This is a genomic window from Mesobacillus subterraneus, from assembly GCF_003937825.1.
Lineage (GTDB): Bacteria > Bacillota > Bacilli > Bacillales > Cytobacillaceae > Mesobacillus > Mesobacillus subterraneus.
Genome location: NZ_RSFW01000034.1, coordinates 1 through 55,253, shown reverse-complemented (window position 1 = coordinate 55,253; position 55,253 = coordinate 1). Strand labels below are relative to the sequence as shown.

Below are 55,253 nucleotides of genomic sequence, written 5' to 3'. Positions count from 1 at the left end.
CGTTGTGACCAATGATTTCAACCTGAACAAGGTATGTGAATTACAGAAGGTTGCCGTGCTGAATATCAACGATTTGGCCAATGCGGTAAAACCGGTTGTCCTGCCAGGCGAAGAGCTGAACATCCAGGTGATCAAGGATGGCAAGGAACACAACCAGGGTATTGCCTATCTTGATGACGGTACGATGATTGTCGTCGAGGAAGGCCGTGATTATATCGGTAAGCGGATTGATGTGCTGGTCACAAGCGTGCTTCAGACATCCGCCGGCCGAATGATCTTCGCGAAGCCCAAACTTTTGGAAAAAAGCATAATCAGTTGATCTATCCCCGGATGATCAAGCTTTGATGGGCAGTTGATTCCCGATTCCTTCATCCCTGGAGGAAGGGGATCGACTGCCCGTTTATCTGCAATGGGAAAAATCGCTGCTGCCGGGAGCAGCAGCCACAGTATAGGCTTCTCTTTGAAAAGGGCTGACGTTGAAAATGAACATCAACAGTTAAAAAAGCCTGGGAAAAAAACAGATAGGGAGATTTAATTATGACGTATCAGGTCATTATCCCCGCAGCGGGACAAGGAAAAAGGATGGGTGCAGGTAAAAACAAGCTTTTGCTGACCCTTGAGGGCGTCCCTGTGCTGATCCATACGTTAAAGGTATTTGAAGATGATGCCGAATGTTCAGGTATCATTCTCGCGATCCATCATGATGATGAGGAAGAATTCAGAGCTTTATTGAATACATATGGAATCCGTAAGGTGTCTTCACTGGTAAAAGGCGGAAAGGAACGCCAGGACAGTGTCTATAACGGATTGTTGGCCGTTGGCTCCATGGATGGCATCGTCCTCGTCCATGATGCGGCCCGCCCCTTTATCAAACAAGGAATCATACATGAGCTCGTGGACGCTGCCAGCAAGGAAGGCGGAGCAATTGTGGCCGTACCGGTTAAAGATACGATAAAAAAAGCGGCAGGCAAACTGGTAGCGGAAACGGTAGAGCGATCAAGTTTGTGGTCCGTCCAGACACCTCAGGCTTTCCGTGCCTCAGTATTACTCGAGGCACATAACAAGGCAGCAAGGGAACAGTTCCTCGGTACAGACGAATCAAGCATTGTCGAACGAATCCCGCATCCAGTCAGCATCATTGAAGGAGACTATGATAATATAAAGCTGACAACACCAGAAGACTTATACTTCGCCGAAGCCATCCTGCGCAAACGCAAGGAAACAGGCGTATAAAATGAAATAACACTGTTGATTGTAGTGGAAAGCAAAATCAACAGCCAGTTTATAAGAGTCTTAAAAAAGATTTGAACAAAAGGAGTTATACATTATGTTTCGTATAGGGCAAGGATTCGATGTACATCAATTGACAGAAGGGCGTCCGCTGATCATCGGCGGCATCACGATTCCATATGAAAAGGGATTGCTTGGACACTCAGACGCAGATGTAGTGCTGCATACTGTAGCGGATGCGTGTCTTGGAGCCATCGGGGAAGGGGACATCGGCAGGCATTTCCCGGATACCGACCCTGAATTCAAGGATGCTGATTCTGCGAAATTATTGGAACATGTATGGAAGATTGTGAAGGAAAAAGGATACGAGCTTGTCAATATCGACTGCACGATCATCGCGCAGATGCCAAAGATGGCGCCGCATATCGGGGCGATGCGCGAGCGGATTGCCGGTTTATTGGAAGGGTCTCCTGATCAGGTGAATGTGAAAGCAACCACGACGGAAAAGCTTGGTTTCCCGGGCAGGGGAGAAGGTATCGCTGCACAGGCAGTTGTTTTATTGAAACAGGCAGATAAATAGATTTTTACAGGGCCACAATGGACTTCCGCTTTACCTTTTGAAAATGTTACAATTATGGACAGCTATATTAGAGGAGGATTCACTATGTCATCAGATATCCGTGTGCGTTATGCGCCGAGTCCGACGGGACATTTACATATCGGGAACGCCCGTACAGCATTATTCAACTATTTATTCGCGCGGAACAGAGGCGGGAAATTCATCATCCGCATCGAAGATACAGACAAGAAACGCAATATCGAAGGCGGAGAGCAAAGCCAGCTGAAATATCTTCAATGGCTTGGGATCGACTGGGATGAGAGCGTGGATGTCGGCGGTGAATATGGACCGTATCGCCAGTCTGAGCGCAACCATATTTATGAGCAATACAATCAGGAGCTATTGGATAATGGCCATGCCTATAAGTGTTATTGCACGGAGGAGGAGCTGGAAGCCGAGCGCGAAGAGCAGGCTGCACGCAATGAAACTCCACACTACTCTGGGCGCTGCCGCAACCTGACGCCAGAACAGCGTGAGCAGTTTGAACAGGAAGGACGCCAGCCGAGCCTTCGATTCAAAGTCCCAGCAGGCAAGATCCTGAAGTTCGATGATATGGTAAAAGGTGATGTAAGCTTTGAGTCAGATGGAATGGGCGACTTTGTCATCGTCAAGAAGGATGGCACACCTACGTATAATTATGCAGTTGTCATCGATGACCATTTGATGAAAATTTCCCACGTCCTTCGCGGGGATGACCACATATCCAATACACCGAAACAGCTTGTAATCTATGAAGCATTGGGCTGGGAGCCGCCAATCTTTGGCCACATGACCTTGATCGTCAATGAAAGCCGCAAGAAGCTGAGCAAGCGCGATGAGTCGATCATCCAGTTCATTGAGCAGTATGAAGAGCTTGGCTATTTGCCAGAAGCTTTGTTTAACTTCATCACCCTGCTTGGATGGTCTCCGTCAGGCGAGGAAGAGATTTATTCAAAGGATGAATTCATCGAGATCTTTGATCCGGCAAGACTTTCAAAATCTCCTGCGTTATTTGACCAGCAGAAGCTTGCCTGGATGAACAACCAGTACATGAAGAAGGCGGATCTTGACCGTGTTGTTGAACTTGCGCTGCCACACCTGATCAAGGCAGGAAAAGTAAGCGAGAACCGTACAGAATCTGAGGATGTCTGGGTTCGCGGCCTCATCTCCCTGTACCATGATAAAATGAGCTTCGGAGCGGAAATCGTCGAGATGTCGGATTTATTTTTCCGCGATGAGGTAAACTATGATGAAGAAGCAAAAGAGGTCCTTGCAGGCGAGCAGGTTCCGGAAGTGCTGAAAGCATTCCTTGCAGAAATCGAACAGCTTGAAGAATTCAAGGCGGATGCCATCAAGGCTGGTGTCAAGGCGGTCCAAAAAGCGACCGGCCATAAAGGACAGAAGCTGTTCATGCCAATCCGTGCAGCTGCAACAGGCCAAACGCATGGTCCTGACCTAATGCTTGCGATGGAACTGATCGGCAAGGAGAAAGTGAGCGAAAGAGTCCAAAAGCTGCTGGGCTAATAGCTCCGCTCTGGTGGGAACGACCGTGAAAACGGGCTGATAACTTTTTTAGTTTGTTTTAGTTAACAGATTTGCAAAAATATAATATAGTAAGAGTAATTCCATAAATTTTTTAAAGTGTTGAAGAGGAAAAGTAGAAGGATGACGCTTAGTAGAGAGAACCATCACCGGCTGAAAGTGGTTCAGGCCTCTCATTTTTTGAAATGCGCCTCGGAGCCCCTTTGCGAACGGATTCTTATCTGAGTAGCAATGGGCGGGACCTCCCGTTAACAGGTCAAAGTTGAGGTTGTGTTTTACGGCCTAAACAGAGTGGAACCGCGCATACCAAGCGTCTCTGTCGATCTGCGACAGGGGCGCTTTTTTATTTGTTTGGACCATGATATCCGGCTGGAATAACCGGATTGTCCAGAAAAGGATTAAAGAAAGGGAGGGTTCCTCATGTTTAAAATGCTGAAGGAAGATATAGACGTTGTTTTTGATCAGGATCCTTCTGCCAGAAGCGCGCTTGAAGTGGTTTTGACGTATGCAGGGCTGCATGCGATCTGGGCTCATCGTTTAGCCCATGCCCTTTACAAGCGGAAATTCTTTTTTATCGCAAGGGCGATTTCCCAGATCAGCCGCTTTTTCACCGGGGTTGAAATCCATCCTGGTGCGAAGATTGGAAGACGTTTTTTCATCGACCATGGGATGGGAGTTGTCATAGGGGAAACATGTGAAATTGGCGATAACGTAACCGTGTTTCAGGGGGTCACTCTTGGCGGAACCGGGAAGGAAAAAGGAAAGCGCCACCCGACGGTGAAAGACAATGCTCTGATCGCGACAGGAGCAAAGGTTTTAGGTTCGATCACAATTGGGGAAAATTCTAAGGTAGGGGCGGGATCTGTTGTCCTTAAGGATGTACCGCCGAATTCTACCGTTGTCGGCATTCCTGGCAAGATTGTCATCCAGGATGGCGTCAGAATCAAGAAGGACTTGAATCACCGTGATTTGCCGGATCCTGTGGCGGATCGCTGCAAGGATATTGAAATGGAATTAGATAGACTGAATAAGGAACTCGAAGCAGTCAGGCTGCAAAAAGAACTTGTAGATGCGAAGCAAGGAAGGGGCATGGAAGATGGGAATTAAGATTTATAATACACTGACACGGAATAAAGAAGAGTTTATCCCTTTAGAAGAGGGAAAAGTGAAAATGTATGTGTGCGGTCCGACCGTCTATAACTACATTCATATCGGAAATGCCCGCCCGGCCATCGTTTTTGATACGGTCCGCCGTTATCTGGAGTTCCGCGGCTATGATGTCCGATATGTCTCCAATTTCACCGACGTAGACGATAAGCTGATCAAGGCTGCGAATGAGCTTGGGGTGGATGTTCCTGCGATTGCGGAACGATTCATCAATGCTTATTTTGAAGACGTCCACGCGCTAGGCTGCAAAAAAGCGGATGCGCATCCGAGGGTTACGGAAACGATGGATTTGATCATTGAATTCATAAGCGCCCTGATTGATAAAGGGTTTGCCTACGAGTCAGGCGGAGACGTGTATTACCGCACAAGGCATTTCAAGGAATACGGGAAGCTGTCCCACCAGTCGATTGAGGAACTGAAGGTCGGCGCAAGGATCCAGGTCGGGGAGAAGAAACAGGATGCCCTGGATTTCGTGCTCTGGAAAGCTGCGAAAGAAGGCGAAATCTCTTGGGATAGTCCTTGGGGCAAAGGCCGTCCGGGCTGGCACATCGAGTGCTCGGCGATGGCGCGTGAATACCTCGGGGATACCATCGACATCCACGCGGGAGGACAGGACTTGGCATTCCCGCACCATGAAAATGAAATCGCACAGTCAGAGGCATTGACTGGCAAGACGTTTGCCCGTTACTGGATGCACAATGGCTATATCAATATCGATAACGAAAAAATGTCAAAGTCCCTTGGCAACTTTGTCACAGTGCATGACATCATTAAACAGCATGACCCACAGGTGCTAAGATTTTTCATGCTTTCCGTTCATTACCGTAATCCGATCAACTACAGCGAAGAACTGCTCGAAAAGACAAAGGCTGCTTTCGAGCGTCTGAAGACTTCTTATCAGAATCTGAAGCACCGTCTGGAAGCAACTGCGAACCTTACGGACAACAATCAGGAGTGGCTTGATAAAATCGCTGGGCTGCGCGAAGAGTTCATCAAGGATATGGATGATGACTTCAATACGGCAAATGGGGTATCCAGCTTGTTTGAACTATCAAAGCTCTCCAATTTGTACTTGATGGAAAAGAATACTTCGGAGGAAATCATCATGGCATTCATGAATGAATTCGAAACATTGTTCGATGTGCTTGGTCTTTCCCTGAAGGAAGAGGAGCTTCTTGATGAAGAAATAGAGGCACTGATCGAAAAACGGACTCAGGCCCGCAAGGAAAGGAACTTCCAACTTGCCGACGAAATCCGTGACCAGCTGAAGGAAATGAATATCATCATTGAAGACACACCACAAGGCATCAGATGGAAAAGAGGCTAAATGATGCTGCATTACGAACAAAAAGTAGATGAAAAACAACTGAACAGTCTTGCGCTTGCTTATATGGGTGATGCCGTATACGAACTATATGTCCGGCATCACCTGCTGCACAGCGGCAGAGTCCGGCCGAACCAGCTGCACAAGGAAGCTACGGCCTATGTATCGGCTAAATCACAGGCGAAATACCTCCATAAGCTGCTCGACATGGAAGCATTGTCCGAAGAGGAAATCACCATTGTGAAAAGAGGCCGGAACGCGAAGTCAGGATCTGTCCCGAAAAACACCGATGTCCAAACATACCGTTACAGCACAGCCTTTGAGGCCTTGATCGGTTATTTGTATCTGGCAGGAAATGAGAAACGGATAGAGGAACTGATTACCACTGTATTTGCACTTGCTGAAGAATAGATGGGAGGAACAATTCCACATGAGCCAGAACCAGAAACAAAAACAGAACCGGAACAACAGGCAGAAGCATGAAGATGACAAGAAACGGAAACCAGCTCGGAATCAGGCGCAGAGACAGGATGACAGACCGAAGAGGACAACAGCCAGGGTCCAGGGACAGAAACCAGAACAGAAACGCAGCGACAGCTTGAAGCACAAACCAAGACAGGAAGAGTTCGGCGGCCAAACCGAAAACCAGGATTACATCATCGGGAAGAATCCGGTGATCGAGGCATTGAAATCCGAGCGTGACATCAATAAGATCCTGATCGCGGAAGGGTCGCAAAGCGGTCAAATGCAGCAGGTCATCGGGATGGCGAGGGAAGCCAATGTTATGGTCCAGTTCGTCCCGAAAAAGAAAATCGACCAGATTGCTGACGGCAACCACCAGGGGGTAATTGCCCAGGTAGCAGCCTATGAATACGCAGAAATCGATGACTTGTTCGCGGGAGCGGAAAAGAAAAACGAGGCACCATTCTTCCTGCTGCTTGATGAAATCGAGGACCCGCATAACCTTGGTTCAATCATGAGGACAGCTGATGCTTCGGGAGCGCATGGAATCATCATCCCGAAAAGGCGGGCTGTCGGACTGACGGCGACGGTTGCCAAGGCTTCAACTGGGGCAATCGAATATATACCAGTTGTCAGGGTCACCAATATGGCTCAGACGATTGATGAATTGAAGGGTCGCGGAGTCTGGATTGCCGGGACCGATGCTTCGGCAAAGCAGGATTACCGCCAGATCGATGGAACTCTGCCTTTAGGGCTAGTGATTGGCAGTGAAGGAAAAGGAATGGGCAGGCTTATCCGTGATAAATGTGATTTCCTGTTAAGTCTTCCGATGACTGGACATGTAACATCGTTGAATGCGTCTGTAGCTGCAGCATTGCTGATGTATGAAGTGCACCGTAAACGCCACCCGCTAGGGGAATAGTCATGGACATTCTGCTTGTTGACGGTTACAACATCATCGGTGCATGGCCGGAGCTGAACAGCCTGAAGAAAAAAGAGCTATCGGCCGCCAGAGACAGGCTGGTCGAGATCATGGCCGAATATCAGGCATATACAGGCTATCGTGTCATTATCGTATTTGACGCTCATTTTGTATCGGGAACACAAAAAAAGTATAAGAACTATAAGGTGGAAGTCATTTTTACAAAAGAGAATGAGACTGCCGATGAACGAATTGAAAGGCTGGCAATCGCCCTCAGCAACCGCAAAACACAGATTCACGTGGCGACCTCCGACTTCACTGAGCAATGGGCGATTTTTGGACAGGGTGCGCTCAGGAAGTCAGCGAGGGAGCTGCTCAACGAAACGAATAATATCAGCCAAAATATAGAAAAACATGTGAAGGTCATTCAGCAAGAAAAGCCTAGCGCCAAGATTCCGCTTACAAAAGAAGTGGCAGAAATTTTTGAAAAATGGCGCAGAGGGGAGCAATGACCTGTTGACGCCTTAAAAAAGCCTGCTGTATAATATTTCTAACTGTATGTGCGGGCGGGGGGATCGATATGAGTGCTGACATCGGGAATCGTTTAAATGAAGCTTATATGTTGCTAGAGGATGAAGAAATAGTGGAAGCGGTGCACAGAGGAGAAAGTGACGCGCTTGATTTTCTGATTCACAAATACAGGAACTTTGTCCGGGCCAAAGCACGATCCTATTTTTTGATTGGTGCAGATAAAGAGGATATTGTGCAGGAAGGAATGATAGGTTTATATAAAGCCATCCGTGACTTCCGTGAGGACAAGCTTACGTCTTTCAAGGCATTTGCCGAGCTTTGCATTACCCGTCAGATCATTACGGCCATCAAAACGGCAACCAGGCAAAAACATATCCCGCTGAATTCATACGTCTCCCTGGACAAGCCGATTTATGACGAGGAATCAGACAGAACGCTAATGGATGTATTATCAGGTGCGAAGGTGATGGATCCCGAAGAACTTTTCATCAATCAGGAAGAATTTGACCAGATTGAAGTGAAGATGTCGGAACTGCTGAGTGACCTGGAAAGAAAAGTGCTCGCACTGTATTTGGACGGCCAATCCTATCAGGAAATTTCAGAAGAGCTGAACCGCCATGTCAAGTCCATTGACAACGCGCTCCAGCGGGTGAAGCGGAAGCTTGAGAGATATCTGGAGCTGAGGGAGCTGTCAGTGTAGCTGGAATTGCCCAAAAATAGCCACAAAACTGACTTTTAATCTCAGAACCCCTTATTGACACAATCTATCAGCCATGTTACATTTTTAAAGATATAAGATGGCGGTTTCATAGGATGAAACCAGACTATTGAAGCAGGTGCTGTGTCATGATGAACAAAAAAAGTGACTCTTGCTTGTGGAGAATGCGGTTCGCGCAACTATTCCACCACGAGCAATAAGCAAACACAATCAGAACGGCTTGAACTGAAAAAGTACTGCAGCAACTGCGGTGCCCATACTGTTCATAAAGAAACGAAATAAGGTTTTCAGATAGATCATCATATGGAATTCCGATAAGTTGGAGGTTACAAAATGCAGCGCATCACTAAGTTTTTCAGTGAAGTTGGACGTGAAATGAAGAAGGTCAGCTGGCCTAGACGCAAGGAATTGACTCGTTACACGATTACGGTTCTGTCTACAGTAGCTTTTGCTGCTCTTTTCTTCTCAGTGATCGACCTTGGTATTTCTGAATTGATTCGCTTAATTCTTGAATAACCAATACGGACTCATGGTATAATGGAAAATATAACGCAGGACAAGTTTAAAAGCCCGGATACCGGGTTTTTTATTTGCTTGAAAAAATCACCTGTGCACAGGCAGCGCTCGGCGGGCTGTCAAAGGCAATGACGCTTTTTCGGTGTGCATGTGGAAATGGGGAGGGACGGACGATTTAGTCCTCGATGATGGAAAAGAATTGGTATGTAGTGCATACGTACTCAGGCTATGAGAATAAGGTCAAAACGAATCTTGAAAAACGTGTTGAAACAATGGGCATGCAAGATAAGATTTTCCGCGTGATCGTACCTGAAGAAGAAGAGACGGATTTCAAAAACGGCAAGAAGAAAGTTGTGAAGCGCAAGACATTCCCTGGTTATGTACTTGTAGAATTGGTGATGACGGATGATTCATGGTATGTTGTGCGCAACACGCCAGGTGTAACAGGTTTCGTAGGTTCTGCCGGGGCAGGTTCAAAACCGACTCCGCTTTTGCCTGAAGAAGTCACCTTCATCCTTAAGCGCATGGGCGTGGAGGAAAAGAAAGTCGATGTCAACTTCGAGCTTGGTGAAACAGTCCAGGTCAGCGAAGGGCCGTTTGCCAACTTCACTGGCACAATCGAAGAGATCGACAAGGACAAGGCGAAGCTCAAAGTTCTTGTCAATATGTTCGGCCGTGATACCCCGGTTGAGCTTGAATTTACACAGATACAAAAATTATAATTTGAAATAGCTTGAAATCAACTTTAAAAAGTGTTAATATTTCATAGGTCAGTATGTCTTGGACGATTGACAGATATATGTCAAGTTCTTTATTTTATATAAAGACTTTTAAAATGAGTGGGAGGGGAAAATCCCCTATTACCACATCACGGACTTTAAGGAGGTGTGTCTCGTGGCTAAAAAAGTAATTAAGATGGTTAAGTTGCAAATCCCTGCTGGTAAAGCCAATCCGGCACCACCAGTTGGACCTGCACTAGGTCAAGCCGGTGTTAATATCATGGGATTCTGTAAGGAGTTTAACGCTCGTACAGCTGACCAAGCTGGACTAATCATTCCTGTTGAAATCACGGTTTTTGAAGACCGTTCATTTACATTTATTACGAAAACTCCTCCTGCTGCAGTTCTTTTGAAGGTAGCAGCTGGAATCCAGTCTGGTTCTGGTGAACCAAACCGTAATAAAGTAGCAACAGTCAAGCGTGAGAAAGTACGTGAGATTGCTGAACAGAAAATGCCTGACCTGAACGCAGCTAGCGTTGAAGCAGCAATGCGCATGGTTGAAGGTACTGCACGCAGCATGGGAATCAATATCGAAGACTAATTTCTGCTGCAGAGGATGAATGGGTTGCGGAGCTGAATTAGATTTCACCCGCAACCTTTTGTCTGAAACGGCGCCTTTATGGCGCCTTCGCTTTTCAAGCTCTGGTGCTTTGTTCAAAAGGCACCTCCGCTTTTCGTTGTCTAGCTGCGGCGCCTAACCCCTCGGTCACTTCGGTCCGCCCGTTGAAGTCAAAGAACGACTTCATCGTTCGGCCCTCCAGTGCCTGTCGGGGCTAGACGAGGCGCCTTCGCTTTTCATCGTGGGAGGTTATTCCGTTAAAACCACAATTTAGGAGGAAATAAAAATGGCTAAAAAAGGTAAAAAGTATCTTGAAGCTGCTAAGCTTGTAGATCGCTCTCAAGCATATACAGCTGCTGAAGCAATTGAGCTTGCTAAAAAGACAAGCACAGTTAAATTTGACGCTACAGTTGAAGCTGCTTTCCGTCTGGGTGTAGACCCTAAGAAAGCTGACCAGCAAATCCGTGGAGCGGTTGTGCTTCCAAACGGAACTGGTAAAACTCAACGTGTACTAGTATTCGCTAAAGGCGAAAAGTTGAAAGAAGCAGAAGCTGCTGGCGCTGACTATGTTGGCGATGCAGAATACATCAACAAGATCCAGCAAGGCTGGTTCGATTTCGATGTAATCGTTGCTACACCTGACATGATGGGTGAAGTTGGTAAGCTTGGCCGCGTATTAGGACCTAAAGGCTTAATGCCAAACCCTAAGACTGGCACTGTTACTTTCGATGTAACAAAAGCTGTTAACGAAATCAAAGCTGGTAAAGTTGAATACCGCGTTGATAAGTCTGGTAACATCCACGTACCTATCGGAAAAGTTTCTTTCGAAGACAACAAGCTTGTTGAAAACTTCAACACAATCTTCGAAACAATGATGAAGGTTAAGCCAGCTGCAGCAAAAGGAACTTACATGAAGAACGTTACGATCTCTACTACAATGGGACCTGGCGTTAAAGTAGATCCTTCAACTGTAAAATAATAGTATTTGACAATTAAAGAAGCATTAGATATAATTCTTCTTGTTGTGAAAATAAAATAACATTTGTACCGCAGACAGCAGGGGCTCTTAGCTTAATAACCTGCCGAGGTCATACGATAGATCAACACTTTTACTATTGTATACTTCCTCCGTGTCTGTCCAGATGCGGAGGTTTTTATTTGTTCGGTATAAATGAGAAATCTACAGGAGGTGTAAGGATGAGCAAAGTTATTGAAGTAAAAAAGCAAATCGTTGACGAGATTGCTGGCAAACTAAAAGAAAGCAAATCAACAATCGTTGTTGATTACCGCGGACTTACAGTTTCTGAAGTAACTGAACTTCGTAAAGAGCTTCGTGAAGCAGGCGTAGAATTCAAAGTTTACAAGAACTCTATGACACGCCGTGCTGCTGAAGCTGCTGAACTTGCTGACTTAAACGCATCTTTAACAGGTCCTAACGCAATCGCGTTCAGTACTGAAGATGTAGTTGCACCAGCTAAGATTCTTAACGAATTCGCTAAAAAGCATGACGCTCTTGAAATCAAGGCGGGCGTGGTTGAAGGCAACATCGTTACAGTAGAAGAAATCAAGGCACTTGCAGACCTACCGTCTCGCGAAGGTCTACTTTCTATGCTACTCAGCGTACTTCAAGCTCCAATCCGCAATCTTGCTCTTGCTGCAAAAGCTGTTGCAGACCAGAAAGAAGAGCAAGGCGCGTAAGCTAAAAATAATTACCGTTTAACAATAAAAAATTAACCTATTAGGAGGAAACAAATCATGACTAAAGAACAAATCATTGAAGCAGTTAAAAGCATGACTGTTTTAGAACTTAACGATCTAGTAAAAGCAATCGAAGAAGAATTCGGCGTAACTGCTGCTGCACCAGTTGCAATGATGGGTGGAGCTGCTGGAGCTGTTGCTGAAGAGCAAACTGAATTTGACGTAGTTCTTGCATCTGCTGGCGACCAGAAGATCAAGGTTATCAAAGTTGTACGTGAAATCACAGGTCTTGGACTTAAAGAAGCAAAAGAACTTGTTGACAACACTCCAAAAGCTCTTAAAGAAGGCGTTTCTAAAGAAGAAGCTGAAGAAGTTAAAGCTAAGCTTGAAGAAGTTGGAGCTAACGTCGAAGTTAAGTAATCAACCTTACAACAAAAAGCTCGCTGCTACAGCGGGCTTTTTTTTCGCTTTATATCTAATGGAAGAGTTTGTATCAGGAAAACCTGATTCGGCCCTTCTTGATTAGAACACCTCTGTTTTTTGCTTTTTAAATTTAAAAAGTTTATAATACCGCAGTAGCAATGCAATCCGCAATCGCATTCTTCAATATGTCCCCGTGGAGGTGAGAGATTTTGACTGAACATTATTACTCCCGCAAACCCAGTACTGAAAGCAATCCGGTAAAATGGCAAAGTGAATTGAAAGGGAACAGCTTCCGCTTTAAGACGGACAGCGGTGTTTTTTCAAAGAAGGAAGTTGATTTTGGTTCAAGGCTATTGATTGACACCTTTGAACTGAATAATCCTGATGGGATGATTTTGGATGTTGGCTGCGGCTATGGGCCAATTGGGCTTTCGCTGGCAAAGGCCTATCCTGATGCGACGGTCCACATGGTGGATGTGAATGAGAGAGCGATCATGCTTGCGAAGGAAAATGCGGCAGAAAATAAATTAGATAATGTGAAAATCTATGAAAGTGACCGATTGACCGGAGTAGAAGAAAACGGATTTACTGCAATTTTGACCAATCCGCCAATCCGTGCCGGCAAGAAGGTTGTTCATGAGATCTTTGAACAAAGCGCCATGCATCTGGCAGAAGAAGGAGAACTCTGGGTGGTCATCCAGAAAAAGCAGGGTGCTCCATCTGCGATGGAAAAAATGAAGGAACTGTTTGGCAATGTAGACATTGCGGCTAAAAGTAAAGGATACTTTATTCTCAAATCTGTAAAATGTTGACGTGAGAAAACCGCTATGTTAATATTATAAAATGCCAATATATTAGTTTCCTTTTCATATGCTAATTTCATCGAAAGTTGTATAATTTTGGGCATAAAGGGAAAACTAACAAAATAATTGTTCGTTGCAGGAATTGTGGTTTTTAGGTGAAAACCCTTTTTCTTTTTGTCTTTTGAAATGGAGGGAACTTCATGGACAAGACAGGGATAGATGAATAATAACGCTTGATTTGAGGGGTGAATCAGTTGACAGGTCAACTAGTTCAGTATGGACGACACCGCCAACGTAGAAGTTATGCTCGCATCAGTGAAGTTTTGGAATTGCCGAATTTGATTGAAATTCAAACCTCTTCCTATCAGTGGTTTCTTGATGAGGGCCTCCGGGAAATGTTCCAGGACATTTCACCGATTGAAGACTTTACTGGTAACTTATCGCTAGAGTTTATCGATTACAGTCTTGGCGAACCGAAATATCCAGTGGAAGAATCAAAAGAAAGAGACGTCACGTACTCTGCACCTTTGCGAGTTAAGGTCCGCCTTGTGAATAAGGAAACAGGTGAAGTAAAGGACCAGGACGTTTTCATGGGCGATTTCCCGCTTATGACAGAGACTGGCACATTTGTGATCAATGGTGCTGAAAGGGTTATCGTATCTCAGCTTGTCCGTTCACCAAGTGTGTACTATAGCGGAAAGCTGGATAAGAACGGCAAGAAAGGTTTTTCTGCTACCGTGATCCCGAACCGCGGCGCCTGGTTAGAGTATGAAACAGATGCCAAGGATGTTGTATATGTAAGGATCGATCGTACGAGGAAGCTCCCTGTTACGGTTCTTTTGCGTGCATTAGGGTTCGGTTCTGATCAAGAAATCATTGATCTGATCGGTGATAACGAATATATCCGTAATACTCTTGAAAAAGACAATACGGAAAGTACGGAAAAAGCGCTCCTTGAAATTTATGAGCGTCTCCGTCCTGGCGAACCGCCTACAGTTGACAACGCTAAAAGCCTTCTGGTATCAAGATTCTTTGATCCTAAGCGCTATGACCTTGCAAATGTAGGTCGTTATAAAATCAACAAAAAGCTTCATATTAAAAATCGTTTATTCGGGCAAAAGCTTGCAGAAACATTAGTGGATCCGGAAACAGGAGAGATCATCGCAGAGAAAGGCGTCACCCTTGACCGCCGTACTTTGGATAAGATCATCCCTGCGCTGGAGAGCAATGTTGGCTTCAAGACTTCAAGCCCTTATGGCGGCGTGGTTGAAGAGGACATCAATCTGCAAAGCATTAAGATCTATGCGCCTAATGATGAAGGTGAAAAAGAGATCAATGTATTGGGGAATGCGTATGTACCTGAAGCAATCAAGAACATCACGCCTGCTGATATCATTGCATCCATCAGCTACTTCTTTAACCTGCTGCATGGTGTAGGCGACACGGATGATATCGACCATTTAGGAAACAGACGCCTTCGTTCTGTTGGTGAACTGCTTCAAAACCAATTCCGTATTGGTTTATCGAGAATGGAGCGTGTCGTTCGTGAAAGAATGTCCATCCAGGACACAAACACAATCACACCTCAGCAATTAATCAATATTCGCCCGGTTATCGCGTCCATTAAAGAGTTCTTTGGAAGCTCCCAGCTTTCCCAGTTCATGGACCAGACAAACCCGCTGGCTGAATTGACACATAAAAGGCGTCTTTCTGCATTGGGACCTGGTGGTCTTACACGTGAACGCGCTGGCTTCGAAGTGCGTGACGTTCACTACTCCCACTATGGTCGTATGTGTCCGATTGAAACGCCTGAGGGACCAAACATCGGTTTGATCAACTCACTTTCAAGTTTCGCGAAGGTAAACCGCTTCGGATTCATCGAGACTCCGTACCGCCGTGTTGACCCTGAGACAGGAAAAGTGACAAGCCATTTCGATTACTTAACAGCTGATGAAGAAGATAACTATGTTGTGGCACAGGCGAATGCTCGCCTTGATGATGACGGCTCCTTCCTGGATGAAGAAGTTGTTGCGCGTTTCCGCGGTGAAAACACTGTTGTCAAGCGTGACCGTGTCGATTACATGGACGTCTCGCCAAAACAGGTAGTATCTGCAGCGACAGCGTGTATCCCGTTCTTGGAAAACGATGACTCGAACCGTGCCCTCATGGGAGCGAACATGCAGCGTCAGGCTGTTCCATTGATGCAGCCTGAAGCACCGATCGTCGGAACAGGAATGGAGCACGTGAATGCAAAGGATTCCGGTGCAGCAGTCATCTGTAAGCATGAAGGAATCGTTGAGCACGTTGAAGCCCGTCAAGTATGGGTGCGCCGCGTGACTGAAGTGGACGGACAGGAAGTCAAGGGAGACCTTGATAAGTACCGTATGCTTAAGTTCATCCGTTCCAACCAGGGCACATGCTACAACCAGCGCCCGATCGTAAGCGTTGGGGACCGTGTAGTGAAAGGAGAAATCCTTGCTGATGGTCCGTCTATGGAAAAAGGTGAACTGGCACTCGGACGGAATGTCCTTGTTGGCTTCATGACATGGAATGGTTACAACTACGAGGATGCGATCATCATGAGTGAGCGCCTCGTTAAGGATGATGTGTATACATCGATCCATATTGAAGAATATGAATCAGAGTCCCGCGATACAAAGCTTGGGCCTGAAGAAATCACACGCGATATTCCAAACGTCGGGGAAGATGCTTTAAGAAACCTTGACGAGCGCGGAATCATCCGTGTCGGTGCCGAAGTCAAGGACGGAGATCTTCTTGTAGGTAAGGTAACACCTAAAGGGGTTACTGAGCTTACAGCAGAAGAACGCCTCCTTCACGCAATCTTCGGTGAAAAAGCAAGGGAAGTCCGCGATACTTCATTGCGTGTTCCACACGGCGGCGGCGGGATTGTCCTTGACGTCAAAGTTTTCAACCGCGAAGATGGCGACGAGCTTCCTCCTGGCGTAAATCAGCTTGTCCGTGCTTACATCGTTCAGAAGCGTAAGATTTCTGAAGGTGATAAAATGGCAGGACGACACGGTAACAAAGGGGTTATCTCGAAAATTCTTCCGGAAGAGGATATGCCTTTCCTACCGGACGGTACACCAGTCGATATCATGCTTAACCCTCTAGGGGTTCCATCACGTATGAACATCGGTCAGGTGCTTGAGCTCCACCTTGGTATGGCTGCACGCTACCTTGGAATCCATGTTGCTTCACCAGTATTCGATGGTGCCCGTGAGGAAGATGTATGGGCGACGATCGAGGAAGCAGGCATGGCAAGAGACGCGAAGACCATCCTTTATGATGGACGCACAGGCGAACCGTTCGATAACCGTGTATCAGTCGGTGTCATGTACATGATCAAGCTTGCTCACATGGTAGACGATAAGCTTCACGCTCGTTCTACTGGACCATACTCACTTGTTACGCAGCAGCCACTTGGCGGTAAAGCCCAGTTCGGCGGACAGCGTTTCGGGGAGATGGAGGTTTGGGCGCTTGAAGCATACGGCGCCGCATACACATTGCAGGAAATCTTAACTGTCAAGTCCGATGACGTTGTCGGACGTGTTAAAACATATGAAGCGATTGTTAAAGGTGAAAACGTACCAGAGCCAGGTGTCCCTGAGTCATTCAAAGTATTGATGAAAGAACTTCAGAGTCTTGGTATGGATGTTAAGATCCTTTCAGGCGATGAAAAAGAAATCGAAATGCGCGACTTCGATGATGAAGAAGAACTGCAGCATGCTGAAACATTGACAATTGCTCCGGAAACAGAAGAAATGAATTCTGAAAAAGTAGGAATGAAAGAATAGGTCCATCTAATTGGCACACGTGTACAAACAGTTGAATAACAGTATTGTCCACGTGTGTTCCTCTTTGATGGCCATAAGGGTAAAACCCTAGATTAAAAGGGAGGTAGGCCCCTTGCTAGATGTTAATAATTTTGAGTACATGAAAATTGGCCTCGCTTCACCAGACAAGATCCGTTCTTGGTCTTTCGGTGAGGTAAAAAAGCCGGAAACAATCAACTATCGTACTTTAAAACCAGAAAAAGACGGCTTGTTCTGTGAGCGTATCTTCGGACCGACAAAGGACTGGGAATGTCATTGCGGAAAGTATAAGAGAGTCCGCTACAAAGGCGTTGTCTGTGACCGATGCGGTGTTGAAGTTACACGTGCCAAAGTTCGCCGTGAAAGAATGGGGCACATCGAACTTGCAGCTCCTGTATCACACATTTGGTACTTCAAAGGGATTCCTAGCCGCATGGGACTTGTTCTTGACATGTCTCCGCGTGCACTTGAAGAAGTCATTTACTTCGCTTCATACGTGGTAACGGAAACTGGTGATACTGCGCTTGAGAAGAAGCAGCTGTTATCAGAGAAAGAATACCGTGCTTACCGCGAAAAATACGGCAACAAGTTCCAGGCATCAATGGGAGCTGAAGCCATCAAAAAACTGCTTTCTGATATCGACCTTGATAAAGAAGCAGACATGCTTAAAGAAGAATTAAGAACTGCTCAAGGCCAGCGCCGTACACGCGCGATCAAACGCCTTGAAGTAGTAGAAGCTTTCCGTGGATCAGGCAATGAACCATCATGGATGATCCTTGATGTGCTTCCTGTCATTCCGCCGGAACTTCGCCCGATGGTACAGCTTGATGGAGGACGTTTCGCGACATCCGACCTGAACGATTTGTACCGCCGTGTTATCAATCGTAACAACCGACTGAAGCGCCTTCTTGATCTTGGTGCACCAAGCATCATCGTCCAGAACGAAAAGCGTATGCTTCAGGAAGCTGTTGATGCCCTGATCGATAACGGCCGTCGTGGCCGTCCGGTTACTGGACCTGGTAACCGTCCGTTGAAGTCGCTTTCCCATATGCTTAAGGGTAAGCAAGGCCGCTTCCGTCAAAACCTTCTCGGTAAGCGTGTTGACTACTCTGGTCGTTCGGTTATCGTCGTAGGTCCAAACCTGCATATGTACCAGTGCGGACTGCCGAAGGAAATGGCTTTAGAGCTATTCAAGCCGTTCGTCATGAAGGAATTAGTACAAAAGGGCTTAGCCCATAACATAAAGTCTGCAAAGCGCAAGATCGAGCGTGTCCAGCCAGAGGTATGGGATGTTCTTGAAGATGTCATCAAGGAGCACCCGGTATTGCTGAACCGCGCCCCAACTCTTCACAGATTGGGTATCCAGGCGTTTGAGCCGACATTGGTAGAAGGACGCGCAATCCGTCTTCACCCGCTCGTATGTACAGCTTATAATGCTGACTTCGACGGTGACCAGATGGCAGTCCACGTACCATTATCTGCTGAAGCCCAGGCGGAAGCACGCCTATTGATGCTTGCTGCTCAGAACATCCTGAACCCTAAGGATGGAAAGCCGGTTGTTACTCCTTCCCAGGACATGGTTTTAGGTAACTATTACCTGACTCTGGAAAGAGAGGGTGCAGTTGGCGAAGGAATGGTGTTCAAGGATTCAAACGAAGCATTGATTGCATATCAGAATGGCTATGTACATCTTCATACTAGAATTGCTGTTGCCGCGTCATCACTTGGCAACCAGACACTCACAGAAGAGCAAAATGGCCAGCTCCTGATCACGACAGTCGGAAAGCTGATTTTTAACGAAATCCTTCCAGCTTCCTTCCCTTACATCAATGAGCCTTCCAAGCAAAACCTCGAGGAGAAAACTCCAGAGAAGTATTTTGTGGAAAAAGGTGCGGATGTCAAGGAAGTTATCAAGTCAATGCCATTGGTGGATCCATTCAAGAAGAAAATTCTTGGAAACATTATTGCAGAAGTATTCAAGAAGTTCAAAATCACTGAAACATCAAAAATGCTTGACCGTATGAAGGGACTTGGATTCACTTACTCGACAAAAGCGGGTATTACGGTTGGTGTGGCTGATATCGTGGTTCTTAAAGAGAAGCAGGAAATCATTTCAGAAGCACAGACTAAGGTAGATAATGTTCTTAAGCAGTTCAGACGTGGTCTAATCACCGAAGATGAGCGTTATGATCGCGTAATTTCTATCTGGAGCCAGGCAAAGGATAATATCCAGGCTAAGCTGATGAAATCACTAGATAATTCAAACCCAATCTTCATGATGAGTGACTCCGGTGCCCGTGGTAACGCGTCCAACTTCACGCAGCTTGCTGGTATGCGTGGTCTGATGGCCAACCCGGCTGGACGAATCATTGAGTTGCCGATCAAGTCATCCTTCCGTGAAGGTCTGACTGTATTGGAATACTTCATCTCCACACACGGTGCTCGTAAAGGTCTTGCCGATACTGCACTTAAGACTGCTGACTCAGGTTACCTGACTCGACGTCTTGTTGATGTAGCCCAGGATGTCATCGTTCGTGAAGATGATTGCGGAACAGACAGAGGCTTGTTCATCAAAGCGCTTAAGGATGGCACTGAAGTCATCGAGCCGCTGGAAGAGCGTTTGATTGGCCGTTATGCACGTAAAGCAATCAAGCATCCTGAAACAAAAGCTGTTATCATCCCTGAAAACGGCTTGATTACAGAAGATTTGGCAACTGAAGTTGTCGATTCTGGAATCGAAGAAGTGTGGATCCGTTCTGCATTTACTTGTAATACACGCCACGGCGTATGTAAGAAGTGTTACGGACGCAACCTTGCGACTGGCCAGGAAGTCGAAGTTGGCGAAGCAGTCGGTATCATCGCTGCCCAGTCGATCGGTGAACCAGGAACACAGTTGACGATGCGTACATTCCACACAGGCGGGGTAGCAGGAGACGATATCACACAAGGTCTTCCGCGTATCCAGGAATTGTTCGAAGCACGTAATCCTAAAGGGCAAGCTGTCATCTCTGAATTGGAAGGTGTCGTAGTAGGCATCAACGAAGGAAAAGACCGTCAGCAGGAAATCGTTATCCAAGGTGAAATTGAAAGCCGCACTTACACTGCGCCATATACAGCTCGTCTGAAAGTGGCTGTAAATGACCATGTGGCCCGCGGACAGGAACTCACTGAAGGTTCGATCGATCCTAAGGAACTCCTCAGAGTCAAAGACGTTCAATCCGTGCAGGAATACTTGCTGAAAGAAGTTCAGAAGGTATACCGTATGCAGGGTGTTGAAATCGGCGACAAGCACGTAGAAGTAATGGTGCGTCAGATGATGCGCAAAATCAGGGTGATCGACGCTGGTGAAACAGATGTACTCCCAGGTACACTGCTTGAAATCCATCAGTTTACAGACGCTAACCGCAAAGCACTTTTAGAAGGGAAATTGCCGGCAACAGGCCGTCCAGTTCTGCTTGGTATCACCAAAGCATCGCTTGAGACGGACTCGTTCCTATCAGCAGCTTCCTTCCAGGAAACAACGAGAGTGCTTACTGATGCAGCGATCAAAGGCAAGCGCGACGAGCTTCTCGGCCTGAAAGAAAATGTTATCATCGGTAAACTTGTGCCGGCAGGAACAGGAATGCAGCGCTACAGAAGAGCTGAGCCAATCCTGAAGCCAGAAGAAGAAAATGCCGAAGATGCGATTTCTGTAGAATAAGGTTATAAGCATAATGAAATCCGCGGTGCTTTCTATCATGATAGAAAGTGCCGCGTTTTTAAAGAAAAGGGAAAAAGGACAAACTGACCCAGTGAGGTTAAGAAATAAATCAGTTTAAAACAACAGATCTATGAATAAAGTTATATTTTACCGAAATTATTTTTTTGATTTTGTTGACATCATTCTCATGAGATGTTACTATTTCAAAGGTGCTCCTATTTACCGGTTACTTTGGAGGATATCATGTCTTATGAAAAAGTAGCTCAAGCTAAAAAGATAATAGTAGGATCAAAGCAAACAGTGAAGGCACTGAAGGCTGGCGAAGTAATGGAACTGGTCATTGCACAGGATGCTGATACGAAAGTGACAGTAAAACTTTTGCAGGCTGCCAGGGAAATGAACACCGCTATCACCTATGTCGACTCTATGAAAAAATTAGGGAAGGCATGCGGGATTGCCGTTGGGGCTTCAGCTGTAGCGATAACCAAGTAAAAACTGTTTTTGCAGTAGACTGCAAGAACTTTGTTTTTTGTAAAAAAATGAACCACCTGGATGTGTGGGCTTACACAAAATGTGAAGGGAGGAAAATGATCATGCCTACAATTAACCAATTAGTGCGCAAGCCACGTAGCTCAAAAGAGGAGAAGTCAAAATCTCCAGCGCTTAATAAAGGTTACAACAGCTTCAAAAAAGCACAAACTAACGTTTCATCTCCACAAAAGCGTGGTGTATGTACGCGTGTTGGTACTATGACTCCAAAGAAGCCGAACTCAGCGTTGCGTAAATACGCTCGTGTACGTTTGACTAACGGAATCGAGGTAACAGCTTATATCCCTGGTATCGGGCACAACCTTCAAGAACACAGCGTTGTTCTTATCCGTGGAGGACGTGTAAAAGACTTACCGGGTGTTCGTTACCACATCGTTCGTGGTGCTCTTGATACTGCTGGTGTTAACAACCGTATGCAGGGCCGTTCTAAGTACGGTACTAAGAGACCGAAAGCTGCAAAGAAATAATAAATCAAAACTAACAACCCTTTCTGAAAGGAGGAAATTACATGCCACGTAAAGGTCCAGTTGCAAAGAGAGACGTATTGCCGGATCCGATTTACAACTCAAAGCTTATCACTCGTCTGATCAACAAAATGATGATCGATGGTAAGAGAGGTAAATCACAAAAGATCCTTTATTCAGCTTTTGATATCATTCGTGAGCGTTCAGGCAAAGAGCCTATCGAAGTATTCGATGCAGCTCTTAAGAACATCATGCCTGTTCTAGAAGTAAAAGCACGCCGTGTAGGTGGAGCTAACTACCAAGTACCAGTTGAGGTGCGTGCAGACCGCCGTACAACTCTTGGTCTTCGCTGGTTGGTAAACTACTCACGTCTTCGTGGGGAGAAAACAATGGAAGAGCGTCTAGCTAACGAAATTCTTGACGCTGCTAACAACACTGGTGCTTCAGTTAAGAAGCGTGAAGATACACACAAGATGGCTGAAGCGAACAAAGCATTCGCTCACTATCGCTGGTAGAATTACCTTCAATCTAAAAACACTCATACTAGGAAGGAGAAAGACCAAATGGCAAGAGAGTTCTCCTTAGAAAAAACTCGTAATATTGGAATCATGGCTCACATTGATGCTGGTAAAACAACAACAACTGAGCGTGTTCTATATTATACAGGCCGTATTCACAAAATCGGTGAAACTCACGAAGGTGCTTCTCAAATGGACTGGATGGAGCAGGAACAAGAGCGTGGAATCACAATCACTTCTGCTGCAACAACAGCTTCTTGGAAAAACCACCGTGTAAACATCATCGACACACCTGGACACGTAGACTTCACAGTTGAAGTTGAACGTTCACTTCGTGTACTTGATGGTGCGGTAGCAGTACTTGACGCTCAGTCAGGTGTTGAGCCTCAAACTGAAACAGTTTGGCGCCAGGCTACAACTTATGGAGTTCCACGTGTAGTATTCGTTAACAAAATGGATAAGCTAGGTGCGGACTTCCTTTACTCTGTTTCAACTCTTCATGATCGTCTTCAAGCGAACGCTCACCCGATCCAACTTCCGATCGGTGCTGAGGACCAGTTCGAAGCGATTATCGACCTAGTTGAAATGAAAGCTATCTTCTACGGTAATGACCTTGGTACAGAAATTACTGAAGGTGAAATTCCAGAAGAATACAAAGCACAAGCTGAAGAATACCGTGAAAAGCTAATCGAAGCGGTAGCTGAGCTTGACGAAGAACTAATGGAAAAATACCTTGGTGGAGAAGAGCTTACAATCGAAGAGATCAAAGCTGCAATCCGTAAAGGTACTACAAATGTTGAATTCTACCCAGTTATCTGTGGTTCAGCGTTCAAAAACAAAGGTGTTCAGCTAATGCTTGACGCTGTTATCGACTACCTTCCATCTCCACTGGATGTACCTGCGATCAAAGGTACTCTTCCTGATTCAGATGAAGAAGTTGAGCGTCATTCAAGCGACGAAGAGCCATTCTCAGCTCTTGCGTTCAAAGTTATGACTGACCCTTATGTTGGTAAGTTAACATTCTTCCGCGTTTACTCTGGTACTCTTGAGTCTGGTTCATATGTCCAGAACTCAACTAAAGGTAAGCGTGAGCGTATCGGACGTATCCTTCAGATGCACGCGAACAGCCGTCAGGAAATCTCTAAGGTTTTCGCTGGTGACATCGCTGCAGCTGTAGGTTTGAAAGATACAACTACAGGAGACACTCTATGTGATGAAAAGAGCCTTGTTATCTTGGAATCCATGCAGTTCCCTGAGCCGGTAATCCAGCTGTCAGTTGAGCCTAAGTCAAAAGCTGACCAGGACAAAATGACAACTGCATTGCAAAAACTTCAAGAAGAAGATCCTACATTCCGTGCACATACTGACCAGGAAACTGGACAGGTTATCATCGCTGGAATGGGTGAACTTCACCTTGACATCATCGTTGACCGTATGCGTCGTGAATTTAAAGTGGAAGCAAACGTTGGTGCACCTCAGGTTGCATACCGTGAAACTTTCCGCGAATCAGCATCTGTTGAAGGTAAATTCGCACGTCAGTCTGGTGGACGCGGACAATTCGGACACGTTTGGATCGAATTCTCTCCAAACGAAGAAGGAAAAGGGTTCGAATTCGAGAACGGTATCGTTGGTGGGGTAGTTCCTCGTGAATACATCCCTGCTGTACAGGCTGGTCTTGAAGACGCTCTTGACCGTGGTGTTCTTGCTGGATACCCACTAGTTGACATCAAAGCAAGACTGTTTGACGGTTCTTACCATGATGTTGACTCCTCTGAAATGGCGTTTAAAATCGCTGCTTCAATGGCACTTAAGAACGCAGCTTCTAAATGTAAGCCTGTAATTCTTGAGCCTGTCATGAGGGTTGAAGTTGTTATTCCTGAAGAATACCTTGGAGATATCATGGGTATGATCACTGCTCGTCGCGGACGCGTCGAAGGTATGGATGCTCGTGGTAACGCACAGGTAGTTCGTGCGATGGTTCCACTTTCAGAAATGTTCGGTTATGCAACTGCTCTTCGTTCAAGCACACAAGGACGTGGTGTATTCTCAATGCACTTCGACCACTACGAAGAAGTTCCAAAATCTGTTTCTGAAGAAATCATCAAAAAAAATAAAGGTGAATAATTGATTTTCACCTTTTAATCAAGTATAACTACTAATGTAAGCATACCGCTGTGGAATGGGGGAACCTGTTTCACAGCACATTATAATATACTTAACTTTCAACTATTAAAGGAGGATTTTTCTAATGGGAAAAGCTAAATTCGATCGTTCCAAGCCACACGTTAACATTGGTACAATTGGTCACGTTGACCATGGTAAAACAACTCTAACAGCTGCTATCACAACTGTTCTTTCTAAAGTCGGTGGCGGTGAAGCACGCGGATATGACCAAATCGACGCTGCTCCAGAAGAGCGCGAGCGCGGTATCACAATCTCAACTGCACACGTTGAGTACGAAACTGCTACTCGTCACTATGCACACGTTGACTGCCCAGGCCACGCTGACTATGTTAAGAACATGATCACTGGTGCTGCACAAATGGACGGCGGTATCCTAGTAGTATCTGCTGCTGACGGCCCAATGCCACAAACTCGTGAGCACATCCTTCTTTCTCGTCAGGTAGGCGTACCTTACCTTGTTGTATTCATGAACAAGTGTGATATGGTTGACGACGAAGAGCTTCTTGAACTAGTAGAAATGGAAGTACGTGACCTTCTTTCTGAATACGACTTCCCTGGCGATGACATCCCAGTAATCAAAGGTTCTGCTCTTAAAGCTCTAGAAGGCGATGCTGCATGGGAAGAAAAAATCCACGAATTGATGAATGCAGTTGACGAGTACATCCCAACTCCAACTCGTGACACTGACAAGCCATTCATGATGCCTGTTGAGGACGTTTTCTCAATCACTGGCCGTGGTACAGTTGCTACTGGACGTGTTGAGCGCGGACAAGTTAAAGTCGGTGACGTAATCGAAATCATCGGTCTTACTGAAGAACCAAAATCTACTACTGTAACTGGTGTAGAAATGTTCCGTAAGCTTCTTGACTATGCTGAAGCTGGAGACAACATCGGTGCTCTTCTTCGTGGTGTAGCTCGTGAAGACATCCAACGTGGTCAAGTACTTGCTAAGCCAGGTTCTGTTAAGCCACACACAAAGTTCACTGCTGAAGTATACGTTCTTTCAAAAGAAGAAGGTGGACGTCACACTCCATTCTTCACAAACTACCGTCCACAGTTCTACTTCCGTACAACTGATGTAACTGGTATTTGTAACCTTCCTGAAGGCGTAGAAATGGTTATGCCTGGCGACAACATCGAAATGACTGTTGAACTAATCGCTCCAATCGCAATCGAAGAAGGAACTAAGTTCTCTATTCGTGAAGGCGGCCGTACTGTAGGCGCTGGCGTTGTAGCAACTATTCAAGAGTAATTTTAATAAAGACATTAAAGCAGCTGGATGACGATCCAGCTGCTTTTTTATATCTTTCGTTTCATCTATGAAAATTTCGTAAAAAGAAAATTTAAGTTAATGGATATTCTTGTATTAGAGGACAAAAGAAGCCAGATTTTATTATCTTTAATAATGTGCGGATAAACAGATGGTCAAAGCAAGTATCGTCACATTAGGGCAGATAATGTGCGGATAATGAAGCAAGCAGAGCTATTGTCATCGCATTAAAACCCATAACTTGTGAATTAAAAGGAATTTAGAAGCATTATCTTCACATATCAAGCAATATTTAAAAGTTAAAAAGTAAACAAAATGGACTTATTGTCACACTTCTAATGGCGTCTTCATCAGAATTAAAACACCCATATTCCCAGACACCAATATGAGTAAATGAGCAAGCCTATCAACCCTGCTCGTCCCGCACAGAAAAAATCCTCTTCTAAATCCCAATCAGTTTCTTCTATATAATACTTACACTCCAAAATGCTGCATCTTCTTCTACAAAACTAACAGCGCCGGATACAGGAAGATTTTGCACTGCATCTAAATAGTTAGAAATCTTTATCACCACTTGTAAAATGCCCAAACGACCGCTATAATAGTAAAAGTGTGTTGAACATAATGAAATTGCGGAATATATGTTGCGCTGGCGTTATGTTTTATGTATAATAGACAATGTTGGTCTTTGACTGCGATGATGCGGAAGGTTGCTGACACACCCGGCCGCTTTGCCATGGCGAGTGTGTGGGAAATTTTCGCGGAGAATGTCTATTTTAAAATAGGCGAAAAGGAGGGAAAGTAATGGCAAAACAAAAAATTCGTATCCGTTTGAAAGCTTATGATCACAGAATCCTTGATCAATCTGCAGAAAAAATCGTTGAAACAGCTAAACGTTCTGGTGCGGCGGTGTCTGGTCCAATCCCACTACCTACAGAAAAGTCTGTTTACACAATTCTTCGTGCGGTGCATAAGTACAAAGATTCTCGTGAGCAGTTCGAAATGCGTACGCATAAGCGTCTGATTGACATCATCAATCCGACTCCACAAACGGTCGATTCACTAATGCGTTTAGACCTGCCATCAGGTGTAGATATCGAAATCAAACTTTAATCAATAAACATTACAATTCACAGGAGGTGTGACTGAAATGACCAAAGGAATCTTAGGAAGAAAGATCGGTATGACTCAAGTATTTGCTGAAAACGGCGACCTTATCCCGGTTACTGTTGTAGAAGCTGCTCCTAACGTAGTGCTTCAAGTTAAATCTGTTGAGACAGATGGTTACGAAGCGGTACAGCTTGGCTTTGAAGACAAGCGCGAAAAGCTTTCTAACAAACCAGAAAAAGGCCACGTTTCAAAAGCAAACACTGCTCCTAAGCGCTTCGTAAAAGAATTAAACGGAGTCGATGTAGCAGGATATGAAGTTGGTCAGGAAGTCAAAGTTGATATTTTCGCAGAAGGCGATATCGTAGATGTTACAGGAATCTCAAAGGGTAAAGGTTTCCAGGGTGTAATCAAGCGCCACGGACAATCTCGCGGACCAATGGCTCACGGTTCTCGTTACCACCGCCGCCCTGGTTCAATGGGTCCTGTTGCTCCAAACCGTGTATTCAAAGGTAAATTATTGCCTGGACGCATGGGTGGAGAGCAAATCACTGTTCAGAACCTTCAAATCGTTAAAGTTGACGCAGAACGTAACCTGCTTCTAATCAAAGGAAACGTTCCTGGTGCTAGAAAAGCCCTTCTAAAAATCAAAACAGCTGTAAAAGCTAAGTAATTTTTACAGGAAAGGAGGAAACAAGAATGCCTAAAGTAGCATTATTCAACCAAGCTGGTTCACAAGTTGGAGAAATCGAACTTAACGATTCAGTATTTGGTATTGAGCCTAACAACCACGTAATGTTCGAAGCAGTTGTCATGCAAAGAGCTTCATTACGTCAAGGTACTCATAAAACTAAAATTCGTTCTGAAGTAGCGGGCGGCGGACGCAAACCATGGCGTCAAAAAGGTACTGGCCGTGCACGTCAGGGATCGATCAGATCTCCACAATGGCGCGGAGGCGGTACTGTATTCGGACCAGTTCCACGCAGCTACAGCTATAAATTGCCTAAAAAGGTTCGTCGTTTAGCAATCAAATCTGCTCTATCATCAAAGGTACAAGCTGAAAACATCCTTGTTCTTGAAAGCCTTGCTTTCGAAGCTCCAAAGACAAAGGAATTCAAGAGTGTACTAAATGGTCTTTCTGTTAACACGAAAGCCTTGATCGTAACAGCAGGTCTTGAAGAAAACGTCGCACTATCTGCACGTAACATTCCTGGAGTAACTGTTGTTACTGCTGACGGAATCAACGTGATCGATGTTTTAAATCATGATAAGCTGATCATGACAAAAGCAGCTGTTGAAAAAGTAGAGGAGGTGCTTGCATAATGGATGCACGTGATATCATTAAGCGCCCCGTTATTACAGAACGTTCTTCAGATCTTATGACTGAGAAGAAGTACACTTTCGAAGTTGATACAAGAGCGAACAAAACTCAAGTTAAAGATGCGATCGAAACTATTTTCGGCGTTAAAGTTGAAAAAGTAAACATCATGAACTACAAAGGTAAGTTCAAGCGTATGGGCAAGTTCGGCGGTTACACAAACAAGCGTCGTAAAGCTATCGTTAAACTTACTCAAGACAGCAAAGAAATCGAATTCTTCGAAGTATAATAATTTAACCAGAAGAGGAGGGAAACGAAATGGCGATTAAAAAGTACAAACCTACCTCCAACGGTCGTCGTAATATGACAGCATCTGATTTTGCTGAAATTACAACTGACAAGCCGGAAAAATCCTTGCTTGCTCCGTTGCACAGAAAAGGCGGTCGTAACAACCAAGGTAAGTTAACTGTTCGTCATCAAGGTGGCGGCCACAAGCGTCAGTACAGAATCATCGACTTTAAGCGTAACAAAGATGGCATTCCTGGACGCGTTGCCACAATTGAGTATGATCCAAACCGTTCAGCAAACATTGCGTTAATTAATTATGTAGATGGTGAAAAGAGATACATCCTAGCTCCTAAAAACCTAGTAGTAGGTATGGAAGTTATGTCTGGCCCAACAGCTGACATTAAAGTAGGTAACGCTCTTCCACTAGTTAATATCCCAGTTGGTACAGTAGTACACAACATCGAATTGAAGCCTGGCAAAGGCGGACAATTGGTTCGTTCTGCTGGAACTTCAGCACAGGTTCTTGGTAAAGAAGGTAAATATGTATTGATTCGTTTGAACTCAGGCGAAGTACGTATGATCCTTGCTGAGTGCCGTGCAACTGTAGGTCAAGTCGGCAACGAACAGCACGAATTGATCAACATCGGTAAAGCAGGTCGTTCACGCTGGTTAGGCAAGCGCCCAACAGTTCGTGGATCTGTAATGAACCCTAACGATCACCCACACGGTGGTGGTGAAGGACGTTCACCAATCGGACGTAAGTCTCCAATGTCACCATGGGGCAAACCAACTCTTGGTGCTAAGACTCGTAAGAAGAAAAACAAATCCGACAAGTTTATTGTACGTCGTCGTAAAAAATAACGGGATTGATCTACGGTTCGCGGGAACCGTAGGGCAATCACGAAGGGAGGTTCAATCATGGGTCGCAGCTTAAAAAAAGGACCTTTTGTTGATGAGCACTTAATCACAAAGATCGAAAAGTTAAATGAAACTGAAGCGAAGAAAGTTGTTAAAACTTGGTCTCGCCGTTCAACGATCTTCCCACAATTCATCGGACACACGATTGCTGTCTACGATGGTCGCAAACATGTACCTGTTTATGTCACTGAAGACATGGTAGGCCACAAGCTTGGAGAATTCGCTCCAACTCGTACTTACAAAGGACATGGTAATGACGATAAGAAAACAAGACGTTAAATGAGAGGAGGGCATCCAAATGCAAGCTAAAGCTGTTGCAAGAACAGTTCGTATTGCTCCTCGTAAAGCTCGCTTAGTTCTAGATTTAATTCGAGGAAAGCAAGTTGGTGAAGCAGTTGCTATTTTGAACCTTACCCCAAAAGCAGCTTCTCCAATCGTAGAAAAAGTGTTGAAGTCTGCATTGGCGAACGCAGAGCACAACTATGAGATGGATGTTAATAACCTTGTTGTTTCCGAAGCGTATGCAAACGAAGGACCAACGTTGAAACGTTTCCGTCCACGTGCTATGGGCCGTGCAAGTGCAATTAACAAACGTACTAGCCACATTACAATCGTTTTATCAGAAAAGAAGGAGGGATAATCAGTGGGTCAAAAAGTAAATCCAGTCGGTTTGCGTGTCGGAATCATCCGTGATTGGGAATCAAAATGGTACGCAGGCAAAGACTACGCTGATCTTTTACACGAAGACCTTAAGGTTCGTGAGTACATCACTAAGCGTTTACGCGATGCTTCTCTTTCTAAAGTAGAGATCGAACGTGCTGCAAACCGCTTGAACGTAACTATCCATACTGCAAAGCCTGGAATGGTTATCGGTAAAGGCGGTACTGAAGTTGAAGCACTTCGTAAAGCGCTAAACGAACTTACTGGCAAACGTGTTCATATAAACATTCTTGAAATCAAAAAAGCTGATATCGATGCGAAATTGGTTGCTGAAAACATCGCGCGCCAATTGGAAAACCGTGTATCTTTCCGTCGTGCACAGAAGCAAGTTATCCAACGTGCTATGCGTGCTGGCGCTAAAGGAATCAAGACAATGGTTTCCGGCCGTCTTGGCGGTGCAGACATCGCTCGTTCAGAACAATACAGCGAAGGAACAGTTCCACTTCATACTCTTCGTGCCGATATCGATTATGCTACTGCTGAAGCAGATACAACTTACGGTAAGCTAGGCGTTAAAGTATGGATTTATCGTGGAGAGGTCCTTCCTACGAAGAAGAAAACTGAGGAAGGAGGCAAATAATATGTTATTGCCTAAACGCGTTAAATATCGCCGTCAACACCGTGGCAAAATGCGCGGTCAAGCAAAAGGCGGTACTGAAGTAAACTTCGGTGAATTCGGTTTGCAAGCTCTTGAAGCTTCTTGGATCACGAACCGTCAAATCGAATCTGCCCGTATTGCAATGACTCGTTACATGAAACGTGGCGGTAAAGTCTGGATCAAGATTTTCCCACACAAGCCATATACTGCAAAGCCTCTAGAAGTCCGAATGGGTTCTGGTAAAGGTGCTCCTGAAGGTTGGGTAGCAGTTGTTAAACCAGGCAAAGTAATGTTCGAAGTTGCTGGCGTTTCTGAAGAAATCGCACGCGAAGCATTACGCCTTGCATCACACAAGCTTCCTGTTAAGTGCAAGTTTGTGAAACGAGAAGAAATTGGTGGTGAATCTAATGAAAGCTAATGAAATTCGTGACCTTACCACTGCTGAAATTGAACAAAAAGTTAAATCTTTAAAAGAAGAGCTATTCAACCTGCGCTTTCAATTAGCGACTGGACAACTTGAAAACACAGCTCGCATTCGTGAAGTACGCAAAGCGATTGCTCGCATGAAAACTGTAATTCGTGAACGAGAGATCGGCGTTAACAGATAATTGAGAGGAGGTTCTCACAATGAGTGAACGCAACCAACGCAAAGTTTATACAGGACGCGTAGTATCTGACAAGATGGACAAAACTGTTACTGTTCTTGTTGAAACATACAAAAAGCATCCTTTATACGGCAAGCGTGTAAAATACTCTAAGAAATTCAAGGCTCATGATGAGCAAAACGAGGCAAAAATCGGCGACGTAGTTCGTATCATGGAAACTCGTCCGCTATCTGCCACAAAACGTTTCCGCCTTATCGAAGTGGTGGAAAAAGCTGTTATTATCTAATTGTTCGGATTAAGGTTTATTCCGAAGGGAGGTTACTCGCATGATCCAACAGGAAACACGTTTAAAAGTTGCTGACAATTCAGGTGCTCGTGAAGTTCTTACTATTAAGGTTCTTGGCGGTTCTGGCCGTAAGACTGCTAATATCGGAGACGTTATCGTTTGCACAGTGAAACAAGCAACACCAGGTGGCGTTGTTAAAAAAGGTGACGTTGTCAAAGCAGTTATCGTTCGTACAAAGACTGGTATGCGCCGTACTGACGGTTCTTACATCCGTTTTGACGAGAATGCTTGTGTAATCATCCGTGACGATAAGAGTCCTCGTGGTACTCGTATCTTCGGACCAGTTGCACGTGAGCTTCGTGACAACAACTTCATGAAGATCGTTTCATTAGCTCCAGAAGTACTATAATCATTTCAAATGCCTTTAAGGAGGTGCACACAGATGCATGTAAAAAAAGGTGACAAAGTAATGGTCATCTCTGGTAAGGACAAAGGCAAAACAGGGATCATCCTTGAAGCTTTTCCAAAGCAAAGCCGTGTTCTTGTTGAGGGAATCAACATCGTAAAAAAACACGCTAAGCCTTCTCAAGTAAATCCACAAGGTGGAATCTTGAACCAGGAAGCACCTATCCATGTATCAAACGTAATGCCTGTAGATCCGAAGTCTGGCAAGCCAACCCGAGTTGGTTACACTGTCGAGAACGGTAAAAAGGTACGCGTTGCTAAAAAATCCGGTGAAGTTCTAGATAAATAGTCTATTGAAGAAGGGAGGTACAATCGATGAACCGCCTAAAAGAAAAGTTCAACAACGAAATTACTCCTGCTCTTATGAGCAAGTTTAACTACAAGTCAATCATGGAAGTTCCTAAACTTGAAAAGATCGTAATCAACATGGGTGTAGGTGACGCTGTTGCCAACGCTAAAGCTCTTGATGTTGCAGTTGAAGAATTAGCTACAATCACAGGCCAAAAGCCAGTTGTGACTCGCGCTAAGAAATCAATCGCTGGTTTCCGTCTTCGTGAAGGTATGCCAATCGGTGCGAAAGTAACACTTCGCGGAGAGCGCATGTACGAATTCATCGACAAGTTAATTTCAGTATCTTTACCACGTGTACGTGACTTCCGCGGTATTTCCAAGAAGTCTTTCGATGGACGCGGAAACTACACACTTGGTGTTAAAGAACAATTGATCTTCCCTGAAATTGATTACGATAAAGTAAACAAAGTACGTGGCATGGACATTGTTATTGTAACGACTGCTAACACTGATGAAGAAGCTCGTGAACTATTAACACAATTCGGAATGCCATTTCAAAAGTAATCTCTAATAAGAGGGAGGCGAAAACGTGGCTAAGAAATCAATGATTGCGAAACAAAAACGCACGCCTAAATTCAAAGTACAAGAGTACACTCGCTGTGAGCGCTGCGGCCGTCCGCACTCTGTATACCGCAAATTTAAGCTTTGCCGTATTTGTTTCCGTGAATTAGCATACAAAGGACAAATTCCTGGTGTGAAAAAAGCTAGCTGGTAAAACTGAAAGCTCTGGAAGGAGGTAAATTAAATGGTCATGACAGATCCGATTGCAGATTTGCTTACTCGTATTCGTAATGCGAATATGGTACGTCACGAAAAATTAGAAGTACCTGCTTCTAACATGAAAAAAGAGATCGCTGAGATCCTTAAGCGTGAAGGTTTCATCCGTGACGTTGAATATATCGAAGACAACAAACAAGGTATCATCCGTATCTTCTTGAAGTACGGTGCAAACAATGAGCGTGTTATCACTGGTCTTAAGAGAATCAGCAAGCCAGGACTTCGCGTTTATGCTAAATCAACTGAAGTACCTAAGGTACTTAACGGATTAGGTATCGCACTAGTATCAACTTCAAACGGCGTTTTAACTGACAAAGAAGCTCGCGCGAAGCAAGTTGGCGGAGAAGTTTTAGCATACGTTTGGTAATAGATTTTCTGAATGAATGGAGGTGCAACAAATGTCACGCGTAGGTAAAAAACCAATTGAAATTCCAGCTGGTGTTACTGTTACTCTTGATAACAACCACGTAACAGTTAAAGGACCAAAAGGTGAATTGGCTCGTACTTTTCACTCTGATATCGAAATCAAGGTCGAAGACAACGTGATCAACGTTTCTCGTCCAACTGATAACAAAGAACATCGTGCATTGCACGGAACGACTCGTGCGGTTCTTGCGAACATGGTTGAAGGTGTATCTAAAGGATTCGAAAGAGGTCTTGAGTTAGTAGGTGTCGGTTACCGTGCTTCTAAGCAAGGTAGCAAGCTTGTACTTAACGTTGGATACTCTCATCCAGTTGAAATCGAGGCAGAAAAAGGCCTTGAAATCGAAGTTCCTTCAAACACAAAGATCGTTATTAAAGGAACTGACAAAGAGCGTGTTGGCGCATTGGCTGCTAACATCCGTGACGTACGTCCACCAGAGCCGTACAAAGGCAAAGGTATTCGTTATGAAGGCGAATATGTACGCCGTAAAGAAGGTAAAACAGGTAAGTAATGCCGCATAGGTTAACGAAAGGAGTGACGTAAATGATTACGAAGGCTGATAAAAACGCTACTCGCCGTAAAAGACATGCTCGTGTACGTGCGAAACTTAGCGGAACTGAAGCTCGTCCTCGTCTAAATGTGTTCCGTTCTAACAAGCACATTTACGCTCAACTAATCGACGATGTAAATGGAGTAACTCTAGCGAGTGCTTCTACTTTGGATAAAGAAGTTAATGTTGAAGGCAACAACCTGGAAGCAGCTAAGCAGATCGGTGAATTAATCGCTAAGCGCGCTGTTGAAAAAGGTTACAAATCAGTAGTATTTGACCGTGGCGGATACCTCTATCATGGCCGCATCCAAGCACTTGCTGATGCTGCCCGCGAAAACGGCTTAGAATTTTAATAGAAAAAGGAGGGACACAAAGACATGCGTCGTATTGATCCAAACAAACTTGAACTTGAAGAACGCGTAGTTACGGTTAACCGTGTTGCGAAAGTTGTTAAAGGTGGACGTCGTTTCCGTTTTACTGCTCTTGTAGTTGTAGGAGATAAAAACGGTTATGTCGGTTTCGGTACTGGTAAAGCACAAGAAGTACCTGAAGCGATTCGCAAAGCTATCGAAGATGCGAAGAAGAACCTAATCCAAGTACCTATGGTTGGTACTACAATTCCTCACCAGGTTATCGGACACTTTGGTGCTGGTGAAATCCTTCTGAAGCCTGCTTCTGAAGGTACAGGAGTTATTGCTGGTGGACCAGTTCGTGCGGTACTAGAGTTGGCTGGTGTTTCTGACATCCTGTCCAAGTCACTAGGAACGAACACTCCAATCAACATGGTTCGTGCAACGATCGACGGACTTACGCAACTTAAGCGTGCAGAAGACGTAGCGAAACTTCGCGGTAAATCTGTGGAAGAACTGTTAGGATAAGGAGGGAAATCACATGGCTAACAAATTGGAAATTACCCTCACTCGCAGCTTGATCGGCCGTCCGCAAGATCAGCGCGAAACAGTTAAAGCTTTGGGCTTACGTAAAGTTAACCAAACAGTTGAGAAGGTTGATAACGCAGCGATCCGCGGCATGATCAACAAAGTATCTCACCTTGTTACAGTTACTGAAAAATAAAATATCCTTTTTAAAATAAGGAGGTGCCAACATGAAACTTCATGAATTAAAGCCTGCAGAAGGTTCCCGTAAAGAACGCAAACGTCTTGGACGCGGTATTGGTTCTGGCCAAGGTAAAACTGCTGGTAAAGGTCATAAAGGTCAAAACGCTCGTTCTGGCGGCGGTGTACGCCCTGGTTTTGAAGGTGGTCAAACTCCTTTATTCCGACGCTTGCCAAAACGCGGTTTCACGAACATCAACCGCAAAGAGTACGCAGTTGTTAACCTTGATGCTCTAAACGTATTCGAAGATGGAACAGAAGTTACTCCAGAACTTTTAATCGAAACAGGTCTTGTCAGGAAGGAATTAGCTGGAATTAAGATTCTTGCTAAAGGAAGCCTTGATAAGAAATTGACTGTTAAAGCACATAAGTTCTCCTCTGCAGCCAAGGAAGCGATCAAAGCTGCCGGCGGTCAAACTGAGGTGATTTAATGTTCCAGACAATCTCCAATTTTATGCGCGTGGGTGAAATTAGAAATAAAATTCTCTTCACCCTTTTAATGTTGATTGTATTTCGTATCGGGACATTTATTCCTGTTCCGAACGTAAATGCAGATATTCTCAAAGCACAGGATGACATGAGTGTCTTCGGAGTGCTGAATACATTTGGCGGCGGTGCGCTGCAGAACTTCTCGATCCTTGCGATGGGAATCATGCCGTACATCACTGCTTCAATCATCATCCAGCTCTTGCAGATGGATGTTGTGCCAAAGTTTACTGAATGGTCCAAACAAGGAGAAGTCGGACGCCGTAAATTAGCTCAGTTTACCCGCTATTTCACGATCGTTCTTGGTTTTATCCAGGCTCTCGGTATGTCTTATGGCTTTAACAATATGGCAGGCGGATTATTGATCCAGAATGCCGGTATCGGAACTTACTTGCTGATTGCTACGGTCCTGACTGCCGGAACCGCATTCCTGATGTGGCTCGGTGAGCAGATCACAGCAAAAGGTGTAGGAAACGGTATCTCAATCATTATCTTTGCAGGTATTGTTGCCGGGATCCCGACAATGGCCAACCAGATTTATGCACAGCAGTTTGCGGATGCAGGTGACGCTTTGTTCCTTCGTATCGTGACTGTATTGCTGATTCTTTTGGCTGTTATCGCAATCATTGTTGGTGTTATCTTCATCCAGCAGGCAACACGTAAAATACCTATCCAGTACGCTAAACGCATGAGCGCAGGAAACAACGCGGTTGGCGGCCAGAACACTCACCTTCCTTTGAAAGTGAATGCAGCTGGTGTCATCCCGGTCATCTTCGCGATTTCGTTTATCGTCACTCCTCCGACAATCGCTCAGTTCTTCGGCACAAATGATGTGACACTCTGGATCCAGAAGACGTTCGATTATACACAGCCGATCGGTATGATCGTGTATGTGGCATTGATCGTGGCGTTCACGTATTTCTATGCGTTCATCCAGGTGAACCCTGAACAAGTGGCCGAAAACCTGAAGAAGCAAGGTGGATATGTACCGGGCATCCGTCCTGGTAAAAACACACAGGAGTACTTGACAAAGGTCTTATACCGCCTGACACTTGTCGGTGCGATCTTCCTCTCAGTAATCTCTGTGTTGCCAGTATTCTTCATCAAGTTTGCTGGTCTGCCTCAATCTGTACAGATTGGCGGAACAGGCTTGCTGATCGTGGTCGGCGTTGCGCTTGAAACGATGAAGCAGCTTGAAGCTCAGCTTGTAAAACGCCATTATAAAGGCTTTATAAAATAAGATTTAGGGGACTTTGTTCCCTGAATCTTTAAATAGAGACTGAGGGGGGAAATCTTGTGAATTTAGTTCTGATGGGGCTTCCGGGTGCCGGTAAGGGCACGCAAGCCGATAAAATTGTTGGAAAGTACAACATCCCTCATATCTCAACTGGAGATATGTTCCGTGCAGCCATTAAAGAAGGAACGGAACTTGGATTACAGGCAAAATCATTTATGGACAAAGGAGAGCTTGTTCCTGATGAAGTAACAATCGGGATCGTCCGTGAGCGCTTAAGCAAAGCTGACTGTGAAAAAGGATTCCTCTTGGATGGATTTCCGCGCACAGTTGCCCAGGCTGAAGCACTGGACACAATGCTCGCTGATCTTGGAAAGAAAATCGATTATGTCATCAACATTGATGTAGATCAAAGTATTCTAATGGAGCGTTTGACAGGACGCAGGATTTGTAAAAACTGTGGCGCAACTTACCACCTTGTGTTCAACCCGCCTGCAAAGGAAGGGGTATGTGACCGCTGTGGAGGCGAGCTTTATCAGCGCGCTGATGACAATGCAGAAACAGTTGAAAACCGTTTGGAAGTAAATATCCAGCAAACAAAGCCTCTGTTGAACTTCTATGAAGATAAAGGTTACTTGCGCAATATCAACGGCCAGCAGGACATTAATGTTGTTTTTGCTGAGATCGAAGAATTGCTTGGGGGCTTGAATTAATGATCATCTGCAAAACCCCTCGTGAAATAGAAATCATGCGAAAAGCAGGTCGCATTGTTGCGTTGACCCACCAGGAGCTGAAGAAACATATTGCTCCCGGTATTACGACGAAGGATCTTGATGCCATTGCTGAGGATTTCATCCGCAAGCAGGGTGCCACGCCTTCTTTTAAAGGGTATAATGGTTTTCGCGGCAGCATCTGTGCATCGGTCAATCAGGAGCTAGTTCACGGGATTCCTGGCGAACGGATCCTAAAAGAGGGCGATATCATCAGCATTGATATCGGAGCGAAGTACAACGGATACCACGGGGACTCCGCCTGGACTTATCCGGTAGGCAAGATTGATGAAGAAGCCCAGCGTCTTCTGGACGTGACAGAAGAGTCATTGTTCACGGGATTGAAGGAAGCCAAGCCAGGGGAGCGTCTATCGAACATCTCCCATGCGATTCAAACGTATGTGGAATCAGAAGGCTTTTCTATTGTTCGCGAGTATGTCGGCCATGGAATTGGGCAAGAATTGCATGAGGACCCGCAAATTCCTCATTATGGCCCTCCTAACAGGGGACCAAGGCTGAAACCTGGTATGGTTCTATGCATAGAACCGATGGTGAATGCAGGAAGCCGCTATGTTAAAACGTTAGCCGATGATTGGACTGTCGTGACGGTTGACGGTAAAGTGTGTGCCCACTTTGAGCATACCATTGCGATCACTGAAACGGGTTTTGAGATTTTGACCAAAGCCTGATGGATAGTGTTCGGCCGCCTGATTCTGTTTTTAGTCTTTAAATAGGCGAAATTGAAATTTATATGCGGACGGGATGCCTGCTTTATGATATAATCATAAGGTTGAGTATTTCTCAACGATTTTCTCAATTGCCTTGCTGCTTAGAACGCACACAATTAGGAAGCTGCACTCTGCATCATGCAGGGTATATGATTGAATACACATTGAATCAAGAAGGGAGATCAGTTTATGGCGAAAGATGATGTAATTGAAATTGAAGGCACAGTGACTGAAACTTTGCCGAATGCAATGTTTAAGGTAGAATTAGAGAATGGTCATACAGTGTTGGCTCATGTTTCCGGCAAAATCCGAATGCACTTCATTCGTATCCTGCCAGGAGACAAGGTAACAGTTGAGCTTTCTCCATATGATTTGACTCGCGGAAGAATTACCTACCGCTTTAAATAAACCGTGACTCCGTACTATCAAGGAGGTTAGAGTAATGAAAGTGAGACCATCTGTTAAGCCAATTTGCGAAAAGTGCAAAGTTATTCGCAGACGCGGTAAAGTAATGGTGATCTGTGAAAACCCTAAACATAAACAAAAACAAGGCTAATAATAAAGGAGGTGCGCATCTAGATGGCACGTATTGCTGGTGTAGACATTCCACGTGAAAAACGTGTAGTTATTTCTTTAACATACATTTTTGGAATTGGCAGATCAACTGCTGAGAAGGTTCTTGCTGAGGCTGGTGTTTCTGAAGACACACGCGTTCGCGACCTTACTGAAGAAGAACTTAACAAAATCCGTGATATCATCGACAAGTTAAAGGTTGAAGGTGACCTTCGCCGTGAAGTATCACTAAACATCAAGCGTCTAATGGAGATCGGTTCATACCGTGGCTTGCGTCATCGTCGTGGCTTGCCTGTTCGCGGACAAAACACGAAGAACAACGCACGTACTCGTAAAGGTCCTCGTAAGACTGTAGCTAACAAGAAAAAATAATCCGTAAAGGAGGGTAACATTTAAATGGCTCGTAAAACTAATACACGCAAACGCCGCGTCAAAAAGAATATTGAAAGTGGAGTTGCGCATATTCGTTCAACTTTCAACAACACTATCGTAACAATTACAGACGTACATGGTAATGCTTTATCATGGTCTAGTGCAGGTGCGCTTGGTTTCAAGGGTTCACGTAAATCCACTCCATTCGCAGCACAAATGGCAGCAGAAACTGCAGCGAAGTCTTCTATGGAACATGGCCTTAAAACTCTTGAGGTTACTGTAAAAGGACCGGGCGCTGGCCGTGAAGCAGCAATCCGTGCTCTTCAAGCAGCAGGTCTTGAAGTAACAGCGATCAAAGACGTTACTCCAGTTCCACATAACGGGTGCCGCCCGCCAAAACGTCGCCGTGTTTAATTTTTCTGTATAGAATTTGTAGTCCTGTCTATAATGGGATATGATACAAATATTTTCTAGGTATACAGAAATCATTAATCCAGTTGTTGTGCACAAACGGGAACGTATACATGGGGGAATTTCGGTAAGGTAAAAGCCTGCCGGGGTTTCGACGTTTTGAAGGAGGGTATATTTGATGATCGAAATAGAAAAACCAAAAATCGAAACGGTTGAGATCAGCGATGATGCCAAGTACGGCAAGTTTGTCGTAGAACCGCTTGAGCGTGGATATGGTACAACTTTGGGTAACTCCTTACGTCGTATCCTATTATCCTCACTCCCAGGTGCAGCTGTCACATCGATTCAAATCGATGGAGTACTTCATGAGTTCTCAACAATTGAAGGCGTCGTAGAAGATGTAACATCAATCATTTTGAACGTTAAGAAATTAGCGTTGAAAATCTACTCTGATGAAGAGAAGACACTCGAAATCGACTTGCAGGGCGAGGGCCCAGTGACTGCATCATCCATCACGCATGACAGTGACGTCGAAATCCTTAACCCGGATCTTCACATCGCTACCCTTTCAAGCAAAGGATCATTGCGTATGAGACTGACTGCACGCAGAGGCCGCGGGTATACCCCAGCTGACCAAAACAAGCGGGAAGACCAGCCGATCGGTGTCATTCCAATCGACTCAATCTATACACCGGTTTCACGTGTATCTTATCAAGTAGAAAACACTCGCGTAGGGCAAATGACGAATTATGACAAGCTGGTATTTGACGTTTGGACAGATGGCAGCACAGGTCCTAAGGAAGCAATTGCACTGGGTTCTAAAATCCTGACTGAGCACCTGAACATTTTTGTCGGTCTGACTGACGAAGCTCAAAATGCTGAGATCATGGTTGAAAAAGAAGAAGACCAAAAAGAAAAAGTTCTTGAAATGACAATTGAAGAACTTGACCTTTCTGTCCGTTCATATAACTGCTTAAAGCGTGCTGGTATCAACACTGTCCAGGAGCTTGCTCACAAGACAGAGGAAGATATGATGAAGGTACGCAACCTTGGCAGAAAATCACTAGAAGAAGTAAAAGCTAAACTAGAAGAGCTAGGCTTAGGCTTACGCAAGGATGACTAGTTAACAAGCTTAACTAGGCATTTTACTGTCAATGCACTGAATGCCGGCTTACGACTTCAACAAAGAGGAGGGAAACACTCATGGGATACAGAAAGTTAGGACGCACAAGTGCCCAGCGTAAAGCGATGCTACGTGACTTAACAACTGATTTGATTATCAATGAGCGTATTGAAACTACTGAAACACGTGCGAAAGAGCTTCGTTCAGTTGTTGAGAAAATGATTACTCTTGGAAAGCGCGGAGATCTTCACGCTCGCCGTCAAGCATCTGCTTGGGTTCGCAATGAAGTTGCTAACGCTGAAACAAACCAGGATGCAGTTCAAAAACTATTCGCTGATATCGCTCCACGCTACGCTGAGCGCCAAGGTGGATACACTCGCATTATGAAACTTGGACCACGCCGCGGTGACGGTGCTCCAATGGTCATCATCGAGTTAGTTTAATACCTTTAAACACTCAACAAGGGCGATGGACAGTTTAAACAAACTTGTTTCATCCCCTTTTTTTCTTATACAGGGTTCGGCCCTGTCGAAAATTGAAAAAGCAGCACAAGCCAAAACGAGCGTTATGATGAGCAGGCCATTAGAGAAAGAAGAGTTCACTGGCCCCATCGGCCGGTTACTTCAGGTCTTTCCTGGATCGGTTCGTGATAGGTGGATCATCTATTTTAACCGGAGCTGTTCTGCCTGTCTCGTCTAGCTCATGCACTTCTCCCCAGTCCTTTTCAGGACCCTGCACTTGCGGATCGCTTCCGCCCGGGGAGAGGTGCAGGCTTTTTTTATATCCAGAAATATTTTTAATTCGTTTCAAATAGCAGAGATAGAGAAGAAGAGTCGAGAGGAGGACGGAGATGAGCAAGCCTTTAGTAAGCATAGAAAATGTGTCATTCAGTTATGACGGACAGCAGACTCCGGCCCTGAAAAATATCAGTTTTGATATTTTGGAAGGAGAATGGCTGGCGATTGTCGGGCATAATGGATCGGGGAAATCAACGCTGGCCAAATTACTGAACGGCCTGCAATTTCCACAGGAAGGATCGATTGCAGTTTGCGGAATCACGTTGTCTGAGGATACCATCTGGGAAATCAGAAAAAACGTAGGAATGGTTTTTCAAAATCCTGATAATCAGTTTGTTGGAACAACGGTTAGGGATGATGTGGCTTTTGGTCTGGAAAATCACGGCGTACCTAGAGATGTAATGGTAGAGCGTGTCCAAACCTCACTTGATAAAGTCAAAATGGGAACCTTTCTAAATCAAGAGTCGCACCATCTGTCAGGCGGCCAGAAGCAGCGTGTCGCAATTGCAGGCGTCCTTGCGTTGCAGCCGGCGATCATCATTCTTGACGAAGCTACGTCAATGCTTGATCCGCGAGGCCGCGCAGAGGTAATCAATACCGTACGTGAATTGAAAGAGCGGGAGAATATTACCGTCATCTCCATTACCCATGACCTTGAGGAAGCAGCAAAGGCTGACAGAATCATCGTCATGAACAGAGGGGAGCTATACCGGGAAGGAAGCCCGGAGGAAATCTTCCAGATGGATGAAGAGCTGATCAAACTGGGGCTGGACATTCCTTTTCCGGTCAAAATGAGCAAAATCATGCGCCAAAAAGGTGTTGGACTTTCGAAATCATATTTAACTGAAGAAGAGCTGGTGACAGAACTATGGACATCTCACTCAAAAATGTAGAATATCGCTACCAGGCTGATTCGCCTTTTGAACGTCTCGCGATAACGGATGTGTCCATCGATATTCCATCTGGCACCTATTTGGCTGTCATTGGACATACCGGATCAGGAAAATCGACCGTACTGCAGCATCTGAATGCATTGCTGAAGCCGACGAAAGGCTCTGTCGTGATCGGCAGCAGGGAAATCAAGGCCGGGCGAAAGGAAAAGAACTTAAAGGGTGTCCGCGAAAAGGTGGGGATTGTCTTTCAGTTTCCGGAGCATCAGTTATTTGAAGAAACGGTCGAAAAGGACATCATGTTTGGACCGATGAATTTTGGCGTCTCCGAAAGGCAAGCGCGCGAGAGGGCAAGAGCGGCCATCAGCCTTGTGGGTCTTCCGGAAGAAATCCTTGAAAAATCTCCATTTGACCTTTCAGGGGGCCAGATGAGGCGTGTCGCCATTGCAGGTGTATTGGCGATGGAACCAGAGGTGATCGTATTGGACGAGCCTACTGCAGGACTCGACCCGCGCGGTCGCAAGGAAATCATGGACTTATTTTATACACTTCATAAAAAAAGGAATCTATCAACTGTCCTTGTAACCCACAGCATGGAGGATGCTGCCCGCTATGCGGACGAGATCATTGTCATGCACCAGGGCAAGGTTTTTACAAAAGGTTCGCCTGAACATATCTTTTCCAATCCCAAGGCATTGATTGAATTGGGACTTGATGTACCGGAAGTAGTAGGCTTGCAATTGAAGATCGAGGAAGCCTTCGGGACAAAGTTCAAGAAAATCAGCCTGTCTGAAGAGGAGCTGGCGGAAATGGTTGCCAGGTTCCTGGAAGGAGGCGGTACGAAATGATGGAGAAAATGATCATTGGCCGCTATGTGCCAGGGGAATCCATCCTTCATAAAATGGATCCGCGCTCAAAACTGATCATCGTCTTTCTGTTCGTCTGTGTTGTTTTTATCGCTAATAACGCATTGACGTATGGAGTTTTAGCTGCCTATACGTTCTTGATGGTCGGGATGTCAAAAATCCCTCCACGGTTCTTATATGGCGGGCTGAAGCCTGTGCTTCTTCTTGTCTTGTTTACATTCCTGCTCCATATCTTCCTCACCAAGGAGGGGGAACTTGTATTTGAGCTTGGCTGGCTGAAGGTTTACGAGGAAGGCATCAGGCAGGGGATTTTCATTTCATTAAGGTTCCTGCTGTTGATTCTGATTACATCGTTATTGACGCTCACCACCACGCCGATCGAAATTACCGATGGTCTGGAAACACTGCTGAATCCTTTGAAAAAAGTAAAATTCCCGGTACATGAGCTGGCATTGATGATGTCCATTTCCCTGAGGTTCATTCCGACCCTCATGCAGGAAACCGACAAAATCATGAAGGCACAGACAGCCCGGGGAGTGGAGTATAACAGCGGTCCTATCAAAGAACGGATCAAAGCGATTGTTCCTTTGCTGATCCCGTTGTTCATCAGCTCGTTCAAGCGGGCAGAGGAGCTTGCGGTCGCCATGGAGGCAAGAGGCTACAAAGGCGGCGAAGGACGCACGAAGTACCGGCAGCTGACGTGGGGGCTGCCTGATACGACCATGATCCTATTCCTGGGAGCCGTCACATTCCTGCTAATTCTGTTAAGAGGGTAATGTCCATGTATCGAATTAAATGTATCGTTTCTTACGATGGAACTCACTTCTCAGGCTACCAGGTGCAGCCTGGCAAGAGGACAGTCCAGGGTGAAATCGAAAAAGCCCTTGAAAAGCTGAATAAAGGTGTAAGCATCAGAATCAGCGCATCAGGCCGTACAGACGCAGGAGTGCATGCAAGGGGCCAGGTCATCCATTTTGACACTGCGCTTGATATCGAGCCTCCCAGATGGCAAATTGCGCTGAATTCACTGCTCCCTGATGAGATAGCGGTCAATTCAGTGGAAATCGTCCGTCCCGATTTCCATTCCCGCTTTGATGCAGCAGGAAAGGAATATCGCTATTTGTTGCTTTTATCCAAGCATCGCGATCCATTCCAGCGGAATTTCGCCTATCAATTTCCCTATGAACTTGACTTCGAGGCAATGAAGGCAGCGGCAGGGCAGCTGCTGGGAACACATGATTTCACCAGTTTTTGCTCGGCCAAAACAGAAGTCGAAGACCGTGTCAGGACATTGAAAGAAATAGACTTTTACGAGGAAAATGGCCTGCTGGTATTCCGGTTCGTCGGCGATGGCTTCCTCTACAATATGGTAAGGATTCTCGTCGGCACGCTGCTGGAGGCCGGAACAGGCCGAAGAGACCCAGGCAGCATGCAAGAACTCCTGGCGAAAAAAGACCGCACCCAGGCCGGCAAAACCGCCCCAGGCCACGGCCTCTATCTTTGGAAAGTGTTTTATGATGAGGATGCAATGGAGTCAGGAAGTTAATTTTAAGACCATGTATGGTGTATATAACCTGATGATTGTAGTGGAAGGTGCGAAGACTCTTGCGGAAAGCGAAGCTCCTGGTGCGAAAACCAACTGCTAAGTTTACAAGAGAAAATTTTAAAAAAACATTATGACAACTAATCCTGGTGTTGACAATCTCTCAATCACAGGTTAATATATCATATGTATGTATTTTAAACCCACGATCAGCCCCGGAAGAGCTTTATCGTGTTTGAAAATATACCACAATGAACTTGATTTTTTTTTGACTATTTAGGAGGGAAACTCATGCGTACAACGTTTATGGCAAATGCCAACAATATCGAGCGTAAATGGTACGTAGTTGATGCTGCAGGCAAGACTCTTGGTCGTCTTTCTACTGAAGTCGCAGCTATCCTACGTGGTAAACATAAACCAACTTTCACACCACATGTTGACACTGGTGATCACGTAATCATCATCAACGCTTCAAAAATCGAACTTACAGGTAAGAAACTTACTGACAAGATCTACTACCGCCACACAATGCACCCAGGCGGATTGAAGCAAAGAACTGCTCTTGAAATGCGTACAAACTACGCTGAAAAGATGCTTGAGCTTGCAATCAAAGGTATGCTTCCAAAGAACTCTCTTGGACGCCAAATGTTCAAAAAGCTTCATGTATATGCTGGTAACGAGCATCCACATCAAGCACAACAACCTGAAGTTTACGAACTTCGCGGATAATTAATAAGGAGGTAATTAACTTGGCACAGGTTCAATATATCGGTACCGGTCGTCGTAAGAGCTCCGTTGCGCGAGTTCGTTTAGTACCAGGCACTGGAAAAATTACAATCAATGATCGTGAAATTGAAAACTATATCCCATTCGCAGCACTACGTGAAGTAGTAAAGCAGCCGCTTGTTGCTACTGAAACTGTAGGAAGCTACGATATCCTTGTAAACGTAAATGGCGGTGGATACACTGGCCAGGCTGGCGCAATCCGTCACGGCATCGCTCGTGCATTGCTTCAAGCTGACCCAGAATTCCGTCCAACACTTAAGCGTGCAGGACTTCTGACTCGTGACGCTCGTATGAAAGAACGTAAGAAATACGGTCTTAAAGGCGCTCGTCGTGCACCTCAGTTCTCAAAGCGTTAATTTTACGCTTCGGAAAGACTCTCAACCACTGGTTGGGGGTCTTTTTTTATGTTGATGGAATGGAAAAAAACGCTCGGAATTTCCATTTCGCCAATATATTTTGATTTTCGCCAAAAGCGGGTGGTTTTCGCCAATAAAAAAGTTTTTTTCGCCAATAAAACATAAATATCGCCAATAAAGTTATGAAAATCGCCAATAAGTTTTTTAGCGACTAAAATAGCTCGCTACCTACTTGTGTTAAAACAAAAAAAGCGGAGGCATTAGGCTGCGCCCCGCTTAAATGTTTCAGTCTTCGTATCCCTGCATCGATTCCATGTGGCTGGCGATCATTGCAATGATGGTAGGGGCCTCTTCCTTGGTAAAAATGAAGTTGGTTTCGTCTTTGATCAGCTCGTCATCCTCTGACCATAAACGGTTTACTCGGCGAAGGACGCCGTCGCCCGTTTCCTGGACAAGACCGAACTGGTAGGTAACCTCCACTTCATCCTCTTTCAAGAATGCCGTGACCTCAGGAGTTTCCCACTCAACATCGATTTCCTCAAGGATATCGTCCTCGTCAACAACCTCCGCAACGTAGAGCTCCTCGTCTTCATCGATGTCATCATCTTCATAATAGATGGTATCGTCATCCTCGGTCGCATAGACGATGTCAAGCTCATCTTCATCGTCGTTTATGAAATCGTGAAATCCTTCATGGACCGCGTCGACAATATCATCAATATCGGACAGAATTACACGCGCCGGCTGCTCCAGCTCCTCATCAATGGTTTCCGTATAGAATTCCTCATTATGCGGGTCAAAGTATAGGATATAGAAATACTCGCGCTCCCCATCATCATAGTCCACGAAAAATTCGATTCGTGGATGCTTTGATCCCCGCTCAACAGCCATCTGGCCTTCCTGGTCATATTTCTCACAAATCGATTCAAGATGATCCTGCAGCTCCCCGACAACACGATCAAACCATTCCATAGACATAGAAATCCATCCCTTCATCTTTATTCTCGATTAGCTTGCCCTGAAGGGGGCCGTAATCGTAATGGTAAATTGCAGGAAATTACTGCGCTTTATAAGTAAAAAATAATTACGGTTTTTTAGCGGCAGACGTGGTATCGTGTGTGGTGCTCTTTTACTCAACGGGGAATATCTTTGCTTCAACGGGGAATAAATCTTGGCTAACGGGGAATAAAACAGACCCAACGGGGAATAAATCGCCATCAACGGGGAATAAACAGAACCATTTACGAAAAACCACTTTTGAAAGACCCAAAAATTAAAAGGAAACTCCGGCAAAAGGTGAAAAAGCAGATAAAACTGCAAAGAAAAGCACCTGTTCTAACCAAAAAGCCAGCAAAAACCACGAACACACACAAAACCGCCTGGATAATTCGAGCCCAGGCGGTCTTATTTTACAACCCTAACATGCTTTCAGCCCTGTCCGCAAAATCAATAAATGGATTTCGATTTCCCTGAAGTTCCTGTATGGCGGCATTTCGGTGTTTTTCGTATCGTGTGACCGGGTGGTCGTGATGCCATCCGAGCAATACCGCGAAATCCATCTTGTCATCTACCCTAATGACGTCCAAGTATCTTAAGGCGAAGTAAAACACGGCTCTTGCGACGATTCCTTTGCCATATTCAGGCTCAAATTTGCCCGCTTCCACCATGCCGCAGCCTGTCCTGATTCCAACAGCAGCAAATTCGGGTTCATAGGACTGGAAATCATGATACGGGAGATTGCTCCTCATGCTGTTGCAGCCTGGTTCACAGGCGAACAAATGATGGAGATCGCCGCGCATAGGCTCTTCGCCATCGAACCATGACTGGGGCACGACATGCTCGGTATTAAAAAGAACTTTGGCCAAGCCACTTTCTCTCAAAGCTTCCATCATCCGCAAATCTTCCTCGATCACCTCCACCGGGTCAAGTGCTTGCCCGGAGTAAAGGCTTTTTAATTGAAGGTCCTCCTGCAGATCGACCCAGGGATAGACATAATCATGCGGCGAATACTTTAAATGGGTGGTATGAGTTTCTTTTAGCAGCGAATGGAGCCCATCTGGGGTAAAACAAGCATTCCGATAATACAAATCACTCTCTACAGCATCATGCTCAGCGTCAAAATAGTTTTTATGCTCGATGTTATGAATATAGGCCGCCCATGCTGATAGGATCATACCGCATCCATGACCCTGGCTTTAAAGCTTTGGTCAAGGATTTCTGCCAGATGCTCCGGCACGGTCAGGTAAACCAGTCCGTTGCCTTCCAGCTTAGGAGAATTGCCAAGCGGCACGGTCCGTTTGACCAACTGCGCATACAATTCAGGTTCAGTCAGATCTCGTTCAAACTGGGCGTTTGTATAGGTCTTGATCAAGGCCAGAGCGCCCGATACGTGAGGAGCCGCCATTGAAGTTCCGCTCAAGGTAGCATATTTCCCGTTCAAGTAGGTGGATGTAATGCGTTCACCTGGAGCGACTACATCAATTTCATTATGCGAATTGGTAAAATCGGAGGATCCTCTTTCCAGATTCACCGCTCCGACACTGATAACCTCATTATAAGCACCCGGGTAGGCAAATTCATTGGTGGAATCGTCGCCATCGCCCTCATTGCCTGCGGCACAGACGACAAGGATATTGTTATTCACCGCGGCCTTGATCGCCTCATGAAGTTCAGGAACGTCAGCCGGTCCGCCCAGCGACATTGAGATAATATCCACTTCCTGCTCGATGGCATAATGGATTCCTTTAATGATCCACTCATACTTGCCAGAGCCAGCTTTGTTCAGCACTTTTACAATCAGCAGTCCTGCCTCAGGTGCAACCCCGATTACGCCTGCCTCATTTTCCTCTGCGGCAATCGTTCCTGCCACATGGGTGCCGTGGCCATTATAGTCCGTATAAAGATCAGGATTGCCGCGGTCATCATCTGTAAAATTCCTGCCGCCAATGATTCGGTCCTTCAAATCAGGGTGAGTCGTTTCACAGCCTGTATCCAAAACAGCAACCTTTATTCCTTGTCCTTTTGTCCTGTTCCAAAGCCTGGGTGCCTGAATTAACTCAACACCTTTTGGCACCTCTTTGATTTCCTCAGCCTCGTCAATCACCGTATAAGGAATAACACGAACACCTTGCTCCATTTCTTTCCCTCCTTGGAGATAAAATTGAAGCGAGTTCTAGTTGTAATAATTAGTCTAACAATTCTGACTATTATTGAACAGGACCGATAGTAGGGTTATTTACTAGAAATGAATAACCAGAACTGGGCATTTAATCCTAAAGGGAATTATACAGTAAACGTCTGAGAAAACTGGAAGAGGAAAGGTCCGGTCAGCTTGCATTACACCCCTCCACAGGATGAACACTATTTCCTAAGGGGTGAGATTACTTTGAACGTCGTAACGACATTTATAGATAAAAGAAAGCAGAAGCAAGTCAAATACGAGCGATCGATGCTCCGTGAATTATCCATTAACATCCTGCAGGCCAGGGTGAAACAATATTTTGGCTCATCAAGGCTGACCTCGAACCTCGTGATGAACTCAGGGATTGAAGAGGCCTGTTATGATGTAGCGATAGAGGCGTTCCTGCTGGGCGCAAAATTCAGCCGTTTTGGCTACTACGGCGAACCAATCGAAGCAGTAAAACCGCGATGTGAAAAAGAAGAGCGGCATTTGATCGACACCTTATACAACTTCTTCCTCTTTTGGGGGAAGGGTGAAGAGGGAGCTGGTTCAGAAGAGCTCTACTACCTATGTGAGCGGTATGTTGACAGCTGGTGGCGTGACGGATTTTCAAAGGGAGAAAAGAAATATAAGCTAAGGCTTCATTAGGGGAAAAGTTCTAAACCACTGACCTGTCCCATATAGTTTAGTATCAGGGACTAGCTGGGAAGGATGGTTTAGAATGCTTAAAAAGTTGAAGATTGTACTATTTGCAGCCGGCCTTGCCGCGTTGTTCCTCATATTGCAGTATGATTTTGCCGAAAATGATTCGTGGGAATCATGGAATCTGCCTCTCTCCGGAAAAATCATCTATCTGGACCCTGGGCATGGAGGGGTCGACCCTGGGGCAGGGGAGGATGATCCTTTTGAAAAAGAAATCGCTTTGAACGTTTCCCTCATCCTGCGGGATTACCTCCAGCAGCAGGGGGCGCTCGTCATCATGACACGGGAAACAGATATTGACCTCGCCGATAAGGGGCTGAAGGGCTATAGCAAGCGGAAGGTCCAGGACTTAAAAAGGCGTTTGGATTTAATTAATGAGTCAGAAGCGGATTTTTTTGCGACGGTTCATTTGAATGCCATTCCTTCTTCAAAGTGGAGAGGAGCCCAAACTTTTTACTCAACGAACTTTAAAGAAAATAAACGGGCGGCCAAACTGATCCAGGATGAGCTGCGCCGCAACCTTGAAAACACAGACCGCGATGCAAAAGCGGCAAACAGCATTTACCTGCTGAAGCATACAAATAAACCGGGGGTCCTGGTTGAAATCGGCTTTTTGTCCAATCCTCAGGAAGCAGCGAATCTAAGGGATGAAGCCTATCAAAAAAAAATCGCAGCCTCCATCTATGAAGGAATGCTCAGGTACTTTACCGACGAACAAAAATTCTGGGAAAAGTAAGAAGGGTCATCGATCCTTCTTATTTTTTGGTAAAAATATCTTTCAGAAATGTGTGATAGGTTTAACACTTAGGAAATTTATCAATATGGTATACTGTGGTAGGAGACAAAATTCACAGAGGAGGGTGTCATTATGTTAACAGAAGCTAAGGTACGTGAACTTTTAAAAGACCTTAAAGAACCATTTTTACATAAAACACTCGAAGAGATAAATGCGATCGATGAAATCAAGATCAAAGAAGAGAAGAATCATGTAAGCGTTAAAATAGGCATTGCGAAAACGGGTACTGCCGAACAGCTGCAGCTGCAATCGCAAATCGTCAACATCCTGAAGGAGGCTGGAGCGGCATCTGTAGGCCTGCGTTTCTCTGAACTGCCTGCTGAAATTCTTTCAAAATTCCAGACAGCGGCTCCTCAGGAAGAAGAAGGTCTGCTTTCTCCTAATAGCAAAACAACCTTCATCGCGATTGCGAGCGGAAAGGGCGGAGTAGGGAAATCGACTGTTTCGGTCAACCTTGCTGTTTCTCTTGCACGTCTTGGAAAAAAAGTCGGGCTGGTTGACGCCGATATTTACGGTTTCAGTGTTCCGGATATGATGGGAATCACAAAGCGACCTGTCGTAAGAGGAGAAAGAATCATTCCAGTCGAGAGGCACGGAGTAAAAGTTATCTCCATGGGCTTTTTCGTGGAAGATAATGCGCCGATCATCTGGCGTGGCCCAATGCTTGGGAAGATGTTGAACAGTTTCTTTAATGAAGTCGAGTGGGGCGAGCTTGATTACCTGCTGCTGGACCTGCCTCCGGGAACAGGGGATGTGGCGCTGGATGTCCATTCCATGCTTCCTGCATGTAAGGAAATCATCGTAACGACTCCGCACCCTACAGCGGCCTTTGTCGCTGCGCGTGCTGGGGCAATGGCCTTACGGACCGAGCATGAAATCCTCGGTGTTATTGAAAACATGGCTTATTTCGAAAGCGAGCTGACAGGAGAAAAAGAATTCGTCTTTGGACAAGGTGGCGGCGAGAAGCTGGCAGATGAGCTGAATACGAAACTTTTAGGCAAGCTTCCTTTAGGACAGCCGACATGGAACGAAGAAGATTTTGCTCCATCGATTTACCAGGAAGATGACAAAATCGGGGCCATCTATACAAATATTGCCCAGGAAGTTGTCCAAATGCTTGAGAAATAATAAGAAAGAGGGTGTCCCAAAAGTATGAACTTTGGGCACCCTCTTTATTTTTAGGATAGCTTGTTAAATGGGTCCGTTGATTTCCGTTCCAGGCGCTTTGCTTTCCGCGGGGCTGGCGGTGAGCCTCCTCATCGCTTCGCGCTTGCGGGGTCTCACCTGTCCAGCTGATCCCGCAGGACCTGAAGAGCTTCTCCGAATAGACCCACGCACGATGGAAATGCGGTAGCATTTTCGGAGGAGTCTTCACGCCTTCCACTCCAAACAACTCACGCTTTATATTCATTTTTTTATACAAAAAACAAGAAAATATATGGATGATACAATTAAGAGGCGACTCATAAGTCGAATTTATCGATCTTTTGAGTCAGCCCCTGCTTTAATGGTTGCTGTTATTGACCTCCGGAACCGCCGGCTTCGCCAGATCCGCCGCCACCGCCGCCACCGCCTCCTCCTTGATCAGAGCCGCCTTCTTGTTTCTGTGTAGGCAGTTCTTCGGCTGCTTTGACGATCAAGGCCTGCAGTTTTGCTTTGAAAAGCGGGCTTTCAAATGTTTCGGTCATGACCTTCTGCAAGTGTTCACGGTATTCCTTGCTTTTGAGAACATTCGTCAGTTCTTTTTCCAGTTCAGGGTCCTTCATGACTTCAATCATCATGCCTTTATATTCTGGATCCTTCATCAGATCTTTAAGCAATTTTTCATTTTCCTTTTTCATGCTCGTTGCGACGCTTTCCGCAAACTTAGGATCTTCAAAGGATTTCTTCCAGAATTCCATGCCTTTGTCTGATGTCAATGTCTTTTCGACTGTATCAATCACGACCGGCTGGTCCATGATCAATTTTTCCTTCATACCGTCGTCGCCCATCACTTCCTGGATGGCTTTTTTGCCATCGTCAGTTTTCAGGATGTCGACAACCATTTTCTTCGTTTCTTCGTAATCAACCTGTCCCCCGCCCGACTCGGTTGGAGCACAGCCGGCAGCTAAAAGTAAAAAGGTTGCGGGGAGTACAAATCGCATCAACTTTTTCATTTTCCAATCCCCTTTCACATAGACAGCCCTAATTTTAGGATGAGTAATATGACAAATTGTTATACACGAATACGAGCACCTAGATTTTTCAAACCTGCATTGGTACAATCAAGTAGTGTAATTTATTATTGTTTTGGGGGAAAATATCTTGACTAGCCGTAATTGGGTTTACTTATTTTTCACCACCCTGGTTGTAGGGGCAGTAACTACAGCTCTGGTTGGTTTTATTGTCCGCTGGGGTGAATTCCAGCAGCTGTTAAGTGATTTCAATATCATTGAATTCCTTTCAATTTTAGTATGGCTAATGGGTGTCGGACTTATTTTTAGCATTCTTAGCCAAATGGGTTTCTTTGCTTACCTGACCATCCACCGCTTCGGGCTTGGCATTTTTAAATCATTGTGGAATCCCGTGCAGATTCTCCTGATTGCCTTTGTTCTGTTTGATCTTGTGTATCTGCGTTACAATTCGTTTGCTGAAAGCGGAGAAAGTATTCTGCCTTACATAGGGCTTGCGGTGATGATCCTGGTTGCCGGACTGATCGTTGCATTATTGAAAACAAAACAGACGAACAAGGAAGCCTTCATCCCGGCTCTGTTCTTCATGATTGTCGTTACCGTCATCGAGTGGGTCCCAATATTGAGAGTAAATGAGCAGAGTTGGATCTACCTCATGATCTTTCCATTGATCATCTGCAATGCTTACCAGCTCCTGATCCTGCAAAAGCTCAATCAAAAATCCCAGGCCGAGCGCCAGGCTCTGCAAGAGAGGCGCCAATCGGCAAAAAAAGTACAAAAAAAACCGTCCAAAGCATAATTGGACGGTTATTTTATTTCAGCTGATTTTGAGTCCCCGTTTGCGATCATCTCTGAGACAGTGACCATTTTTAAATTCTTGCCCCTGATGTCCTTCAGTACAAGGGGAAGCGCCTCTGCCGTTTGCTTGGCAGAATCAGAAGCGTGCATTAACAGAATGTCACCCTTCTTGGCTTTAGCTGCATTTTCCGCAATGACCGATGTACCAGGATTTGTCCAGTCTTTCGTGTCCAAACTCCAGTGGACGACTGTATAACCAAGGCGTTCAGCAATTTTCAGCGTCCGCTGATCAAAGTGGCCTGTTGGAGCGCGCAGAAGTTCTATGTTCTTTACATTGAGCTTTTTAAAAGCCTCCTGTGCTTTGAGGATATCACGTCTGATTTTGTCTTCCTCAAGATCCGCATAGTCCTTATACTCATAGCCGAGCATCCCGATTTCATACCCTTCTTTCACCATTCGTGCCACCAGGTCCGGATGCCTTTCAGCCCAGGACCCGGATAAGAAAAAGGTGACCGCTCCTGCTTTCTCCTTCTTCAGGACATCAAGGATTGGTTCGGCTTTCTCGTCCCCCCAGCCAATATTAAAGGTGAGAGCGAGATCTTTTTCACCTTTATAGATCGCTTTCGGACCATCCTTAGCTGAGAAGGCAGGAATCTGGACCATGTTTTCCATGTAAAAGAACCATGCTGTAAAAAAGGCTGCAACCATGATGACAAAAACCGTCTTAATTGACTTAGCATTCAACACATAAAAGAAATTCATTATCTCACCACCTCGTCCAATGCACTCCTTGTCTAATTTTTATTCGTGTTTTGAAAAGTTATGATAATAAAAATGAGATTATAAAATTTATGAAATAGGATAAGACTACAATCACTATGAGAAAATGAACAGGAGTTTATGTATGCTTGGTGTTCTGATCAATGAAAAAGAATTGAAAGAGCTGGAATACTTAATCAAAAGGGAAATGGATGAGATTCTTTTTGATCTGAAGGACGAGCGTATCGATCATGTCGTGAAGCGGTCAATGAAGGAAAGGTATCAAATTCTGTTTTCACTGTTTAAAAGAGTGGCTCCTCCCAAAGAATGTCTGAAGTATATGCCAGCCAAGAAGAGCATGTACAAAGGGTAGGAAATATACGCAGAAACTTTTTTGAAAATGTAGTTGACGGGAATTTAGTATCCTGTTATATTAATAAACGTCGCTGCTGAGCGAACGGCTTTGCCGAAGAGATACAGCGGTGAAAATAATAAAAAATGTGGTTGACAATAAGTTGAGCACATGATATATTATGAAAGTCGCTTCTGAGCGGCGCAAGCAATAAAATTGCTCTTTGAAAACTAAACAAACAAGCGTC

General features: G+C 45.2%; 71 protein-coding genes and 2 other annotated features (1 of these 73 running past the window's edge). Of the genes, 66 read left to right on the top strand and 5 right to left on the bottom strand.

The window, feature by feature from the left end; all coding sequences use genetic code 11:
* The 61 genes from EJA10_RS21915 to rpsI form a co-directional block, all read left to right on the top strand.
* A protein-coding gene (locus EJA10_RS21915) for a PIN/TRAM domain-containing protein (RefSeq protein WP_125482159.1) crosses the window boundary here: on the top strand, positions 1-319 show its 3' end. 773 nt of this gene lie to the left of the window's left edge; the window shows 319 of its 1,092 coding nt (coding positions 774-1,092); its start codon lies off the left edge, out of view; the stop codon is at positions 317-319.
* Between the two features lie 218 nt (positions 320-537).
* Positions 538-1,233, top strand: coding sequence for a 2-C-methyl-D-erythritol 4-phosphate cytidylyltransferase (gene ispD / locus EJA10_RS21910; protein WP_125482158.1), 696 nt, complete (start codon positions 538-540; stop codon positions 1,231-1,233).
* A gap of 94 nt (positions 1,234-1,327) precedes the next feature.
* Positions 1,328-1,810 carry a 2-C-methyl-D-erythritol 2,4-cyclodiphosphate synthase gene (ispF, locus tag EJA10_RS21905; RefSeq protein ID WP_125482157.1) on the top strand — a complete coding sequence of 161 codons (483 nt, stop codon included), beginning with the start codon at positions 1,328-1,330 and terminating at the stop codon, positions 1,808-1,810.
* A gap of 84 nt (positions 1,811-1,894) precedes the next feature.
* Positions 1,895-3,352, top strand: coding sequence for a glutamate--tRNA ligase (gene gltX, locus EJA10_RS21900; protein ID WP_125482156.1), 1,458 nt, complete (start codon positions 1,895-1,897; stop codon positions 3,350-3,352).
* Between the two features lie 111 nt (positions 3,353-3,463).
* Positions 3,464-3,691 (top strand) — a binding site (T-box leader).
* Between the two features lie 99 nt (positions 3,692-3,790).
* Positions 3,791-4,477: a serine O-acetyltransferase gene (gene cysE, locus EJA10_RS21895; RefSeq protein ID WP_125482155.1), complete on the top strand. Its 687-nt coding sequence runs from the start codon at positions 3,791-3,793 to the stop codon at positions 4,475-4,477.
* Positions 4,467-5,864: a cysteine--tRNA ligase gene (gene cysS, locus EJA10_RS21890; RefSeq protein ID WP_125482154.1), complete on the top strand. Its 1,398-nt coding sequence runs from the start codon at positions 4,467-4,469 to the stop codon at positions 5,862-5,864. Before cysE ends, cysS begins: the two co-directional genes overlap by 11 nt.
* A 3-nt stretch (positions 5,865-5,867) precedes the next feature.
* Positions 5,868-6,272 carry a Mini-ribonuclease 3 gene (locus EJA10_RS21885; protein WP_125482168.1) on the top strand — a complete coding sequence of 135 codons (405 nt, stop codon included), beginning with the start codon at positions 5,868-5,870 and terminating at the stop codon, positions 6,270-6,272.
* A gap of 187 nt (positions 6,273-6,459) precedes the next feature.
* Positions 6,460-7,245, top strand: coding sequence for a 23S rRNA (guanosine(2251)-2'-O)-methyltransferase RlmB (gene rlmB, locus EJA10_RS21880; RefSeq protein ID WP_125482167.1), 786 nt, complete (start codon positions 6,460-6,462; stop codon positions 7,243-7,245).
* A gap of 2 nt (positions 7,246-7,247) precedes the next feature.
* The gene (locus tag EJA10_RS21875) at positions 7,248-7,757 is read left to right on the top strand and encodes an NYN domain-containing protein (protein WP_125482153.1); all 510 of its coding nucleotides are present in this window, start codon (positions 7,248-7,250) and stop codon (positions 7,755-7,757) included.
* A 68-nt stretch (positions 7,758-7,825) separates the two neighbouring features.
* The gene (gene sigH, locus EJA10_RS21870; RefSeq protein ID WP_125482152.1) at positions 7,826-8,476 is read left to right on the top strand and encodes an RNA polymerase sporulation sigma factor SigH; all 651 of its coding nucleotides are present in this window, start codon (positions 7,826-7,828) and stop codon (positions 8,474-8,476) included.
* A 162-nt stretch (positions 8,477-8,638) separates the two neighbouring features.
* The gene (gene rpmG / locus EJA10_RS21865; protein WP_125482151.1) at positions 8,639-8,776 is read left to right on the top strand and encodes a 50S ribosomal protein L33; all 138 of its coding nucleotides are present in this window, start codon (positions 8,639-8,641) and stop codon (positions 8,774-8,776) included.
* Positions 8,777-8,827: 51 nt separating this feature from the next.
* Entirely contained in the window at positions 8,828-9,010 is a 183-nt protein-coding gene (secE, locus tag EJA10_RS21860) for a preprotein translocase subunit SecE (protein WP_125482150.1), read from the top strand.
* 188 nt (positions 9,011-9,198) lie between these two features.
* Entirely contained in the window at positions 9,199-9,732 is a 534-nt protein-coding gene (gene nusG, locus EJA10_RS21855; protein WP_125482166.1) for a transcription termination/antitermination protein NusG, read from the top strand.
* Between the two features lie 172 nt (positions 9,733-9,904).
* Complete coding sequence (gene rplK / locus EJA10_RS21850) at positions 9,905-10,330, top strand: 50S ribosomal protein L11 (protein WP_142999694.1); 426 nt, start codon at positions 9,905-9,907, stop codon at positions 10,328-10,330.
* A gap of 304 nt (positions 10,331-10,634) precedes the next feature.
* On the top strand, positions 10,635-11,327 hold the full coding sequence (rplA, locus tag EJA10_RS21845; RefSeq protein ID WP_125482148.1) for a 50S ribosomal protein L1: 693 nt from the start codon (positions 10,635-10,637) through the stop codon (positions 11,325-11,327).
* A 50-nt stretch (positions 11,328-11,377) separates the two neighbouring features.
* Positions 11,378-11,514 (top strand) — a sequence feature (ribosomal protein L10 leader region).
* A gap of 31 nt (positions 11,515-11,545) precedes the next feature.
* Positions 11,546-12,046 (top strand): 50S ribosomal protein L10, encoded by a 501-nt coding sequence (gene rplJ / locus EJA10_RS21840; protein ID WP_125482147.1) that lies wholly within the window; start codon positions 11,546-11,548, stop codon positions 12,044-12,046.
* 57 nt (positions 12,047-12,103) lie between these two features.
* A complete protein-coding gene (gene rplL, locus EJA10_RS21835; protein WP_125482146.1) occupies positions 12,104-12,466 on the top strand; it encodes a 50S ribosomal protein L7/L12 in 363 nt (120 codons plus the stop codon).
* Between the two features lie 212 nt (positions 12,467-12,678).
* The gene (locus tag EJA10_RS21830) at positions 12,679-13,281 is read left to right on the top strand and encodes a class I SAM-dependent methyltransferase (RefSeq protein ID WP_125482145.1); all 603 of its coding nucleotides are present in this window, start codon (positions 12,679-12,681) and stop codon (positions 13,279-13,281) included.
* A gap of 245 nt (positions 13,282-13,526) precedes the next feature.
* Positions 13,527-17,087: a DNA-directed RNA polymerase subunit beta gene (gene rpoB / locus EJA10_RS21825; RefSeq protein ID WP_125482144.1), complete on the top strand. Its 3,561-nt coding sequence runs from the start codon at positions 13,527-13,529 to the stop codon at positions 17,085-17,087.
* A gap of 112 nt (positions 17,088-17,199) precedes the next feature.
* On the top strand, positions 17,200-20,805 hold the full coding sequence (gene rpoC / locus EJA10_RS21820) for a DNA-directed RNA polymerase subunit beta' (RefSeq protein ID WP_125482143.1): 3,606 nt from the start codon (positions 17,200-17,202) through the stop codon (positions 20,803-20,805).
* Positions 20,806-21,048: 243 nt separating this feature from the next.
* Positions 21,049-21,297: a 50S ribosomal protein L7ae-like protein gene (locus tag EJA10_RS21815; protein ID WP_125482142.1), complete on the top strand. Its 249-nt coding sequence runs from the start codon at positions 21,049-21,051 to the stop codon at positions 21,295-21,297.
* Between the two features lie 101 nt (positions 21,298-21,398).
* Positions 21,399-21,821 carry a 30S ribosomal protein S12 gene (gene rpsL / locus EJA10_RS21810; RefSeq protein ID WP_023626436.1) on the top strand — a complete coding sequence of 141 codons (423 nt, stop codon included), beginning with the start codon at positions 21,399-21,401 and terminating at the stop codon, positions 21,819-21,821.
* Positions 21,822-21,862: 41 nt separating this feature from the next.
* Positions 21,863-22,333, top strand: coding sequence for a 30S ribosomal protein S7 (rpsG, locus tag EJA10_RS21805; RefSeq protein ID WP_023626435.1), 471 nt, complete (start codon positions 21,863-21,865; stop codon positions 22,331-22,333).
* Between the two features lie 48 nt (positions 22,334-22,381).
* On the top strand, positions 22,382-24,460 hold the full coding sequence (fusA, locus tag EJA10_RS21800) for an elongation factor G (protein ID WP_125482141.1): 2,079 nt from the start codon (positions 22,382-22,384) through the stop codon (positions 24,458-24,460).
* Positions 24,461-24,584: 124 nt separating this feature from the next.
* Entirely contained in the window at positions 24,585-25,772 is a 1,188-nt protein-coding gene (gene tuf, locus EJA10_RS21795; protein WP_125482140.1) for an elongation factor Tu, read from the top strand.
* An 822-nt stretch (positions 25,773-26,594) separates the two neighbouring features.
* A complete protein-coding gene (gene rpsJ / locus EJA10_RS21790) occupies positions 26,595-26,903 on the top strand; it encodes a 30S ribosomal protein S10 (protein WP_003348621.1) in 309 nt (102 codons plus the stop codon).
* A 37-nt stretch (positions 26,904-26,940) separates the two neighbouring features.
* Positions 26,941-27,570, top strand: coding sequence for a 50S ribosomal protein L3 (gene rplC, locus EJA10_RS21785; protein ID WP_125482139.1), 630 nt, complete (start codon positions 26,941-26,943; stop codon positions 27,568-27,570).
* Positions 27,571-27,596: 26 nt separating this feature from the next.
* Positions 27,597-28,220 carry a 50S ribosomal protein L4 gene (gene rplD, locus EJA10_RS21780; protein ID WP_125482138.1) on the top strand — a complete coding sequence of 208 codons (624 nt, stop codon included), beginning with the start codon at positions 27,597-27,599 and terminating at the stop codon, positions 28,218-28,220.
* The gene (gene rplW, locus EJA10_RS21775; protein ID WP_125482137.1) at positions 28,220-28,504 is read left to right on the top strand and encodes a 50S ribosomal protein L23; all 285 of its coding nucleotides are present in this window, start codon (positions 28,220-28,222) and stop codon (positions 28,502-28,504) included. Before rplD ends, rplW begins: the two co-directional genes overlap by 1 nt.
* Before the next feature lie 29 nt (positions 28,505-28,533).
* A complete protein-coding gene (rplB, locus tag EJA10_RS21770; protein ID WP_125482136.1) occupies positions 28,534-29,364 on the top strand; it encodes a 50S ribosomal protein L2 in 831 nt (276 codons plus the stop codon).
* 57 nt (positions 29,365-29,421) lie between these two features.
* A complete protein-coding gene (gene rpsS, locus EJA10_RS21765; RefSeq protein ID WP_023626426.1) occupies positions 29,422-29,700 on the top strand; it encodes a 30S ribosomal protein S19 in 279 nt (92 codons plus the stop codon).
* Between the two features lie 19 nt (positions 29,701-29,719).
* Positions 29,720-30,061, top strand: coding sequence for a 50S ribosomal protein L22 (gene rplV, locus EJA10_RS21760; protein WP_079504264.1), 342 nt, complete (start codon positions 29,720-29,722; stop codon positions 30,059-30,061).
* Between the two features lie 3 nt (positions 30,062-30,064).
* Positions 30,065-30,721 (top strand): 30S ribosomal protein S3, encoded by a 657-nt coding sequence (gene rpsC, locus EJA10_RS21755; protein WP_125482135.1) that lies wholly within the window; start codon positions 30,065-30,067, stop codon positions 30,719-30,721.
* 1 nt (position 30,722) lies between these two features.
* A complete protein-coding gene (gene rplP / locus EJA10_RS21750) occupies positions 30,723-31,157 on the top strand; it encodes a 50S ribosomal protein L16 (protein WP_102264859.1) in 435 nt (144 codons plus the stop codon).
* Complete coding sequence (gene rpmC, locus EJA10_RS21745) at positions 31,147-31,347, top strand: 50S ribosomal protein L29 (RefSeq protein WP_079504261.1); 201 nt, start codon at positions 31,147-31,149, stop codon at positions 31,345-31,347. Before rplP ends, rpmC begins: the two co-directional genes overlap by 11 nt.
* A gap of 19 nt (positions 31,348-31,366) precedes the next feature.
* Positions 31,367-31,630, top strand: a complete 264-nt coding sequence (gene rpsQ / locus EJA10_RS21740; protein WP_125482134.1) for a 30S ribosomal protein S17 — start codon at positions 31,367-31,369, stop codon at positions 31,628-31,630.
* A gap of 40 nt (positions 31,631-31,670) precedes the next feature.
* A complete protein-coding gene (rplN, locus tag EJA10_RS21735; RefSeq protein WP_125482133.1) occupies positions 31,671-32,039 on the top strand; it encodes a 50S ribosomal protein L14 in 369 nt (122 codons plus the stop codon).
* A gap of 33 nt (positions 32,040-32,072) precedes the next feature.
* Positions 32,073-32,384: a 50S ribosomal protein L24 gene (rplX, locus tag EJA10_RS21730; RefSeq protein ID WP_125482132.1), complete on the top strand. Its 312-nt coding sequence runs from the start codon at positions 32,073-32,075 to the stop codon at positions 32,382-32,384.
* Positions 32,385-32,410: 26 nt separating this feature from the next.
* Positions 32,411-32,950, top strand: a complete 540-nt coding sequence (gene rplE, locus EJA10_RS21725; protein ID WP_041966519.1) for a 50S ribosomal protein L5 — start codon at positions 32,411-32,413, stop codon at positions 32,948-32,950.
* 25 nt (positions 32,951-32,975) lie between these two features.
* A complete protein-coding gene (gene rpsN, locus EJA10_RS21720; RefSeq protein WP_001085700.1) occupies positions 32,976-33,161 on the top strand; it encodes a 30S ribosomal protein S14 in 186 nt (61 codons plus the stop codon).
* 30 nt (positions 33,162-33,191) lie between these two features.
* On the top strand, positions 33,192-33,590 hold the full coding sequence (rpsH, locus tag EJA10_RS21715) for a 30S ribosomal protein S8 (RefSeq protein WP_125482131.1): 399 nt from the start codon (positions 33,192-33,194) through the stop codon (positions 33,588-33,590).
* Between the two features lie 31 nt (positions 33,591-33,621).
* On the top strand, positions 33,622-34,158 hold the full coding sequence (gene rplF / locus EJA10_RS21710; RefSeq protein WP_125482130.1) for a 50S ribosomal protein L6: 537 nt from the start codon (positions 33,622-33,624) through the stop codon (positions 34,156-34,158).
* Between the two features lie 32 nt (positions 34,159-34,190).
* Positions 34,191-34,550 carry a 50S ribosomal protein L18 gene (gene rplR, locus EJA10_RS21705; protein WP_125482129.1) on the top strand — a complete coding sequence of 120 codons (360 nt, stop codon included), beginning with the start codon at positions 34,191-34,193 and terminating at the stop codon, positions 34,548-34,550.
* Between the two features lie 24 nt (positions 34,551-34,574).
* The gene (gene rpsE / locus EJA10_RS21700; protein ID WP_125482128.1) at positions 34,575-35,075 is read left to right on the top strand and encodes a 30S ribosomal protein S5; all 501 of its coding nucleotides are present in this window, start codon (positions 34,575-34,577) and stop codon (positions 35,073-35,075) included.
* Between the two features lie 13 nt (positions 35,076-35,088).
* A complete protein-coding gene (gene rpmD, locus EJA10_RS21695; RefSeq protein ID WP_125482127.1) occupies positions 35,089-35,271 on the top strand; it encodes a 50S ribosomal protein L30 in 183 nt (60 codons plus the stop codon).
* 31 nt (positions 35,272-35,302) lie between these two features.
* Positions 35,303-35,743 carry a 50S ribosomal protein L15 gene (gene rplO, locus EJA10_RS21690; protein WP_125482126.1) on the top strand — a complete coding sequence of 147 codons (441 nt, stop codon included), beginning with the start codon at positions 35,303-35,305 and terminating at the stop codon, positions 35,741-35,743.
* Complete coding sequence (secY, locus tag EJA10_RS21685) at positions 35,743-37,038, top strand: preprotein translocase subunit SecY (RefSeq protein WP_125482125.1); 1,296 nt, start codon at positions 35,743-35,745, stop codon at positions 37,036-37,038. Before rplO ends, secY begins: the two co-directional genes overlap by 1 nt.
* A 56-nt stretch (positions 37,039-37,094) precedes the next feature.
* Positions 37,095-37,745 (top strand): adenylate kinase, encoded by a 651-nt coding sequence (locus EJA10_RS21680; protein WP_125482124.1) that lies wholly within the window; start codon positions 37,095-37,097, stop codon positions 37,743-37,745.
* Positions 37,745-38,491 (top strand): type I methionyl aminopeptidase, encoded by a 747-nt coding sequence (map, locus tag EJA10_RS21675; protein ID WP_125482123.1) that lies wholly within the window; start codon positions 37,745-37,747, stop codon positions 38,489-38,491. Before EJA10_RS21680 ends, map begins: the two co-directional genes overlap by 1 nt.
* A gap of 228 nt (positions 38,492-38,719) precedes the next feature.
* A complete protein-coding gene (infA, locus tag EJA10_RS21670) occupies positions 38,720-38,938 on the top strand; it encodes a translation initiation factor IF-1 (RefSeq protein WP_075980338.1) in 219 nt (72 codons plus the stop codon).
* 34 nt (positions 38,939-38,972) lie between these two features.
* Complete coding sequence (gene rpmJ, locus EJA10_RS21665; RefSeq protein WP_000868344.1) at positions 38,973-39,086, top strand: 50S ribosomal protein L36; 114 nt, start codon at positions 38,973-38,975, stop codon at positions 39,084-39,086.
* 23 nt (positions 39,087-39,109) lie between these two features.
* A complete protein-coding gene (rpsM, locus tag EJA10_RS21660) occupies positions 39,110-39,475 on the top strand; it encodes a 30S ribosomal protein S13 (protein ID WP_125482122.1) in 366 nt (121 codons plus the stop codon).
* A gap of 24 nt (positions 39,476-39,499) precedes the next feature.
* A complete protein-coding gene (gene rpsK / locus EJA10_RS21655; RefSeq protein ID WP_125482121.1) occupies positions 39,500-39,889 on the top strand; it encodes a 30S ribosomal protein S11 in 390 nt (129 codons plus the stop codon).
* A gap of 175 nt (positions 39,890-40,064) precedes the next feature.
* Entirely contained in the window at positions 40,065-41,009 is a 945-nt protein-coding gene (locus tag EJA10_RS21650) for a DNA-directed RNA polymerase subunit alpha (protein WP_125482120.1), read from the top strand.
* An 80-nt stretch (positions 41,010-41,089) separates the two neighbouring features.
* Positions 41,090-41,452, top strand: a complete 363-nt coding sequence (gene rplQ, locus EJA10_RS21645; RefSeq protein ID WP_041966509.1) for a 50S ribosomal protein L17 — start codon at positions 41,090-41,092, stop codon at positions 41,450-41,452.
* Positions 41,453-41,859: 407 nt separating this feature from the next.
* The gene (locus EJA10_RS21640) at positions 41,860-42,699 is read left to right on the top strand and encodes an energy-coupling factor ABC transporter ATP-binding protein (protein ID WP_125482119.1); all 840 of its coding nucleotides are present in this window, start codon (positions 41,860-41,862) and stop codon (positions 42,697-42,699) included.
* Positions 42,675-43,544 (top strand): energy-coupling factor ABC transporter ATP-binding protein, encoded by an 870-nt coding sequence (locus EJA10_RS21635; RefSeq protein ID WP_125482118.1) that lies wholly within the window; start codon positions 42,675-42,677, stop codon positions 43,542-43,544. Before EJA10_RS21640 ends, EJA10_RS21635 begins: the two co-directional genes overlap by 25 nt.
* Positions 43,541-44,338 (top strand): energy-coupling factor transporter transmembrane component T family protein, encoded by a 798-nt coding sequence (locus EJA10_RS21630; RefSeq protein ID WP_125482117.1) that lies wholly within the window; start codon positions 43,541-43,543, stop codon positions 44,336-44,338. Before EJA10_RS21635 ends, EJA10_RS21630 begins: the two co-directional genes overlap by 4 nt.
* A 5-nt stretch (positions 44,339-44,343) precedes the next feature.
* Positions 44,344-45,108, top strand: a complete 765-nt coding sequence (truA, locus tag EJA10_RS21625) for a tRNA pseudouridine(38-40) synthase TruA (RefSeq protein WP_125482116.1) — start codon at positions 44,344-44,346, stop codon at positions 45,106-45,108.
* Positions 45,109-45,396: 288 nt separating this feature from the next.
* Positions 45,397-45,834, top strand: a complete 438-nt coding sequence (gene rplM, locus EJA10_RS21620) for a 50S ribosomal protein L13 (protein WP_079504238.1) — start codon at positions 45,397-45,399, stop codon at positions 45,832-45,834.
* Between the two features lie 20 nt (positions 45,835-45,854).
* Positions 45,855-46,247: a 30S ribosomal protein S9 gene (rpsI, locus tag EJA10_RS21615; RefSeq protein ID WP_125482115.1), complete on the top strand. Its 393-nt coding sequence runs from the start codon at positions 45,855-45,857 to the stop codon at positions 46,245-46,247.
* A 285-nt stretch (positions 46,248-46,532) separates the two neighbouring features.
* Here the strand turns inward: rpsI and EJA10_RS21610 are convergent, their stop codons facing one another.
* The 3 genes from EJA10_RS21610 to EJA10_RS21600 form a co-directional block, all read right to left on the bottom strand.
* On the bottom strand, positions 46,533-47,225 hold the full coding sequence (locus EJA10_RS21610; RefSeq protein WP_125482114.1) for a hypothetical protein: 693 nt from the start codon (positions 47,223-47,225) through the stop codon (positions 46,533-46,535).
* Positions 47,226-47,656: 431 nt separating this feature from the next.
* On the bottom strand, positions 47,657-48,421 hold the full coding sequence (locus EJA10_RS21605; protein ID WP_125482113.1) for an endonuclease I family protein: 765 nt from the start codon (positions 48,419-48,421) through the stop codon (positions 47,657-47,659).
* Positions 48,418-49,383, bottom strand: a complete 966-nt coding sequence (locus EJA10_RS21600; RefSeq protein WP_125482112.1) for a S8 family peptidase — start codon at positions 49,381-49,383, stop codon at positions 48,418-48,420. Before EJA10_RS21600 ends, EJA10_RS21605 begins: the two co-directional genes overlap by 4 nt.
* A 249-nt stretch (positions 49,384-49,632) precedes the next feature.
* Between EJA10_RS21600 and EJA10_RS21595 the strand changes: the two genes are divergently transcribed.
* The 3 genes from EJA10_RS21595 (at position 49,633) to EJA10_RS21585 (ending at position 52,054) form a co-directional block, all read left to right on the top strand.
* Positions 49,633-50,076 carry a YbaK family protein gene (locus EJA10_RS21595; protein ID WP_125482111.1) on the top strand — a complete coding sequence of 148 codons (444 nt, stop codon included), beginning with the start codon at positions 49,633-49,635 and terminating at the stop codon, positions 50,074-50,076.
* A gap of 73 nt (positions 50,077-50,149) precedes the next feature.
* On the top strand, positions 50,150-50,866 hold the full coding sequence (cwlD, locus tag EJA10_RS21590) for an N-acetylmuramoyl-L-alanine amidase CwlD (protein WP_125482110.1): 717 nt from the start codon (positions 50,150-50,152) through the stop codon (positions 50,864-50,866).
* A gap of 132 nt (positions 50,867-50,998) precedes the next feature.
* Positions 50,999-52,054 carry a P-loop NTPase gene (locus EJA10_RS21585; RefSeq protein WP_125482109.1) on the top strand — a complete coding sequence of 352 codons (1,056 nt, stop codon included), beginning with the start codon at positions 50,999-51,001 and terminating at the stop codon, positions 52,052-52,054.
* Positions 52,055-52,443: 389 nt separating this feature from the next.
* Here the strand turns inward: EJA10_RS21585 and gerD are convergent, their stop codons facing one another.
* Positions 52,444-53,082, bottom strand: coding sequence for a spore germination lipoprotein GerD (gerD, locus tag EJA10_RS21580; RefSeq protein WP_125482108.1), 639 nt, complete (start codon positions 53,080-53,082; stop codon positions 52,444-52,446).
* Positions 53,083-53,230: 148 nt separating this feature from the next.
* On the opposite strand from gerD, the gene EJA10_RS21575 reads away from it, so the two are divergent.
* Entirely contained in the window at positions 53,231-53,896 is a 666-nt protein-coding gene (locus EJA10_RS21575) for a KinB-signaling pathway activation protein (protein ID WP_125482107.1), read from the top strand.
* 8 nt (positions 53,897-53,904) lie between these two features.
* Here the strand turns inward: EJA10_RS21575 and pdaB are convergent, their stop codons facing one another.
* Entirely contained in the window at positions 53,905-54,657 is a 753-nt protein-coding gene (gene pdaB / locus EJA10_RS21570) for a polysaccharide deacetylase family sporulation protein PdaB (RefSeq protein ID WP_125482106.1), read from the bottom strand.
* Positions 54,658-54,799: 142 nt separating this feature from the next.
* Here pdaB and EJA10_RS21565 point away from each other — a divergent pair, with 142 nt between their 5' ends.
* Complete coding sequence (locus EJA10_RS21565) at positions 54,800-55,027, top strand: hypothetical protein (RefSeq protein ID WP_125482105.1); 228 nt, start codon at positions 54,800-54,802, stop codon at positions 55,025-55,027.
* Positions 55,028-55,253 lie beyond the last annotated feature (226 nt).

What these genes read in the sequence shown, in the direction of transcription:
- ispD (WP_125482158.1), top strand. Translation starts at nt 538, where the DNA reads ATGACGTATCAGGTCATTATCCCCGCAGCGGGACAAGGAAAAAGGATG.
- ispF (WP_125482157.1), top strand. Translation starts at nt 1,328, where the DNA reads ATGTTTCGTATAGGGCAAGGATTCGATGTACATCAATTGACAGAAGGG.
- gltX (WP_125482156.1), top strand. Translation starts at nt 1,895, where the DNA reads ATGTCATCAGATATCCGTGTGCGTTATGCGCCGAGTCCGACGGGACAT.
- cysE (WP_125482155.1), top strand. Translation starts at nt 3,791, where the DNA reads ATGTTTAAAATGCTGAAGGAAGATATAGACGTTGTTTTTGATCAGGAT.
- cysS (WP_125482154.1), top strand. Translation starts at nt 4,467, where the DNA reads ATGGGAATTAAGATTTATAATACACTGACACGGAATAAAGAAGAGTTT.
- EJA10_RS21885 (WP_125482168.1), top strand. Translation starts at nt 5,868, where the DNA reads ATGCTGCATTACGAACAAAAAGTAGATGAAAAACAACTGAACAGTCTT.
- EJA10_RS21875 (WP_125482153.1), top strand. Translation starts at nt 7,248, where the DNA reads ATGGACATTCTGCTTGTTGACGGTTACAACATCATCGGTGCATGGCCG.
- sigH (WP_125482152.1), top strand. Translation starts at nt 7,826, where the DNA reads ATGAGTGCTGACATCGGGAATCGTTTAAATGAAGCTTATATGTTGCTA.
- secE (WP_125482150.1), top strand. Translation starts at nt 8,828, where the DNA reads ATGCAGCGCATCACTAAGTTTTTCAGTGAAGTTGGACGTGAAATGAAG.
- nusG (WP_125482166.1), top strand. Translation starts at nt 9,199, where the DNA reads ATGGAAAAGAATTGGTATGTAGTGCATACGTACTCAGGCTATGAGAAT.
- rplA (WP_125482148.1), top strand. Translation starts at nt 10,635, where the DNA reads ATGGCTAAAAAAGGTAAAAAGTATCTTGAAGCTGCTAAGCTTGTAGAT.
- rplJ (WP_125482147.1), top strand. Translation starts at nt 11,546, where the DNA reads ATGAGCAAAGTTATTGAAGTAAAAAAGCAAATCGTTGACGAGATTGCT.
- rplL (WP_125482146.1), top strand. Translation starts at nt 12,104, where the DNA reads ATGACTAAAGAACAAATCATTGAAGCAGTTAAAAGCATGACTGTTTTA.
- EJA10_RS21815 (WP_125482142.1), top strand. Translation starts at nt 21,049, where the DNA reads ATGTCTTATGAAAAAGTAGCTCAAGCTAAAAAGATAATAGTAGGATCA.
- rpsL (WP_023626436.1), top strand. Translation starts at nt 21,399, where the DNA reads ATGCCTACAATTAACCAATTAGTGCGCAAGCCACGTAGCTCAAAAGAG.
- rpsG (WP_023626435.1), top strand. Translation starts at nt 21,863, where the DNA reads ATGCCACGTAAAGGTCCAGTTGCAAAGAGAGACGTATTGCCGGATCCG.
- fusA (WP_125482141.1), top strand. Translation starts at nt 22,382, where the DNA reads ATGGCAAGAGAGTTCTCCTTAGAAAAAACTCGTAATATTGGAATCATG.
- tuf (WP_125482140.1), top strand. Translation starts at nt 24,585, where the DNA reads ATGGGAAAAGCTAAATTCGATCGTTCCAAGCCACACGTTAACATTGGT.
- rpsJ (WP_003348621.1), top strand. Translation starts at nt 26,595, where the DNA reads ATGGCAAAACAAAAAATTCGTATCCGTTTGAAAGCTTATGATCACAGA.
- rplC (WP_125482139.1), top strand. Translation starts at nt 26,941, where the DNA reads ATGACCAAAGGAATCTTAGGAAGAAAGATCGGTATGACTCAAGTATTT.
- rplD (WP_125482138.1), top strand. Translation starts at nt 27,597, where the DNA reads ATGCCTAAAGTAGCATTATTCAACCAAGCTGGTTCACAAGTTGGAGAA.
- rplW (WP_125482137.1), top strand. Translation starts at nt 28,220, where the DNA reads ATGGATGCACGTGATATCATTAAGCGCCCCGTTATTACAGAACGTTCT.
- rplB (WP_125482136.1), top strand. Translation starts at nt 28,534, where the DNA reads ATGGCGATTAAAAAGTACAAACCTACCTCCAACGGTCGTCGTAATATG.
- rpsS (WP_023626426.1), top strand. Translation starts at nt 29,422, where the DNA reads ATGGGTCGCAGCTTAAAAAAAGGACCTTTTGTTGATGAGCACTTAATC.
- rplV (WP_079504264.1), top strand. Translation starts at nt 29,720, where the DNA reads ATGCAAGCTAAAGCTGTTGCAAGAACAGTTCGTATTGCTCCTCGTAAA.
- rplP (WP_102264859.1), top strand. Translation starts at nt 30,723, where the DNA reads ATGTTATTGCCTAAACGCGTTAAATATCGCCGTCAACACCGTGGCAAA.
- rpmC (WP_079504261.1), top strand. Translation starts at nt 31,147, where the DNA reads ATGAAAGCTAATGAAATTCGTGACCTTACCACTGCTGAAATTGAACAA.
- rpsQ (WP_125482134.1), top strand. Translation starts at nt 31,367, where the DNA reads ATGAGTGAACGCAACCAACGCAAAGTTTATACAGGACGCGTAGTATCT.
- rplN (WP_125482133.1), top strand. Translation starts at nt 31,671, where the DNA reads ATGATCCAACAGGAAACACGTTTAAAAGTTGCTGACAATTCAGGTGCT.
- rplX (WP_125482132.1), top strand. Translation starts at nt 32,073, where the DNA reads ATGCATGTAAAAAAAGGTGACAAAGTAATGGTCATCTCTGGTAAGGAC.
- rplE (WP_041966519.1), top strand. Translation starts at nt 32,411, where the DNA reads ATGAACCGCCTAAAAGAAAAGTTCAACAACGAAATTACTCCTGCTCTT.
- rpsH (WP_125482131.1), top strand. Translation starts at nt 33,192, where the DNA reads ATGGTCATGACAGATCCGATTGCAGATTTGCTTACTCGTATTCGTAAT.
- rplF (WP_125482130.1), top strand. Translation starts at nt 33,622, where the DNA reads ATGTCACGCGTAGGTAAAAAACCAATTGAAATTCCAGCTGGTGTTACT.
- rplR (WP_125482129.1), top strand. Translation starts at nt 34,191, where the DNA reads ATGATTACGAAGGCTGATAAAAACGCTACTCGCCGTAAAAGACATGCT.
- rpsE (WP_125482128.1), top strand. Translation starts at nt 34,575, where the DNA reads ATGCGTCGTATTGATCCAAACAAACTTGAACTTGAAGAACGCGTAGTT.
- rpmD (WP_125482127.1), top strand. Translation starts at nt 35,089, where the DNA reads ATGGCTAACAAATTGGAAATTACCCTCACTCGCAGCTTGATCGGCCGT.
- rplO (WP_125482126.1), top strand. Translation starts at nt 35,303, where the DNA reads ATGAAACTTCATGAATTAAAGCCTGCAGAAGGTTCCCGTAAAGAACGC.
- secY (WP_125482125.1), top strand. Translation starts at nt 35,743, where the DNA reads ATGTTCCAGACAATCTCCAATTTTATGCGCGTGGGTGAAATTAGAAAT.
- map (WP_125482123.1), top strand. Translation starts at nt 37,745, where the DNA reads ATGATCATCTGCAAAACCCCTCGTGAAATAGAAATCATGCGAAAAGCA.
- infA (WP_075980338.1), top strand. Translation starts at nt 38,720, where the DNA reads ATGGCGAAAGATGATGTAATTGAAATTGAAGGCACAGTGACTGAAACT.
- rpmJ (WP_000868344.1), top strand. Translation starts at nt 38,973, where the DNA reads ATGAAAGTGAGACCATCTGTTAAGCCAATTTGCGAAAAGTGCAAAGTT.
- rpsM (WP_125482122.1), top strand. Translation starts at nt 39,110, where the DNA reads ATGGCACGTATTGCTGGTGTAGACATTCCACGTGAAAAACGTGTAGTT.
- rpsK (WP_125482121.1), top strand. Translation starts at nt 39,500, where the DNA reads ATGGCTCGTAAAACTAATACACGCAAACGCCGCGTCAAAAAGAATATT.
- EJA10_RS21650 (WP_125482120.1), top strand. Translation starts at nt 40,065, where the DNA reads ATGATCGAAATAGAAAAACCAAAAATCGAAACGGTTGAGATCAGCGAT.
- rplQ (WP_041966509.1), top strand. Translation starts at nt 41,090, where the DNA reads ATGGGATACAGAAAGTTAGGACGCACAAGTGCCCAGCGTAAAGCGATG.
- EJA10_RS21640 (WP_125482119.1), top strand. Translation starts at nt 41,860, where the DNA reads ATGAGCAAGCCTTTAGTAAGCATAGAAAATGTGTCATTCAGTTATGAC.
- EJA10_RS21635 (WP_125482118.1), top strand. Translation starts at nt 42,675, where the DNA reads ATGGACATCTCACTCAAAAATGTAGAATATCGCTACCAGGCTGATTCG.
- EJA10_RS21630 (WP_125482117.1), top strand. Translation starts at nt 43,541, where the DNA reads ATGATGGAGAAAATGATCATTGGCCGCTATGTGCCAGGGGAATCCATC.
- truA (WP_125482116.1), top strand. Translation starts at nt 44,344, where the DNA reads ATGTATCGAATTAAATGTATCGTTTCTTACGATGGAACTCACTTCTCA.
- rplM (WP_079504238.1), top strand. Translation starts at nt 45,397, where the DNA reads ATGCGTACAACGTTTATGGCAAATGCCAACAATATCGAGCGTAAATGG.
- EJA10_RS21610 (WP_125482114.1), bottom strand. Translation starts at nt 47,225, where the DNA reads ATGTCTATGGAATGGTTTGATCGTGTTGTCGGGGAGCTGCAGGATCAT.
- EJA10_RS21605 (WP_125482113.1), bottom strand. Translation starts at nt 48,421, where the DNA reads ATGATCCTATCAGCATGGGCGGCCTATATTCATAACATCGAGCATAAA.
- EJA10_RS21600 (WP_125482112.1), bottom strand. Translation starts at nt 49,383, where the DNA reads ATGGAGCAAGGTGTTCGTGTTATTCCTTATACGGTGATTGACGAGGCT.
- cwlD (WP_125482110.1), top strand. Translation starts at nt 50,150, where the DNA reads ATGCTTAAAAAGTTGAAGATTGTACTATTTGCAGCCGGCCTTGCCGCG.
- EJA10_RS21585 (WP_125482109.1), top strand. Translation starts at nt 50,999, where the DNA reads ATGTTAACAGAAGCTAAGGTACGTGAACTTTTAAAAGACCTTAAAGAA.
- gerD (WP_125482108.1), bottom strand. Translation starts at nt 53,082, where the DNA reads ATGAAAAAGTTGATGCGATTTGTACTCCCCGCAACCTTTTTACTTTTA.
- pdaB (WP_125482106.1), bottom strand. Translation starts at nt 54,657, where the DNA reads ATGAATTTCTTTTATGTGTTGAATGCTAAGTCAATTAAGACGGTTTTT.
- EJA10_RS21565 (WP_125482105.1), top strand. Translation starts at nt 54,800, where the DNA reads ATGCTTGGTGTTCTGATCAATGAAAAAGAATTGAAAGAGCTGGAATAC.